The organism is Streptomyces sindenensis, from assembly GCF_014649035.1.
Taxonomy (GTDB): domain Bacteria; phylum Actinomycetota; class Actinomycetes; order Streptomycetales; family Streptomycetaceae; genus Streptomyces; species Streptomyces sindenensis.
The window spans coordinates 1-51627 of the sequence record NZ_BMSG01000044.1; the positions used below are offsets into that span (position 1 = coordinate 1).

35 protein-coding genes and 4 pseudogenes are annotated in these 51627 nt (G+C 70.0%); 17 read left to right on the forward strand and 22 right to left on the reverse strand.

The window, feature by feature from the left end; all coding sequences use genetic code 11:
• Positions 1-856, reverse strand: an 856-nt coding sequence (locus IE145_RS30600) for an APC family permease (protein ID WP_189528713.1), incomplete at its 3' end; no start/stop codon positions are given.
• A 192-nt stretch (positions 857-1048) separates the two neighbouring features.
• Positions 1049-2451: pseudogene (locus IE145_RS30605) on the reverse strand (NAD(P)-binding domain-containing protein).
• 506 nt (positions 2452-2957) lie between these two features.
• On the opposite strand from IE145_RS30605, the gene IE145_RS30610 reads away from it, so the two are divergent.
• Positions 2958-3332 carry an ArsR/SmtB family transcription factor gene (locus IE145_RS30610; RefSeq protein ID WP_029181934.1) on the forward strand — a complete coding sequence of 125 codons (375 nt, stop codon included), beginning with the start codon at positions 2958-2960 and terminating at the stop codon, positions 3330-3332.
• A gap of 27 nt (positions 3333-3359) precedes the next feature.
• The gene (locus IE145_RS30615) at positions 3360-3866 is read left to right on the forward strand and encodes a GNAT family N-acetyltransferase (RefSeq protein WP_189528683.1); all 507 of its coding nucleotides are present in this window, start codon (positions 3360-3362) and stop codon (positions 3864-3866) included.
• 94 nt (positions 3867-3960) lie between these two features.
• On the opposite strand, the pseudogene IE145_RS33600 reads toward IE145_RS30615, so the two are convergent.
• From IE145_RS33600 to IE145_RS30625, 4 genes and pseudogenes are all read right to left on the reverse strand, one after another.
• Positions 3961-4053: pseudogene (locus tag IE145_RS33600) on the reverse strand (MarR family transcriptional regulator); the annotation flags it as partial.
• 231 nt (positions 4054-4284) lie between these two features.
• A pseudogene (locus IE145_RS33605) lies at positions 4285-4532 on the reverse strand (FAD-binding protein); the annotation flags it as partial.
• Positions 4529-5644, reverse strand: a complete 1116-nt coding sequence (gene arsB, locus IE145_RS30620) for an ACR3 family arsenite efflux transporter (protein WP_189528684.1) — start codon at positions 5642-5644, stop codon at positions 4529-4531. The pseudogene IE145_RS33605 and the gene arsB, both read right to left, overlap by 4 nt.
• A complete protein-coding gene (locus IE145_RS30625; RefSeq protein WP_030329993.1) occupies positions 5641-5949 on the reverse strand; it encodes an ArsR/SmtB family transcription factor in 309 nt (102 codons plus the stop codon). Before IE145_RS30625 ends, arsB begins: the two co-directional genes overlap by 4 nt.
• A gap of 95 nt (positions 5950-6044) precedes the next feature.
• Between IE145_RS30625 and IE145_RS30630 the strand changes: the two genes are divergently transcribed.
• The 7 genes from IE145_RS30630 (at position 6045) to IE145_RS30660 (ending at position 16390) form a co-directional block, all read left to right on the forward strand.
• Positions 6045-6467 (forward strand): arsenate reductase ArsC, encoded by a 423-nt coding sequence (locus IE145_RS30630; protein WP_189528714.1) that lies wholly within the window; start codon positions 6045-6047, stop codon positions 6465-6467.
• Positions 6464-6568 (forward strand): FAD-dependent oxidoreductase, encoded by a 105-nt coding sequence (locus IE145_RS33610; RefSeq protein ID WP_225976754.1) that lies wholly within the window; start codon positions 6464-6466, stop codon positions 6566-6568. The genes IE145_RS30630 and IE145_RS33610 overlap by 4 nt, the downstream gene beginning before the upstream one ends.
• A 1803-nt stretch (positions 6569-8371) precedes the next feature.
• Positions 8372-9463 (forward strand): DUF1996 domain-containing protein, encoded by a 1092-nt coding sequence (locus tag IE145_RS30640; RefSeq protein ID WP_189528685.1) that lies wholly within the window; start codon positions 8372-8374, stop codon positions 9461-9463.
• 404 nt (positions 9464-9867) lie between these two features.
• The gene (locus tag IE145_RS30645; protein WP_189528686.1) at positions 9868-12087 is read left to right on the forward strand and encodes a pectate lyase-like domain-containing protein; all 2220 of its coding nucleotides are present in this window, start codon (positions 9868-9870) and stop codon (positions 12085-12087) included.
• Positions 12088-12274: 187 nt separating this feature from the next.
• Positions 12275-14458 (forward strand): discoidin domain-containing protein, encoded by a 2184-nt coding sequence (locus IE145_RS30650; protein WP_189528687.1) that lies wholly within the window; start codon positions 12275-12277, stop codon positions 14456-14458.
• Between the two features lie 96 nt (positions 14459-14554).
• Positions 14555-14740, forward strand: coding sequence for a hypothetical protein (locus tag IE145_RS30655; protein WP_189528688.1), 186 nt, complete (start codon positions 14555-14557; stop codon positions 14738-14740).
• A 642-nt stretch (positions 14741-15382) separates the two neighbouring features.
• Positions 15383-16390 (forward strand): LacI family DNA-binding transcriptional regulator, encoded by a 1008-nt coding sequence (locus tag IE145_RS30660; RefSeq protein WP_189528689.1) that lies wholly within the window; start codon positions 15383-15385, stop codon positions 16388-16390.
• Positions 16391-16490: 100 nt separating this feature from the next.
• Here IE145_RS30660 and IE145_RS34115 read toward each other — a convergent pair.
• The 7 genes and pseudogenes from IE145_RS34115 to IE145_RS30695 all read right to left on the reverse strand — a co-directional run.
• Positions 16491-16739, reverse strand: a pseudogene (locus IE145_RS34115) (hypothetical protein); the annotation flags it as partial.
• A 33-nt stretch (positions 16740-16772) separates the two neighbouring features.
• Complete coding sequence (locus IE145_RS30670) at positions 16773-18992, reverse strand: glycosyl hydrolase family 95 catalytic domain-containing protein (protein WP_189528690.1); 2220 nt, start codon at positions 18990-18992, stop codon at positions 16773-16775.
• Positions 18989-20965, reverse strand: a complete 1977-nt coding sequence (locus IE145_RS30675) for a beta-galactosidase (protein WP_189528691.1) — start codon at positions 20963-20965, stop codon at positions 18989-18991. Before IE145_RS30675 ends, IE145_RS30670 begins: the two co-directional genes overlap by 4 nt.
• Positions 20966-20993: 28 nt before the next feature.
• On the reverse strand, positions 20994-23231 hold the full coding sequence (locus IE145_RS30680) for a 1,4-beta-glucanase (protein WP_189528692.1): 2238 nt from the start codon (positions 23229-23231) through the stop codon (positions 20994-20996).
• A gap of 55 nt (positions 23232-23286) precedes the next feature.
• Positions 23287-24210, reverse strand: coding sequence for a carbohydrate ABC transporter permease (locus IE145_RS30685; RefSeq protein ID WP_229825971.1), 924 nt, complete (start codon positions 24208-24210; stop codon positions 23287-23289).
• Positions 24211-24227: 17 nt separating this feature from the next.
• Positions 24228-25253 (reverse strand): ABC transporter permease, encoded by a 1026-nt coding sequence (locus tag IE145_RS30690; RefSeq protein ID WP_189528694.1) that lies wholly within the window; start codon positions 25251-25253, stop codon positions 24228-24230.
• Position 25254: 1 nt separating this feature from the next.
• Entirely contained in the window at positions 25255-26928 is a 1674-nt protein-coding gene (locus tag IE145_RS30695; RefSeq protein WP_189528695.1) for an extracellular solute-binding protein, read from the reverse strand.
• 416 nt (positions 26929-27344) lie between these two features.
• Here IE145_RS30695 and IE145_RS30700 point away from each other — a divergent pair, with 416 nt between their 5' ends.
• A complete protein-coding gene (locus IE145_RS30700; RefSeq protein ID WP_189528696.1) occupies positions 27345-30287 on the forward strand; it encodes a glycoside hydrolase family 3 C-terminal domain-containing protein in 2943 nt (980 codons plus the stop codon).
• A complete protein-coding gene (gene yicI / locus IE145_RS30705; protein ID WP_189528697.1) occupies positions 30284-32551 on the forward strand; it encodes an alpha-xylosidase in 2268 nt (755 codons plus the stop codon). Before IE145_RS30700 ends, yicI begins: the two co-directional genes overlap by 4 nt.
• 199 nt (positions 32552-32750) lie before the next feature.
• Here yicI and IE145_RS30710 read toward each other — a convergent pair whose 3' ends face one another.
• From IE145_RS30710 to IE145_RS30745, 8 genes are all read right to left on the reverse strand, one after another.
• Positions 32751-33941: a GTP-binding protein gene (locus IE145_RS30710; RefSeq protein ID WP_189528698.1), complete on the reverse strand. Its 1191-nt coding sequence runs from the start codon at positions 33939-33941 to the stop codon at positions 32751-32753.
• Positions 33942-33948: 7 nt separating this feature from the next.
• The gene (gene rpmF / locus IE145_RS30715) at positions 33949-34119 is read right to left on the reverse strand and encodes a 50S ribosomal protein L32 (RefSeq protein WP_189528699.1); all 171 of its coding nucleotides are present in this window, start codon (positions 34117-34119) and stop codon (positions 33949-33951) included.
• Positions 34120-34676: 557 nt separating this feature from the next.
• Positions 34677-35204, reverse strand: a complete 528-nt coding sequence (locus IE145_RS30720) for an SMI1/KNR4 family protein (RefSeq protein ID WP_189528700.1) — start codon at positions 35202-35204, stop codon at positions 34677-34679.
• A 396-nt stretch (positions 35205-35600) separates the two neighbouring features.
• Positions 35601-36041 carry a hypothetical protein gene (locus tag IE145_RS30725; protein ID WP_189528701.1) on the reverse strand — a complete coding sequence of 147 codons (441 nt, stop codon included), beginning with the start codon at positions 36039-36041 and terminating at the stop codon, positions 35601-35603.
• A 389-nt stretch (positions 36042-36430) separates the two neighbouring features.
• Positions 36431-37408, reverse strand: coding sequence for a galactofuranose ABC transporter, permease protein YjfF (gene yjfF / locus IE145_RS30730; protein ID WP_189528702.1), 978 nt, complete (start codon positions 37406-37408; stop codon positions 36431-36433).
• Positions 37405-38412 (reverse strand): ABC transporter permease, encoded by a 1008-nt coding sequence (locus IE145_RS30735; RefSeq protein ID WP_189528703.1) that lies wholly within the window; start codon positions 38410-38412, stop codon positions 37405-37407. Before IE145_RS30735 ends, yjfF begins: the two co-directional genes overlap by 4 nt.
• Positions 38409-39959, reverse strand: a complete 1551-nt coding sequence (locus IE145_RS30740; RefSeq protein ID WP_189528704.1) for a sugar ABC transporter ATP-binding protein — start codon at positions 39957-39959, stop codon at positions 38409-38411. Before IE145_RS30740 ends, IE145_RS30735 begins: the two co-directional genes overlap by 4 nt.
• A 76-nt stretch (positions 39960-40035) precedes the next feature.
• Positions 40036-41001 (reverse strand): ABC transporter substrate-binding protein, encoded by a 966-nt coding sequence (locus tag IE145_RS30745; RefSeq protein ID WP_189528705.1) that lies wholly within the window; start codon positions 40999-41001, stop codon positions 40036-40038.
• A gap of 337 nt (positions 41002-41338) precedes the next feature.
• On the opposite strand from IE145_RS30745, the gene IE145_RS30750 reads away from it, so the two are divergent.
• The 4 genes from IE145_RS30750 to araA all read left to right on the forward strand — a co-directional run bounded on the left by IE145_RS30750 (position 41339) and on the right by araA (position 46360).
• The gene (locus tag IE145_RS30750) at positions 41339-42370 is read left to right on the forward strand and encodes a LacI family DNA-binding transcriptional regulator (protein ID WP_189528706.1); all 1032 of its coding nucleotides are present in this window, start codon (positions 41339-41341) and stop codon (positions 42368-42370) included.
• Positions 42371-42511: 141 nt separating this feature from the next.
• The gene (gene araB / locus IE145_RS30755; RefSeq protein ID WP_189528707.1) at positions 42512-44188 is read left to right on the forward strand and encodes a ribulokinase; all 1677 of its coding nucleotides are present in this window, start codon (positions 42512-42514) and stop codon (positions 44186-44188) included.
• Positions 44188-44850, forward strand: a complete 663-nt coding sequence (locus IE145_RS30760; protein ID WP_189528708.1) for an L-ribulose-5-phosphate 4-epimerase — start codon at positions 44188-44190, stop codon at positions 44848-44850. Before araB ends, IE145_RS30760 begins: the two co-directional genes overlap by 1 nt.
• A 19-nt stretch (positions 44851-44869) precedes the next feature.
• On the forward strand, positions 44870-46360 hold the full coding sequence (gene araA / locus IE145_RS30765) for an L-arabinose isomerase (protein WP_189528709.1): 1491 nt from the start codon (positions 44870-44872) through the stop codon (positions 46358-46360).
• A gap of 937 nt (positions 46361-47297) precedes the next feature.
• On the opposite strand, the gene IE145_RS30770 is transcribed toward araA, so the two are convergent.
• Complete coding sequence (locus tag IE145_RS30770) at positions 47298-48692, reverse strand: family 43 glycosylhydrolase (RefSeq protein WP_373296651.1); 1395 nt, start codon at positions 48690-48692, stop codon at positions 47298-47300.
• Between the two features lie 858 nt (positions 48693-49550).
• On the opposite strand from IE145_RS30770, the gene IE145_RS30775 reads away from it, so the two are divergent.
• Entirely contained in the window at positions 49551-49739 is a 189-nt protein-coding gene (locus IE145_RS30775; protein WP_229825969.1) for an AbfB domain-containing protein, read from the forward strand.
• Between the two features lie 221 nt (positions 49740-49960).
• Complete coding sequence (locus IE145_RS30780; protein ID WP_189528712.1) at positions 49961-51364, forward strand: family 43 glycosylhydrolase; 1404 nt, start codon at positions 49961-49963, stop codon at positions 51362-51364.
• Positions 51365-51627: the final 263 nt, after the last annotated feature.

Sequence of the window (51627 nt, forward strand, 5' to 3'; positions counted from 1 at the left end):
AGCCGAGGGCGGCGACGGCCGCGCCGACGCGTACGACGGGGACGAGCCAGCCGGCGTCGGCCGCCCGGGCGGCGTCCGTGAGTGGGGCGGTGGCGGAGGCGAGCCCGCCGGGCCCGAGGACGAGGAGGACGGAGACGGCGACGAGGGCGTAGACGACGAGGGTGATGCCGAGGGCGATCGGGATGGCGCGAGGAATGGTGCGGGCCGGGTCGCGGGCCTCCTCGCCGAGGGTCGCGATGCGGGCGTAACCGGCGAACGCGAAGAACAGCAGCCCGGCCGCCTGCAGCACACCGGTGGCCGTGGCGTCCGCACCGATCCCCAGGCGGGCCGCGTCCACCCCGTCGGACGTCAGGGAGGCGGTCGCGACGGCGGCGAGCACCGCCAGGACGACCGCCACGATGCCGCGCGTGAGCAGGACGGACTTCTGGATGCCCGCGTAGTTGACGGCGGTCAGGGCCACCACGGCGGCCACCGCGATCGCGTGCGCCTGGCCCGGCCAGACGTAGGAGCCGACGGTCAACGCCATCGCCGCGCAGGAGGCGGTCTTGCCCACGACGAACGCCCACCCGGCCAGGTAGCCCCAGAAGGGGCCGAGCCGTTCGCGCCCGTAGGCGTAGGTGCCGCCCGAGGCCGGGTAGAGGGCGGCGAGCCGGGCGGAGGAGGTGGCGTTGCAGTACGCCACGACGGCGGCCAGGGCGAGGCCGAGCAGCAGGCCGGAGCCGGCGGCACGGGCGGCCGGGGCCAGCGAGGCGAAGATGCCGGCGCCGATCATCGACCCCAGCCCGATCATCACCGCGTCCGGCACGCCAAGGCGCCGCCGGAGTTCGTCCGGGAGCCCGACTGCGGGCGGAGGCATGCTGCTCACGGCGTTCTCTCCTTGCCGAATGCGCACCGCGGGCAGTTCGGCGGTGCGCGGGCACGATAGGCGATCGACCTGAACAGCACGCGGCTTGCCCCGCCTGTGGGCCGGGGTGCTGGTGTCGAGCGGGTCGCGCCTGGGCCTTCTTCGGTCAGCAGTTGGACCAGCTCGTCGGAGCGCCCCGGTTGGTCACGAGCTGCAGCAGCCGCCTGCTGGAGCCTCTTCGGCAGTTGCGCCGACCGTGGCGGGGGTGCCGAGCTGGGCGAGAGGCGGGGTGGTCGCGCAGCAGCCTTCGCTGTCCGTTTCCCTGGTGTCGGAGGTGTCGAAAAGGCCGGCTCCGCCGCAGACTCCGGTCTCGGGGAGGGTGAGTTCGACGCGGTCGGCGGAGGCGAGGTCGCCGGCGATCGCGGCGGCTACCGAGCGGACCTGCTCGTAGCCGGTCATCGCGAGGAACGTCGGGGCGCGGCCGTAGGACTTCATACCGACCAGGTATACGCCGGGTTCGGGGTGGGAGAGCTCGCGGTGGCCGTGGGGGTAGACGGTGCCGCAGGAGTGCTGGTTGGGGTCGATCAGTGGCGCGAGCTCGGCCGGGGCCTGGAGGCGCTCGTCGAGGTCCAGGCGCAGTTCGTTAAGGAAGGACAGGTCGGGGCGGAAGCCGGTCAGCACGATCAGCTCGTCGACGGAGTCCAGGCGGCGGCCGTCCTCGCCGACGAGGGTCAGGCGGCCGTCGGTGTCGCGTTCGACCGTTCGGTGCGGAAGCCGGTCACGGCGTCGGCGTGGCCCTCGTCGACTGCGGCCTTCGCTGCGAGGCCCAGGGCGCCGCGGGCGGGGAGCTGGTCGGCTTCGCCGCCGCCGAAGGTGGAGCCGGAGATGCCCCGGCGCAGGATCCAGACGCCCTTGGTGCCTGTGCCGTCCTTGGACTTGGCGAGGTCGGCGAGGTAGGCGAGGGCGGTGAACGCGGAGGCGCCGGATCCGATCACGGCGGTGCGCCTGCCTGCGTAGCGGGCGCGGGTGGCGGGGTTCTTGAGGTTCGGGACGCGGTAGGTGATCCGGTCGCTGGCCGCGTGTTCCCCGAGGGCGGCCAGGCCGCTGCCGCCGGCCGGGCTGGGTGTGGCCCATGTGCCGGAGGCGTCGATGACCGAGTGGGCGAAGATGCGTTCCTCGCGGCCGTCGGCGTGGGTGAGGTGCACGACGAAGGGCTGCTGCTCGCGGTCGGCGTCGACGATGCGGTCGCGGCCGGTACGCGAGACGCCGGTGACCGTGGTGCCGAGGCGGACCCGGTGGCCGAGGGTGTCGGCGAGCGGCTGGAGGTACTGCTCGGCCCAGTCGCCGCCGGAGGGATAGGTGTCAGGGTCGGGGCGGGTCCAGCCGGTGGAAGCGAGGAGCTTCTCGGCAACCGGGTCGATGACCTCGCCCCAGGTGGAGAACAGTCGCACGTGAGCCCACTCGCGCACTGCGGCGCCGGCCTGCCGGCCGGCTTCCAGAACGAGGGGTTCGATGCCCTGGTCGAGCAGGTGGGCGGCGGCGGCCAGGCCGGAGGGGCCTGCTCCGATCACGGCGACGGGCAGCTCGGGGGTGGCGGGCACGTTCACGGTGGCTCCTTGCGTGGTTCGACATCTGTCGATGGCTTGCGCGGCCCAGCGTCGCACCTGTATTGATGGGTGTCAACATAGACATCTATCGAATTCGTCGGATGGTTCACGGAGCACATCAACGCGCCGTCATCGGTGGCGGCCAGTCCGGACTCGCCACCGCCCGCGCGCTGCTGGGTCGCGGGCTGCGGCCGATGGTGGTGGAGGCGTCCGACCGTGCGGCCGGATCGGGGCGGCGCTCCTACGACAGCCTCACGCTGTTCTCGCCGGCCCGGTGCAACTCCCTGCCCTCTATGCCGGTCCCGGCGCCGACCGGGACCGCTGCCCGCATCGCGACGAGGCCGTCGCCTACCTCACCGGCTGTGCCGACCGTCTGGACGCCGGCATCTGCGTCGCTGCACGGTGTCGGCCGGGAGGCGGAGCAGATCGCCCGGCGCGTGGCCGCCCGGCTCGTGTGCCGATGGCGACCCTCCCCAGGCTGGTTCGACGTGTGTCAACATAGGCTTATGTCGAATGTGCAGGAGCTGCCGCTCCTCGACCCCACGGGTGGCCAGGGTGTGGTGCCGTGCTGCCCGCCGCTGACCGAGCGCCCCATGAGTGCCACGGAGGCCGAAACCGCTGCGCGGATGTTCAAGGCGCTCGGTGACCCGGTGCGGCTGCGGCTCTTCTCCGCCGTCGCCTCGCACGAGGGCGGGGAGGCGTGCGTGTGCGACATCTCCGACGTCGGCGTCTCCCAGCCCACCGTCTCCCACCACCTGAAGAAGCTCAAGGAGGCCGGTCTGCTCACCTCCGAGCGGCGCGGCACCTGGGTGTACTACCGGGTCGAGCCATCGGTGCTCGCGGCGATGGGCCAGTTGCTGGCCATGCCGGCCGCGGCCTGACAGTCGTACGGAAAGGGGGCGGGCGCAATGAGCGGGGTACTGAGTGCCGTGGCCGTGCCACTGGCGGCGGAGCACGCCGAGCAGGTGCTGGCGATCTACCAGGCGGGTGTCGACGAAGGGAACGCCACCTTCGAGACCACCGCCCCGGCGTGGGAAGCGTTCGACGCGGCGAAGCTGCCCGAGCACCGCTTCGCCGCCGTCGAGGGGAACGGGAAGGTGCTGGGGTGGGTTGCGGCGAGCCGGGTTTCCGACCGCTGCTCGTACGCGGGGGTGGTCGAGCACTCCGTCTACGTCCATCCGGCGGCTCGCGGTCGCGGGATCGCTTCCACCCTGCTCAGGGCGCTGATCGAATCGACCGAGCGGGCCGGTATCTGGACCGTCCAGTCCGGGATCTTCCCCGAGAACGCCGCCAGCCTCGCCGTGCATGAGCGGGCCGGCTTCCGGGTCATCGGCACGCGGGAGCGGATCGGGCGCCATCACGGCGTCTGGCGCGATGTCGTCCTTGTCGAGCGCCGCAGCCCGGCCATCACTTGAGCGTCAGCTCGACTGTAAGGTCTTATGTGCGGCATCGCGGGCAGGGCGACCGACGCCGATGAGTGTGGCTGACGCCGGGCCGGTCCGGTCCCTGAGCCGAGCCGCTCCAGTATCCGATCGGCTGAGTGGCCAGCATGTCATCGGTGGCGGCAGGGTTCGCCGGTGCCTGGTCAGCGGTCGTAGCCATCAGCGATTCCGTGATCGCGACGCTACATTTTCCCCGGAGCGCTGAACCACCGGAATGGACTATTCACTGCAACTCGTCCTGGGTGTGAGCCGGAACGCCGACCACCGTCATCCTCAGGGCCGCCGCGGCCTCACGACATCCGACCCGGCCCGACGCGGCGACTGCTGACGACCGCTCGCCCCCCGCGGCCAGCTGGTCGATTCACGAAACCGCACTGGATTATTAGGACGTCGGGAAGGAAGGGCGCGTCCAGTTGCTCGTGGCGCTGATGACCGCACGGGCTCGCCAGGTGCCCGCGTCGGCCTTGACCCGGAGCGTCGCGGCGCACGGCGCCCGCGCGGGCGCCGTGCAGGATGGTCAGGTGCGTAGCGCTTCTCGTAGTCGGCGAGGTAGTCGAGGCCGCGTCAGCGCAGGTGGTAGCCGGCGGCAAGCCCTGCCTGGCCGCCGCCGACCACCACCACGTCCGTGTGCTGGGTCACGGGGCGGTCGTCACCGTGCCCGGGGAGAACTTCCGTCGCCAGGCGAGCGCGACGTAGACCAGGCCGATCAGGACCGGGACTTCGATGAGCGGTCCGACGACGCCGGACAGGGCCTGGCCGGAGGTGACGCCGAAGGTGGCGATGGCGACCGCGATGGCCAGCTCGAAGTTGTTGCCCGCCGCGGTGAACGCCAGGGTCGTGGTGCGGTCGTAGGCCAGGCCCAGGCCCTTGCCGAGGAGGAACGTGCCGAAGAACATGACCGCGAAGTACACCAGCAGCGGCAGCGCGATCCGGGCCACGTCCAGCGGCTGCGAGGTGATGGTCTTGCCCTGGAGGGCGAAGAGGATGACGATCGTGAACAGCAGCCCGTACAGGGCCCACGGGCCGATCATCGGCAGGAACTTCGCCTCGTAGTCCTCGCGGCCCATCTTCTGCTCGCCGATGCGGCGGGTCAGGAAGCCGGCCAGCAGCGGGATGCCGAGGAAGATGATCACGTTCAGTGCGATGTGCCAGACGGACACGTCCAGGCCCTGGCCGTCGCCGAGGTTCATCCACCGGGGCAGCAGGTCGAGGTAGAACCAGCCGAGCAGGCCGAACGCGATCACCTGGAAGACGGAGTTCAGGGCGACCAGGACGGCGGCGGCCTCACGGTCGCCGCAGGCGAGGTCGTTCCAGATGATGACCATGGCGATGCACCGGGCGAGACCGACGATGATCAGACCGGTGCGGTACTCGGGCAGATCCGGCAGGAAGATCCACGCCAGGGCGAACATCACCGCCGGGCCGACGATCCAGTTGATGACCAGCGAGGAGACCAGGAGCTTGCGGTCGCTGGTCACGCGGTCGAGCCGGTCGTAGCGGACCTTCGCCAGGACCGGGTACATCATCGCGAGCAGGCCGAGGGAGATCGGCAGGGAGATCCCGCCGATCTCGATCTTCGCGAGCGCGTCGTTCATCCCCGGGATCAGGCGGCCCAGGCCCAGACCGACGGCCATGGCGAGCAGAATCCACACCGCGAGGCAGCGGTCGAGGGTTGAAAGCTTCCTTACGATCGAGTCGCCGCCCCCACCGCCCTTCGGAGCGGAGGCGGTGGTGGGCTCGGTGGCGGTCACGGGCAGGCCCTCTTGTTCTCGGCGGCGGTGCGGGCCGAGGCAGCGAGCTCGGCGAACTGCTCGGACAGGCCGGCCAAGACCTCGGGCTTGAGCTTGTAGTAGGTGAAGCGGCCGCACGGCTCGGTCTCCACGATCCCGGCCTCGCGCAGCACCTTCATGTGGTTGGACAGATTGGTCTGCTTGGCTCCGGTCTCCTCGACCAGGTGCGTCGTGCAGAGCGTTTCGCGCGCGAGCAGGGTCACGATCTTCAGGCGGAGCGGATCGCCCAGCACCCGGATCACATCAGGATCGACTGAAGTCAGCATGCGCTGATACTCTCACATCACTATCTGCTGATACCAGCAGGGGCTGAAGTCATTGGCGGCTGGGTTCCGCCATGCGACGAGAGAGAGCGATCACCATGGCCGACAAGCCGTCCGTCCTGTTCGTCTGCGTCCACAACGCCGGCCGCTCCCAGATGGCCGCCGCGTGGCTGACCCACCTGGCCGGCGACCGCGTCGAGGTCCGCTCCGCAGGCTCCAACCCCGGCGACCGGGTCAACCCGGCCGCCGTCGAGGCCATGGCCGAGGTCGGCATCGACATCTCCGCCGAGACGCCGAAGATCCTCACCGTCGACGCGGTCCGCGAGTCGGACGTCTGCATCACCATGGGCTGCGGCGACACCTGCCCCGTCTTCCCCGGCAAGCGCTACCTCGACTGGAAGCTGGAGGACCCGGCCGGCCAAGGCGTCGAGGCCGTCCGCCCGATCCGCGACGAGATCAAGACCCTGGTCGAGGGCCTGATCGCCGAGATCGCCCCGGCGAAGCCGGAGGTGACGGCGTGAGTGGGATACGCGACGTCGTCATCATCGGCTCCGGCCCCGCCGGATACTCCGCCGCGCTCTACGCCGCCCGAGCCCAGCGGCGGGCCCCTGCTTTCGGTTAGCGGCATCGTCATCGGTGGCTCCCTCACGACCACCACCGAGGTCGAGAACTTCCCCGGTCTCCCCGACATGGTCTCCGCGACGGGTATGCCGAGCCGGGACGGGGGCTCGCCACTCTCGAGGCTGCGCCATGGCGGGCGACTGGCGAGACCGGTCACGGGCCGTTGGTTCCGTGCTGCGGATGGGCCGGCGCGAAAGGAGACCCTGATCGACCTCGGTGGACGGCTGACGCTCTTTCCGGCCCGCGCTTCCCTTCGCTCGGTGCCCGGTTTCCTTCACCGCCCCGAGCAGGACTGAGCTGGAGACGGCAACCGGCCGGCATCGACCGGTTGAGAGCGGCGACGCTGCGCCTGCTCGCCGGCGCCTCGCGGTTGGAGGAGGCCGCAACCCGGATGCGGGAGGCATGGCAGACCTCGCCGACGAGGTGTGGTTACCGGACAGAGCTGCCGTTGCCGAAGGCGCCCGAGCTCAACCCGGCAAAGTGTCTGTCCGGAACGGCGCGCAAGCTTTGCTCGGACCTGGCACCGGCGAGGTCACCCCAGAGCAAGATCACTTATGGGACAGCCCTCAGTGTCGGGCCATGTCCTCGATCAAGTGCCCGCGTTTACTGAAAACACGGTGCGTGCTGTGGCCGCCGTTCGTCGGCTTCGTGATGAGTGGCAGCCAGAGGCAGGGCGCGGTCGCGGCGCACGTTCCGGGTCTGTCCTCGCCCGGCGATGCGCTCCTCAGCGGAGGTGAGAGGGCTGGCGAGGGCAACGATCCCACCCGACCCCTGCGCGCGCCGCCAAGGGATTCCATCGCCGAAGTCGATAGGCGGGGCTATCCTCAGGGTTGCCTTAACGGAGTTTGGTGGACACCAACAAGGACAATGCCAACCGTCAGGTCCGGCTGTCGTTCCTCGGGTAACGCTGCCTCTGTCGCTGTCTCACTGTAGGAGTGATGTCCGGCCGCACCAAGGTGAGAGGCGCGGCTCCGGGCAGGGCCGGGGCGAGCGGCCGAGACGGCGACCGCGGCCTCCACGGCGGTGATGTGGTCCCGCAGCCCGGAGACGTCGGCCGGTGACGCGTGCCAGCGGGCTCGGAGAGCTGGGGTTTTCGCCGCACAGCGACGATGCATGGTTCGCGGGCGCGCCCTGGCGCGCTCCCGCTCTCAACGCGTCGCTACACGCTTGCGGGAGACCGACGGTGCCGATCACGCGGTGGTTCTGGCAGTGCACGAATTCCTCCCGCCCCGACCGTCGCGGCGTCGCACATACGTGAACGCGTGGCGCCAGGCGTCGCGAGGGCCTCCACGGTGCCGACGCCGCGCCCCTTCGTCGACGGGTGCCCAGGAAGGCATGGCCGCTTTGAGGTCTCGTCAGGTACGTGCTGAACACCACCCCGCCCAGCACGGACGGGCACGCCGCGCTGGGCGGGCGCTCCGGGTCGCGCGGGCTTGACCGACGGCTGGAGACGCGAGGCCCGGGTGCCTCCGGTGTGGATGATGCGGCGTCCGCCATGGGCGGTGTGCCCGAACCGCCGGTGAAAGCAAGGCAATTGGAGAGGGGCGCTCGACGTATTGACTACGACCAAGACGAACGCCATGGTACGGGAGAGCGCTCTCCCGAGTTCTCTCGCTCCAGCGGATGGTCGCTGTGCCCAACTTTGGCGTGCCTCTGACGGAGTCGACCACCCTCGAACCAGGCGGTGGGGCCCCAGTCGGCTCCGCCGCCCGCGCCACCACGCACCACGCAGAGATCTGTCCACCGAAGTCGCGTGCGTGTCCGCGTACACGCGCACGCCTCACCCCGCGTGCAGGAGATCCTCATGAGATCGAGTCCGAGAAGGCTTCCCGTACTTCTCGTCGGAACAGCACTCGTAGCCAGTGTCCTCGGTATCGGGACCATCGCCTCCGCTACGGACGCCGGCGCCCCTCCCGTCACCACCACTGCGGCCGCAGCGGACCACAGCGGTCACACCGCGGCGGTGTCCACCCGGGCATCAGGTGATGACGCCGACGGGGACGGCTACATCCCGGCCGTTCCCCAGGTCACCGGCGTCGTCCCGTCCACGGCCACCCCGCCCCCGGCCTACCATCACGAGTTCCAGGCCGGCTGCTCCGTCACCCACACCGCCCCGGACGACCCGATCGTCTACCCGGGTCAGTTCGGCAGGTCCCATGACCACACCTTCATGGGCAACACCACGACGGACGCGGCCAGTACCACTGGCTCGCTCTACGGAGGCGACACCTCCTGCAAGGTGCCCGTGGACGCCTCCGCGTACTGGATGCCCTCGCTCTACAAGGGCGATCAGAAGATTCTGCCCGTCGGCCCGCAGGTCATCTACTACAAAGCGGGCGTCACCGACTACCGGAGCGTGCGGCCCTTCCCCAAGGGGCTGCGGTTCGTCGTCGGCAATCCGATGCAGAGCGCCGAGGAGTTCCGCAGCCACAAGGGCTTCGTCGAGGGGTGGGAATGCGGTGAGAGCTTCTTCAACACCGACATCCCGGCGAACTGTCCCAGCAGGCCCGACGTGCAGCTGAACCTGCGCATGCAGGCACCCAGCTGCTGGGACGGAAAGTACCTGGACACCCCCGATCACCGGGCCCACATGGCCTACCCGGTCGTCAAGCCCGGAACCAACGACAACATGTGCCCGCCCTCCCACCCGGTCGCCCTGCCGATGATCGAGTTCAAGATGGCGTGGCCGGTCAACGGCGACATGAGCCAGGTACGTCTGGCGAGTGGCCGCGGCTACTCCTTCCACTACGACTTCTTCAACGCGTGGGAGGAGCGCACTCTCAAAGCCCTGGTCGACCATTGCATCGTCGGCGGCCTGCAGTGCGACACCCGCGGCTTCGACCTCTACCGCCCCGAACGCGGAGCCGCCCTGACCACCGACCACCGCCTGCCGTAGACCCGGCAGACCGCTCTGCCCCACAGCCCGGCCGCTTCCCGCCCTCTCCGGGACGCTGCCGGGCTGTTTCACGAGTCCGTCCCGCGGTACGACGGTCTGACCCCAACTCCCCGGTACCGGTGGGGAAGTGGGTGGCGAAGGCCGATGACAGCCCGGGGCGCCGGAGCCCCGGGCCGGACGCGCCGCGTTTCCGCAGGTGCGGACGAGGCCGTGCGGTCGGGCGACCGGGACGCCGTGCGTGCGTCGGCACCCGGCCGGGTGCCGACGCCACCCCCGTACAGAAGTAGCGGCTTAATAAAAGATGAAAGAAAAGGGCGGTCAGGGTCCTTGACCGTGACTGGCGTGACAGGCAAGGTTCCGGGAGAGCGCTCTCCCGTCGCAGATTGATTTCGAGGAGCACCCGCATGCCCGCAGTCGGCATATCCCCAACGGCCCCGGTGTCCCACGGCACCGGCCGCCGTACCCCCAGGCCGAGACCGGTGACCCGCGGCATCGTCGCCGCGATGGCCACCGCTCTGGCCGCTACCCTTCTCGCCTTCGTCCCCGCCACGCAGGCCGAGGCCGCACCCGTCCTGCTCTCGCAGGGCAAGCCGGTCACCGCGTCCAGCGAGGAGAACTACGGCACGCCGGCCACCGCGGCCGTCGACGGCAACGCCAACACCCGTTGGTCCAGCGCCGCTTCCGACCCGCAGTGGATCCGCGTCGACCTCGGCGCGACCACGCAGCTCAGCCAGGTCGTCCTGGACTGGGAGACGGCGTACGGCAAGGGCTACCGGGTCGAACTCTCGACCAACGGCTCCACCTGGTCGACCGCCTACCAGACCACCACCGGTGACGGCGGCAGGGACACCCTGAACATCAGCGGCGAGGCCCGCTACGTCCGGGTGTACGGCACCGCGCGCGGCACCGGATACGGCTTCTCCCTCTGGGAGTTCAAGGTGTACGGCGAGTCCGGCGGCACCGGCGGCCCGCAGCTGCCCGGCGGCGGCGACCTCGGCCCGAACGTGCACGTCTTCGACCCCTCGACGCCCAACATCCAGGCCAAGCTGGACGAGGTGTTCGACCAGCAGGAGGCCTCGCACTTCGGCAACGGGCGGCACCAGTTCCTCTTCAAGCCCGGCACCTACAACAACCTCAACGCCGAGATCGGCTTCTACACCTCGATCTCCGGCCTCGGCCTCAAGCCCGACGACACCACCATCAACGGTGACGTGACCGTCGACGCCGGCTGGTTCAACGGCAACGCGACGCAGAACTTCTGGCGGTCGGCCGAGAACCTGGCCGTCAACCCGGTCAGCGGCACCAACCGCTGGGCCGTCTCGCAGGCCGCGTCCTTCCGCCGCATGCACGTGAAGGGCGGCCTCAACCTGGCCCCGAACGGCTACGGTTGGGCCAGCGGCGGCTACATCGCCGACTCCAAGATCGACGGCCAGGTCGGCAACTACTCGCAGCAGCAGTGGTACACCCGCGAGAGCTCGATCGGCGGCTGGTCCAACTCCGTCTGGAACCAGACCTTCTCGGGCGTCGAGGGCGCACCCGCCACCTCGTTCCCGGAGCCCCGCTACACCACGCTCCCGACCACGCCGATCTCGCGCGAGAAGCCGTTCCTCTACCTCGACGGCGACACGTACAAGGTCTTCGTCCCGGCCAAGCGCACCAACGCGCGCGGCGTCTCCTGGAACGGCACCCCGCAGGGCACGTCGATCGGCCTGGACAAGTTCTACATCGTCAAGCCCGGCGCCACCGCCGCCACGATCAACCAGGCGCTGTCCCAGGGCCTCAACCTCCTCTTCACGCCCGGCATTTACCACGTCGACCAGACCATCGACGTGAACCGCGCGAACACGGTCGTCCTCGGCCTCGGCCTCGCGACGATCATCCCGGACAACGGTGTGACCGCGATGAAGGTCGCCGACGTCGACGGCGTCAAGCTGGCCGGCTTCCTGATCGACGCCGGTACGGTCAACTCCCCGACCCTGCTGGAGCTCGGCCCGCAGAACTCCTCCGCCGACCACTCCGCCAACCCCACCTCCATCCAGGACGTCTACGTCCGCATCGGCGGCGCGGGCGCGGGCAGGGCGACCACCTCCATCGCCGTCCACAGCGACGACGTGATCATCGACCACACCTGGGTGTGGCGCGCCGACCACGGTGAAGGCGTCGGCTGGGAGACCAACCGCGCCGACTACGGGGTCCGGGTCCACGGCGATGACGTGCTGGCCACCGGCCTCTTCGTGGAGCACTTCAACAAGTACGACGTCGAGTGGTACGGCGAGCGCGGCCGCACGATCTTCTACCAGAACGAGAAGGCGTACGACGCACCCGACCAGGCCGCCATCCAGAACGGTGACACGAAGGGCTATGCCGCCTACCGGGTCGACGACTCGGTCGACGTCCACGAGGGCTGGGGGATGGGCAGTTACTGCAACTACAACGTCGATCCGACCATCCGCCAGGACCACGGCTTCAAGGCCCCGGTGAAGCCGGGCGTGAAGTTCCACAGCCTGCTGGTGGTGTCGCTCGGCGGAATGGGCCATTACAACCACGTCATCAACAACACCGGAGCCTCCACGGTCCCGGCCGGCACCTCCACCGTGCCGTCCATGGTGGTCTCCTTTCCCTGATCCGTCCCACGCGGTGCACCACTGACCTGCGGAGGACGACTCCCGGGCCGGGCCTGACCCCGGCCCGGGACACCTCCCTGCTCCACCTGCCTGGCTCTCTCCCCACGGACGGCCGCCGTCCTCCCCGACGGCGGCCGTCCGCGTCCCCTGACCCTCTCCATCCCCCTCACCCTCTTCAGGAGCCGCAATGCCTGCCTTGCCCCACCACCGCACACCCGCCCCGCCCTCCCTCCGCGGACCCGCGCTCACCCTGACCCTCGCCGCCCTGCTCGCCTCCTCCCTCACCGTGATGGCCGCGCCCACCGAGGCGCACGCCGCCGACCCCCTGATCTCCCAGGGCAAGCCCGCCACCGCCTCCTCGCAGGAGGGTGACGGTCTCTCCGCCGCTCACGCCGTCGACGGGAACCTCACCGGTACCCGCTGGTCCAGCCAGTGGTCCGACCCGCAGTGGATCCGGATCGACCTGGGCAAGCGGTCCGACCTGAGCCGGGCCGTGCTGACCTGGGAGGGCGCCTACGGCAAGGCATACGAGATCCAGGCCAGCGACAACGGCACCGACTGGACCACTCTGAGGAAGGTCACCGACGGCGACGGGGGCACCGACGACCTCGCCCTCACCGGCTCCGGCCGCTATGTCCGGATGCTCGGCACCGCCCGCCCCGGCGGATACGGCTACTCCCTCTGGGAGTTCCAGGTCTACGGCACCCAGGGTGACACCCCGCCCCCGGCCGGCGGCGCCGTCAAGGTCACCGGGGGCCAGGGCGCGTGGCAGCTCACCGTCGGAGGACAGCCCTACACCGTCAAAGGCCTGACCTGGGGGCCGTCCATGGCGGACGCTCCGAGGTACATGCCCGACCTGAAGTCGATGGGCGTCAACACCGTCCGCACCTGGGGCACGGACGCGAGCACCAAGCCGCTCCTCGACGCGGCCGCCGCGAACGGTCTGCGCGTCATGAACGGTTTCTGGCTCCAGCCCGGCGGTGGCCCCGGCAGCGGCGGCTGCGTGAACTACGTCACCGACACCGCGTACAAGTCGACGATGCTCACCGAGATCGCCAAGTGGGTCGAGACCTACAAGGACCATCCCGCGACCCTCATGTGGAACGTCGGCAACGAGTCCGTCCTCGGCCTCCAGAATTGCTACAGCGGCACCGAACTGGAAGCCCAGCGCAACGCGTACACGACCTTCGTCAACGACGCCGCCAAGAGGATCCACTCCATCGACGCCGACCATCCGGTGACCTCCACCGACGCATGGACGGGCGCCTGGCCGTACTACAAGCGCAACGCCCCCGACCTCGATCTGTACTCGATGAACGCCTACGGGGACATCTGCGGCGTCCACCAGGACTGGGTGGAGGGCGGCTACACCAAGCCCTACATCATCACCGAGACCGGCCCCGAGGGTGAGTGGGAGGTGCCGGACGACGCCAACGGCGTACCCGACGAGCCCACCGACGTACAGAAGCGCGACGGCTACACCAAGGCCTGGGACTGCATCACGGGACATCAGGGCGTGGCCCTGGGCGCGACCCTCTTCCACTACGGCCTCGAACACGACTTCGGCGGCGTGTGGTTCAACCTGGTCCCCGACGGCCTGAAGCGGCTGTCGTACTACTCGGTGAAGAGGGCGTTCACGGGCTCCAACGCCGGCGACAACCTGCCGCCGGTCATCAGCGGCATGACGGTGACACCGGCCGGGTATGCGCCGGCGGGAGGGGAGTTCACCGTACGGGCGGACGTCCGCGACCCCGAGAACGACCCGGTGACGAACAAGATCTTCCTCAGCGGCAACTACGCCAACGGCGACAAGCGACTCGTTCCGGCGCAGTTCCGGTCCACGGGCAACGGCACGTTCGCGGTCACCGCACCCGAGAAGCTCGGCGTGTGGAAGGTCTACATCCAGTCGGAGGACGGGAAGGGCAACGCGGGCATCGAGACGAAGTCGGTCAAGGTCGTCGCGCCGCCGATGACCGGCACCAACGTGGCCCTCGGCAAGCCGACCACAGCTTCCAGCTCGCAGGCGTCGTACGGTGACTGCCCCTGCCCGCCGGAACGCGCCACGGACGGCCGGCTCGACACCCGCTGGGCCAGCGACTGGAGCGACCCGCAGTGGATAGCGGTCGACCTCGGCGCACGGACGCCCGTCCGCACGTTGCAGCTGGTGTGGGACCCGGCGTACGCCAAGTCGTACGAGGTCCAGGTCTCGGACGACGGCACGTCCTGGCGTACGGTCCACACCACGACGACCGGAAACGGTGACGTGGACACCATCGCGCTGGCCGAAACGGCCCGCCACGTACGGCTCCAGCTCACCGCACGCGGCACGGGCTGGGGCTACTCACTGCACGAGTTCGGCGTCTACAGCTGATCAGCTCGAAGCCTCGGAGCACATCACCCAGGAGGTTGAGGCGGCTGATCGACGTGATGCGGTGCCGGCTCGGGCGGAGGCAGGTGAAGGTCCGAGATGGCACCGCTGAGCGCAGACGCCCGGTCGGCACCGACCTCGCCGTCGCCGTCGCCGTCGATCAGCGCGTCGATCTCCCCGCACGCGGACCGGCTCCCCTCCGAGTCGGGCCGCCAGCCGTTGGCCCCGGTAGCGAAGGCCGAATCCGTCGTGCTGGTCTTCGGCACGGCCATGTCGTCGACGTAGACCTTGAGGGACGTCCCCGGCCTCGATCCTCACCCGGTGGGTCTGGCCGACCGCCCTCGTCAGCCGGGCCGTCGCCAGCGGTGTCCGTTCGTCGCCCGTCGCCTTGCCGAGGACCAGGCCCTTGACGGTCAGGTCGGCGTAGTAGCCGTGGAAGCCCTCGGTGCCGGTGCCGGTGCCCGGTCGCGAGACACGGAAGGCGAGGCCCGATGTGCTCCGGCTGTGCCGCAGGGTCACGTCGGCCTCGTAGACCAGGTCCGAGAAGTCGGTGTCCTGCAGCGAGAGACCACGGGAGGAGGACATGGCGGAGCACGCTCCGCGCTCGGGAGTCCAGTCGGCGCCACCGTACGTGCGCCAGCCGACCGCGTTGCCGTCGTCGAAGTTGTCCTTGACCCTCATGGTGACCGGACGGATCGTGCCGTCCTCGTTGAAGTGGATCCGGTCGTAGGCCAGGGTCCGGTGGTTGCCATCGGTCTCGCTCAGCAGAATCGAAGCGCTTCGACTCCTCTCTGGACAGTGATTGAGGGCGAGTCTAGGCTTCACGATGTCTGTGCATGTCAGGGTGCGAAGGGGAGCACCGTCAGGCGCTGTCGAAGCGCTTCGCCTGCCCTCCCTTGTGGTCGCCATCTGTAGGGGAGAAGCCGAATGGTCACGCTTGCCGAGGTCGCCCAGCACGCCGGAGTGTCCGCGAGCACGGTGAGCTACGTCCTCAGCGGCAAGCGGTCGATCTCCGCCTCCACCCGAAAACGGGTCGAGCACAGTATCCAGCAGCTGGGCTACCACCCCAACGCCGGCGCCCGTGCCCTCGCCAGCAGCAGGTCCAACATCATCGCGCTGATGGTGCCCCTGCGCACGGACATGTACGTGCCCGTGATGATGGAGATCGCCATGGCCGTCGCCACCAGTGCCCGTACGCACGGCTACGACGTCCTCCTGCTCACCGGCGAGGAGGGGCCGGCGGCCGTCCGGCGGATCGCGGGGAGTTCTCTGGCGGACGCGATGATCCTGATGGACGTCGAACTGCACGACGAGCGGCTGCCGCTGCTCCGTGAGTCGGGCCGGACCGCCGTCCTGATCGGCCTGCCGGCCGAGACCGGTGGGCTGACCTGTGTCGACCTCGACTTCGAGGCGACCGGTGCACTCTGCGTGGAGCATCTTGCCGCACTCGGACACCGCGAGGTGGCGGTGATCGGCGAGGCGGCCGCCGTCTACGAGCGGCACACCGGCTTCGCGGAACGGACCGTGGACGGCGTACGGGCGAAGGCGCGGGAGACCGGGATGAGGATCCTGCACCGTCCCTGCGAGGGCGGGTACGCGGCGACGGCCGGCACACTGGGCCGCGTCTTCGACGAACGGCCCGGAACGACCGGCTTCATCGTGCAGAACGAGGCCGCGGTCGAGCCTCTGCTCAACCTGCTCCAGCAGCAGGGACGAGCGGTGCCGGAGGACGTGTCCGTCGTGGCCGTCTGCCCCGAGCAGGTGGCCACGCAGGCCTCGGTGCGGCTCACCTCCGTGGCCATCCCGGCACAGGAGATGGGGCGCCGCGCAGTGGAACAGGTGGTCGCGAAGCTCGCCGGCCGGGGCACCGACGAGGTGGAACTGCTGGAGCCCGTCCTCACGGTGCGAGCGAGCACGGGACCGGCTCCGGCCTGAGTGACGACAGGGCCGGGCAGACCGCCGAAGCGGCCGGCGGGCGGCCCCACCAGCCCTTGGTGTCCTTGATCCACTTCAGGATCGGCAGGATGTCGACGGTGCCGCCGGTGTTCGGGTGGTTCGCCGTCACGCCCCAGTTGCTCGACGAGTCGGCCCAGATGGACTGGCTGCCCGCCCCGGAGCCCCAGATGTTGTTGTAGAGGATGTAGTCGTCGGACGTGGTGTAGTTGCCCCACCGCTCCGACGAGGTCCAGATCGCGGCGTGGGCCGGAGCCGCCGAGAAGCCGATCAGCGCGGCCACGGCTGCCGTCGAGGCCGGCAGGAGCCTGCTCAGGGTGGAATGTGCCACGGGGTGTTCCTTCCCTGCGGGGATGGAGGAGTGCTACCGCCGCCCCAGGGTGAGGACGCGGTCCACGCCGGCTGTCAGCTCCAGCGGAGCCGGGGGGTTTCCGGCGGAGGTCCCGATGAGTGCGTGCCTGTCACCCGTACGCAGATCGACCCGGGCGTCACGGGTGGGGCGCAGCACGGCGGTGGCACCGTCCTGCGACCACCGCAGGTCGAGGTGTGAGCCGAACCGCGTTCTTACGCCGAGGAGTTCGCCTGCCGCGTACGCCGCCGGGACTGCCGGCAGCAGCACCAGGCGGCCGGGCGCGGACTGGACGAGCGACTCGATCACGGCGGCGGGCAGGCTGTGGGCCGCGTCCGCGTTGTAGACGTTCCGGGACGGGTAGTGCGCGCTCATCAACGAGTCGTGGAAGAAGTCTCCGCCCAGTACCGCGTCCAGTGCCGCCGACACCCGGGAGGGGTCCCGCAGCCGGGCGGCGATCAGCGCGTGGTGCAGATGTCCGTGGGCGGAGTCGTTCTCCGAGCCGCGCAGTTCCAGGGCGCGGTGTGCGGCCGCGGCCAGCTCCGGGGTGTCGTACGGGTTGATCGCGTCCAGCGGCCACACCGGATAGAGGTGGCTCAGATGGCGGTGGTCGTACGTCTCCCGCAGGCCCGGCCACGCCCACTCGGCGAGCGCCCCGTCCTCGTTCACGCGGTACGCCGGGAGCCGGGCCGCGCGTGACCGCCACCGTCCGGCGGACGGGTGCCCGGGGGCGTGTCCGGCGGCCGTCGTCAGGGCGTGGCGGGCCGCGGCGATGTCCATCGTCGCGTTCACCGTCACCCAGCTCGCGTTGGCCGGCCGGTTCTCGGGGGAGTACGAGGGCACCACCGCGAGGTTCCCGTCCGGGTCCTCACGGCTGAGGAAGTCCTCGTAGAACAGCGCCGCTTCGACGAGCGCGCCGGTCAGAGCGGCGTCCGGGGTGCCCGTCGTGACCTCGGCGTGTTCCAGCAGCGGCTGCAGCAGCCAGTCGGCTCCCGCTGTCCACAGATGCAGCGGATAGGCGCGCTGGAAGTGTCGTGTGTGGCCCGACGCGCCGTCCGTGTGGGAGGGCGCGACGATGCCCCGCGCTCCGAAGAGCGCCCGGGCGTTGTCCTGCCAGTCGGACAACTGCCCGTGCACGAGGGACGCGTGGGCCTCGGTGACCTCCGGGAGCGCGGCTGCCGCGGCGGAGGCGACCTGGAGGTTGAGGTTGGCGTTCGTGGTGAAGGCCCCGGACCAGGCCGTGTCCCAGTCGCCGGTCCACAGACCGGTCAGCCGGGGCGGCAGCGCCCCCGAGGAGGACAGCAGGTGGTAGCGGCCCGCCGCGAAGAGCCGCTCCAGGAGCGCGGGGGACTTCGGTCTGCGCAGCAGCTCGCTGCCGGGCAGCTCCCGCTCCGGCGCCGCGTCCCGCAGCGTGAAGGAGGCACGCCCGTACGCGGTCCGGTGCGGCGGCCGGTGGCGCTCCAGAAGGGTGGCGTAGTCCTCGCGAGGCAGAGCCGCCCACAGCTTCCCGGGGTCGGGGTGGTCGGCCCCCCTGACGACCCGGGTCGTCAGGGTGAGGCTCCGTGCCCCCTCGATCCGGATGCCCTCGCCGGCCACGGAGACACGGCCGCCGTCCACCCGCGCCACGGTGACGCCCGTGTACCCCAGCCCGCTGTCCGGATAGCCCACCCGCAGAGCCAGGCGCGCACCGTCCGGGGTCAGGACCGCGCAGCGGCCGACCGCCAGCCGCGCGGGGGCGCCGGGCAGCGCGTGGTCCAGGACGATGTCCGCGGTCAGTCCGAGGTCCGTGATGTGCTGCACGATCACGTCGTCGGCCCGTGACACGAAGACGCTGCTCCTCCATGCCTCGTACGACGCGGTCACCTCGCCCGACGTGAAGTCGACCTCGCGCCGGTATCCGGCGCCCGCCTCGTGCGGCCCCCGTGCGCGGCGCACGCACGTCCGGAACGCCGGGTGGAAGGGCTGCACCCACACCAGCGGGCGGCCGGCGCCGAAGTCCTCCGCGGCCGTCGTGTCCCCGGACAGGAGCGCGTCCTGGAGGCGGTGGAGCCGGTCGGCGAGCTCCGGCGGACGCAGGTCCTCGCTGCCGTTGGGCCGCACCAGGAAGTGGTGGTTGACGATCACCCGGTCGTCGGCCGGGTCTCCGTAGACCATCGCCCCGTGACGGCCGTTCCCGCTGAGGAACGCGTCTTCCCAGCGGGCGGCCGGACGGGGTTCCCACGTGCCGTCGATCATGCCGGGACGTCTTTGAGCACGGCGACGCCGTAGCGGTCCAGCTCCACCCCGCCGTCGGCCTCGGCCCCCGTGAGCAGGTCGAGGTGGCGGCCCGGCAGCTCCACCACGGCCGGTGCCCGGCCGTGGTTCAGCAGGAAGAGCAGCTCGCCGCGCCGCACCGCCTCGACGCCGGAGGGCAGTCCTTCCAGCACGGGGCGTACGCCGGCCTCGGCAGCCGCCCGGGCGAGCAGGTCCCGCAGCGACCCGGGCTCGGGCAGCGTCGAGACGTACCACGCGCCGCCCTTGCGGAGCACCGCGGGAAGACCGTCCAGCTCGCCCTCCCGGTAGGCGGCCACCGTCTCCGCGCTGCCGTCGGGTTCCAGCTCCTCCGACCACAGCGTGCCCCGGAAACCGTCGCACGCGACCGTCGCTCCCGCGTCCAGCGGCCACCACTCGTGCACCGTACGGATACCGAACAGCTCACGCAGTCTGCCGTCCATGCCACCCGGCCTGATCCGGTCGTCGACGTCCGCGACTCCGGTGAAGAACCCGCACACGAGGGTGCCGCCCCCTCGCACATACGCGACGAGGTTGTCGATCGCCGCGTCACCGAGGAGGTGGAGCTGAGGCACGAGCACCAGCCGGTACGCGCTCAGATCCGCCTCGGGGCGGGCGAACTCCATGCCGACACCGCTGTCCCACAGCCCCCGGTGCCAGGCCCGCAACAGCTCCGGGTACGACACGAGGCGGGACGGCCGGCCCTCCTGGGTGCTCGACCACCACGCGTCCCAGTCGTGCAGCACGGCGACCTCGGCCGGTACCTCGGTGCCGGTCACCTCGGCGCCGATCAGCGCGAGTTCGGCGCCGATGCGCTTGACCTCCCCGAAGGTGCGGCCACTCTCACCGGCGTGGCTCAGCATCCCGGAGTGGAACTTCTCGGCCCCCTGCCGGGACTGCCGCCACTGGAAGTAGCAGAGCGCGTCCGCGCCTCTCGCCACCGACTGGAGCGACCAGAGCCGGTTGAGGCCGGCGGGTTTGGGACGGTTGACGCCACGCCAGTTCACCGACCCGGCCGCCTGTTCCATCACCATCCACGGCCCTCGGGCCTGCGAGCGGGTCATGTCGGCCAGCATCGCGTTGTACTGTCCGGCGCGCGGGTCCGTCGGGTCCGGGTAGATGTCGACGGAGACGATGTCCTCCTGCTCCGCCCAGGCCCAGGCGTCCTGGCCCGACCACAGCGGCATGAAGTTGGTCGTCACCGGGATGTGCGGGGTGTGCCGGGCGACGATGTCCCGTTCGGCGGTGTAGCACTCCATCAGGGCGTCGGAGGTGAAGCGTTTGAAGTCCAGTTCCTGGGCCGGATTCCGCGTGTACTGCGCCTTGCGCGGCGGCAGGATCTCCGCCCAGGTGTCGTAGCGCTGGCTCCAGAACGCCGTGCCCCAGGCCTCGTTCAGCGCCTCCAGGGTGGTGTACCGGGAGGCCAGCCAGCGTCGGAAGTGCGCGCCGGTCTCGTCGCACCAGCAGTGCGTGCAGTACTCGTTGTTGATGTGCCACATGGTCAGCGCGGGATGACCGGCGTACCGTGCCGCGAGGTCCTCCGTGAGGGCTGCCGCACAGCGCCGGTACACCGGTGAGCTGGGGCAGAAGTGCTGCCGGGAGCCGTAGTTGACGACCGAGCCGTCCTCGGTGCGGGGCAGTGTCTCCGGGTGCAGGGCCCCCATCCACGGCGGTGGCGAGGAGGTCGGGGTGGCGAGGACGACGCCGATGCCGCCTGCGTGCAGGAGGTCCAGCAGCCGGTCCAGCCAGTCGAACTCCCGGACGCCGGGGCGGGGTTCGATCTTCGCCCAGGAGAAGACACCGACGGTCGCGGAGTTGACCCCGGCCTCCTTCATCAGCCGGACGTCGTCGGCCCACACCTCTTCGGGCCACTGCTCGGGGTTGTAGTCGCCTCCGAAGAGGAGGCGGCCACGGGTGGCGTCGTGCAGGGACGGCATGGATGTCTCCTTCCTCCCGGGCAAGTCCTCACCGGGGGTCTGCGTACTGGATGCCGCGGCCGTTGGTGCCCAGATAGACACGGCCGTGGACGCGGGGGTCGCCGGTGACGACCTCGCCGGTCCACCCCCACTGGTGGGCGTCGTCGTTGATACGGACCCAGGTCGCGCCCGCGTCGTCCGAGCGGAGCACGGCCACGCCCTCGTACGTCGCCGTGACCCGCCCGGTCTGGAAGACCGCCGGGTAGCCCGCCCGCCCCCTCCCCGGGGCGGCCTTGCCGAAGCCGAGGGCGTACGAGGCCTGGCAGCCGGCCACCGGCCTGAACGTGTGGCCGCCGTCGTTCGAGCGCAGGAGGCCGTCGTCCTTGGCGGAGAGCCACAGATCGCCCGAGCGTCCGGGAGCCGCGGCGATACGGAACTGGACGTCCCCCGAAGGGAGCCCGGTCGCGCCCTCGGTGAAGGTCGCCCCCTTGTCCGTGGAGAGGAAGACCGCCCCCGTGTCCGTGTCGTACACGTAGAAGCGCCTCGGATCGAGCGGATCGGCGACCGGTGTGCCGCCCTTGGGGAACGTGGGCACCTCCGCCCACGTCGCCCCGCCGTCCGTGGAGCGGTGCGCGGCGTACTTGGTGCCGTCCCAGTGGATGAACGTCCACAACAGCGTCGCCCCGTCGGCGGAGACCGCCACCGGGCCGGGAGCCGAAGGTGCGATCGCCGGCTGGGACGCGAACGGCTGCCAGCTCGCCCCGCCGTCGCGGGAGTACGCACCGGCCGGTCCGGATCCCGAGGGCCAGCCCGTCCGCACGACGTACGACGGCTTCAGCGTGGCCAGGGCCAGGCCCGTCGCCGTGCCGAAGACCGGGTTCGACGCCATGCCGCGCGCAGGGGATGCGGTCAGTCGGTCATGACGCATGACCCCGATGTCGCCCAGGCCGCTGAGCAGCAGGGCTCCCGAGGGCGGTGCGATCAGCTGGCGTACCGAGGACTCCTCCAGTCCGCGGATCTCGGGGGCCCAGTGGACCAGGTCGCGGGTCCCGTAGATCGTGGCGCCGGTGCCGTGGACGATGTGCCGCGCGTCGTACGGGTCGACCGCCACGGCCTGGATCCACCAGCCGAACTTGGGCTCCCCGCCCCACTTCAGATACGGCGTCTCCGAGACGTCCAGCACCGCCGTGTCCTTGAGGGAGGTCCAGCTCGCCCCGCCGTCCGTGGAACGGAACAGGGTGTCCACCGGACCCCAGCGGTTGTTCGTGGAGACCACCACGGTGCCGGGGCGGGAGGCGGCCACGGCCACTCCGCCGTACCCGAACGCGTCGCCGTCGCCCGGGGCCACCGGAGTCACGTCTCTCCAGGCTCCGGTCACGGTGTCGAGGCGGTGCACCGAGCCGTCGGCCTGGTTGTTCGGGCCCGGCCCGTCCGCGTAACTCACGTACAGCGCACGGCTGCCCGCGTCGTACGCCGCGCGGACCGGCACCTTCGTCGCGGCTCCGGCGGACGGCTGCCCGGGTACGGCCTCCCAGCCGCCGGAGGTGTCCTTGCGGTAGAGCACCGTGCCGCCGTCCGCCCAGCCCGCGTACACCGTCCGGCCGGCCGCCACCAGCAGGGTGACGCCCTGGCCGCCCGCCGACGGCGTGGCCGGGAAGGAGGTGTCGGCGGCCCAGGTGGCACCCCGGTCCGTGGAGCGCAGCAGCCCGTCGTGGCGCGTTCCGAGCCAGAGCGTGTCACTGTCACGCGGATCGACGAGGAGCCGCTCGCCACAGCCCCGGCCGTCCTCGTTGGCCCCGAGGCGCACCGTGAGATCGGCGCGTGACCACGTCGCCCCGCGGTCCTCGGACCTGAGCACCGCACCAGGGGAGGCGAACGGCTGTGTGTAGGTCCCGAGGGCCAGGTACAGCCGGTCGGGGTGCGCCGGGTCGACGGCCATCGCCTCGACGCCCGTCAGGTTCCAGTCGTCCCAGCCGATGTGGTCGGTGAGCGCCGTCCACCGGGACCTGCGGTCGTCCCAGCGGTAGGCGCCGCCGATGTCCGTGCGGGCGTAGGCGAGACCTCGCACGGCCGGATGGAACAGGACGCCCGTCACGAAGCCCGTCCCGCCGATCGCCGCGGTGCGCCAGCGGTGCGGCTGGGTCTTCCCGGGGCGCCGGGCGGCCGAGGCCGTGCCCGAGGCCGGCAGCACGGAGGCGGAGGCCGCGACCACCGCCGCACCGGCCAGGACGGTGCGGCGCCGGGGACGCGGGGCGGGTTCTGGCTGCGGGACGGAAGAAACACGCATGGCGAAAGACCCTCCGGTGGGCAGTGACGGGTGAGTGCGGTGCGGGAGGCGTTGATCAGCCCTTGACGGCGCCGGTGAGCATGCCTTCCTTGAAGTGCTTCTGCACGAACGGTGAGAGGACCGCGACCGGGATCAGCGCCAGCACCATGACCGCCATCTGGACGGCGAGCAGTGACAGGTGGCCGGTGTTGATGACCTGCGTCAGACCGGTGGGCCGCTCCTGTTTCAGGACCAGTTGGTTCATCACGTTCTGGAGCGGCATCATCTCCGGGTCGCTGAGGTAGAGGGACGCGTTGAACCAGGCGCTCCAGTAGCCGACCGCGTAGAAGAGCGTGATCACCGCGATGACCGCGCGGGACAGGGGCATGATGATCTGCCACAGGATGCGGAAGTCACCCGCCCCGTCGATGCGGGCGCTCTCGACGAGCTCCTGGGCCGTACTCATGAAGAAGGCGCGCAGGACCAGGATGTTGAAGACGTTCAGCGCGCTCGGGAGGATCAGGGCCAGGTAGGAGTCGGTGAGGCCGAGCCCCTGGACCACCAGGTAGGTGGGGATAAGGCCCGCCCCGAAGAACATCGTGGCGAGCATGAACAGCAGCAGCGGACGGTGGAGCACCGATCCCGGCCGGGACAGGCCGTAGGCGCACATGACCGACACGGCCATGCTGAAGAGCGTCCCCACCACGGTCACGCAGATGCTGACCACCGCGGCTCGGGTGACCTGGCCGCCGCCCAGGAGCTCCTGGTAGGCGACGAACGTGATGCCGCGAGGGATCACCACCAGCCCGCCCGCGTCGGTGATGGTCCGCACCGAGGACAGACTGGTCACGACCACGACCCAGAGCGGGAAGAGCACGGCCAGACAGGCCAGGACGAGGACCACGCCCTTGGAAGCGAGCCCCGCCTTCGTCGGCTCCTCCTCCCACACCGGCCGCAGCCGGCCACGCGTACCGGGCTTGGTCCCGGCCACGCCGGTCATGCGGTAGAGCAGGCCGCTCATTTCTTGTACACCCCCTGCTCGCCCATGAGATGGGCGACCTTGTTGGCACCGAGGACCAGCAGCAGACCGAAGACTCCCTTGACGATCCCGACGGCCGCCGCATAGCTGAAGCCGCCGTACTGGATGCCCACGTTCCACACGTAGGTATCGAGGACCTCGGAGGCGCCCGGGCCGACGGCCGTGCGCTGGAGCAGGATCTGCTCGAAGCCCACGGTGAGCGCGTTGCCCACCTGGAGGACCAGCAGAAGGGCCACGACCGGGCGCAGGGCGGGCAGGGTGACGTGCCACATCCGGCGCCAGCGGTTCGCACCGTCCATCGCGCTCGCCTCGTAGAGTTCCGGGCTGACCGAGGCCAGCGCGGCGAGGAAGACGATGACGCCCCAGCCGGCGTCCTTCCAGATCATCTCGAAGGTGATCAGGAACTTGAACAGGCCGGGGTTCGTCATGAGGTCGAAGCCCTCATGACCCCTCTCCCGCAGCGTCTGCGCGATGAGTCCCGCGCCGCCGAACATCTGCTGGAAGACCGTGATGACCAGGACCCAGGAGAAGAAGTGCGGCAGGTAGAGGATCGCCTGCGCCACAGCCCGGACCCGGGGCCGCACAAAGCTGTTGATGAACAGGGCGAGCAGGACGGGCACCGGGAAGAACAGCGTCAGCTGCAACAGGAAGATCGTCAGGGTGTTGCCCAGCGCCGACCAGAACAGCCGGTCGTTCACCATCTGCTGGAACCACTCGAAGCCGACCCAGGGGCTCTGCAGGATCGCCTGGACGGCGTTGTCCGCGATGTACGGGTCGTAGTCCTGGAAGGCGACGACGTTGCCCGCCAGGGGGATGTAGGCGAAGACCAGCAGCAGCAGCATCGCCGGCAGGGTCATCAGCAGCAGCGTCCGGTCGCGCCGCAGCCGGTGCCGCAGGGGCACCTTCGCGGTCACCCGTACGTCTTCGGGGGGCGCCCCGTCCTTCTCGGCAGGCGTCGACGCGGGGAATTGCCGCGCGCGCCGGTCATCTGTGCTCAGTGACATGTCAGGAGGCCGACTCACCGGTCTCGTCGAGCAGCTTCTTGTACCAGTCGCGCAGCTTGTCGCCGCCCCTGGCCTTCCAGTCCGAGACCTGCTGCTGCATGTCGCCGACCTTCCTGCGGCCGCGCACGATGTCCTTCTCCATGGCCTCGAACTGCGCGTTGAGCTCGGTGTACCGGGCGGGCTCCTGGATCTGCATCCCGTGGAACAGCGGCTTCTTCAGGTGCGCTCCCTGGCGCTGCTGCCACTCGACGACGCCCTTGGCGACGTCCGGAAAGTCCGGGTAGGCGCGGTACGGCTTGGAGGTGGCGATGTACTCGTAGGTGGCGAAGACCTCGTTGTTGCCCTGCTCGTTCTTGACGAGGACGCCGTCCTCCAGGCTGTGGTGGGTGCCTTCCAGGCCGTACGCCCGCAGGCGCTGTTCCCTGCTCCCGTACGGCGCTGCGGTGAAGTTCGCCAGGGCGAGGAGGTCCTCGACGACCTTCTCGCCGGCTTTCTCGCTGACGAAGCACCAGAGGTTGGAGGGGGACGCCTCGTAGATGACGGGGTCACCGCCGTCGTGGGCGAAGAAGTCCATCGCCCCCATCCGGAAGTCCGGCCTGTCCAGCCGCTGCACGGCGGTCGCGGCGTACCAGTCGGAGATGTCCGCGTTGTACATCATGACGTTGCCCGAGGAGAAGGTGGTGCGCATGTCGCCCGTCTCCGCCTTGGCGTCCGGGTGCACGAAGCCGGCCGAGTACAGCGAGCGTGACCACTCCAGTGCCTCCAGGTACTCCTGGGTCTCGTAGCGGTTCACCAGCTTGCCGTCGACCAGTTGCCAGTAATAGGGCTTCTCCGGCAGCACCCCGAAGAAGACGAACGCCGACCACGTCATGTCGCTGCACGCCCATACCTTGCTCCTGGGCGCGTTGATCTCCTTGCAGAGGTCGTAGAACTCCTTCGTGGTGGCCGGGACCTCGTACCCCTTCTTCTCGAACAGGTCGGCGCGGTAGAAGGGGGTGATGTTGGGCGTGGCCTCGGCGGGCATGGGTATCCCGCGCAGCCGGCCGGCGAAGATGCCGCGCTGCCAGGCGCCGGTGGGAATGGCCGCCAGGTTGGGATACGCCTTGACCTTGTCGCCCGACAGGTAGGGGCCCAGGTCCGCGAACTTGTTGGCGATGGCGCTCGGGATCTTGCCTCCGAGCTCCCAGCCCGGGATGACGACGGCGTCCGGGATGGAGCTGGAGGCGAGCACCGCGCCGAGCTTCTGCCCGTAGACGTTGCCGTCCTGGTTCTGCCACTTGACCTTGACGCCGGCCGCCGTGTCCATGGCTGTCCAGTAGGCGTTGCCCTCGCCGGGCGAGGTGCCCCAGAGCGGCGCCATGATGCTGATCTCGCTGCCCTTGCCCAGCTTCTCGGGCACCGACACCGCCAGCTCGGCGGCGGGGAGCGCCGTCGTGAAACCGTCGGCCGAGCCGTTCTTGCTGGGGATGTCCGGGGTGACGGTCGTCGAGGGCACATACGCGGGAAGGATGTCCTTCAGCTTCTGACCGGTGGTGGTGCCCTCGTTCTTCGAGCCACCGGAACCGCCGCCGCAGGCGGCGAGAAACGGCATGCCGCCGCCCACGGCTGCCGCGACAACCACGGAGGAGGCGAGGAATCGTCTCCGGCTGGGAGCGGAGGGGGAGTTCGGCGTCATTGCGTCAACCCTTCGTGGTGCGACAGGGCGGCGCGCGGCGGCGACTGCCGCTGGGCTCTGTCGCTGAGGTAGGGGCGTTACCGGCCGAGCCGGCCGGAACGGAACCGGCTGAGCTGAAGCGGTCGACGGGCTGCTAGTCGAAGCGCTTCGATGTTGCAGCGAGGTTAAGTGAAGGGTGTCGGCCGCACAAGAGTTCGTTTCGATATTCGTCCGACCCGTATCCGAACCACTTCCCGGCTTGATGGCACGCCGATCTGCCCGGAAGAGGCTCCTGGGGGCGGCCGCGCCCTTGACACTCGCGGGGTCGTCCGATGAGCATCGAAGCGCTTCGAACGATCTTCTCCCCGCCCCGCGCTGGAAGATGACTTGGCGCCGGCAGACCGGAATACCTCCCACCTCTTCAAGGGGACCCGCACGTGACGGACCATCCACTTCCCTTCCGCGACCCGCGGCTGTCCTTCTCCCGGCGCGCCGACGATCTGCTCGGACGGCTCACGTCCGACGAGCGGATCGCGATGCTGCACCAGTTCGCCCCGGCGGTGGAGCGGCTGGGGCTCGGCCCGTTCCGTACCGGACAGGAGGCCCTCCACGGGGTCGCCTGGATGGGGCCCGCCACCGTCTTCCCGCAGGCCGTCGGCCTCGGCGCCACCTGGAACGACGACCTGGTCCGCCGGATCGGGGAGGCCGTCGGCAACGAGGTGCGGGCCAAGCGTGCCCAGGACGACCGCGTCGGGCTCAACGTCTGGGCGCCGACCGTGAATCTGCTCCGCCACCCGCTGTGGGGCCGCGGCGAGGAGGGGTACTCCGAGGACCCGGCTCTCACCTCCGCCATCGCCGTCGCCTACACCCGGGGACTGCGCGGGGACCACCCCCGCTACTGGCGCACCGCACCCGTGCTCAAGCACTGGCTCGCACACAACAACGAGACCGACCGCGACACCGCGTCCTCCTCGGTCCGCCCGCGCGTCCTGCACGAGTACGACCTGCGGGCCTTCCGCGACGCGGTGCGGGCGGGTGCGGTGGCCGGCGTCATGCCCGCCTACAACCTGGTCAACGGCCGCCCGAACCACGTCTCCCCGCTGCTGGGGCAGTACCTGCGCCGTTGGACCGACCAGCCGCTGGTGGTCTGCTCGGACGCGGGCGCCCCTTCCAACCTGGTCGACTCCGAGCACTACTTCGACACCCACGAGGAGGCCACCGCGGCCTCCCTGAAGGCGGGTGTCGACAGCTTCACCGACCACGGCACGGATTCCACCGTCATGACGGGACGCATCCGCGACGCGCTCGCGAAGGGGCTCATCGACGAGAGCTACATCGACACGGCGGTCCGCCGTCTGCTCGCCATGCGCTTCGCGCTCGGCGAGTTCGACCCGGAGCTCGACCCGTACGCGCAGGTCGACGACCTGGACACCGAGGAGCACCGGGCTCTGGCCCTGGAGGCCGCCGAGCAGGCGGTCGTCCTGCTCAAGAACGACGGCCTGCTGCCCCTGGAACCGAAGCAGGGCCGGACCGTCGCGGTCGTGGGACTGCTCGCGGACGCCTGCAAGCTCGACTGGTACAGCGGCACGCTCCTGCACCGCTCGACGCCGCTCGACGGAATCCGCGCACGGTACGGCGCAGAGAACGTCCTCTTCGCGGAGGGCGTGGACCGGGTCAGGCTGAAGAGCTCCGACGGCTGGGTCCACGTACCCGCCGCCGACGGGGCGGCGGAAGGCGGGGCGCGCGGCGCCGAAGGCGCCCTGGACCCGGCCCTCCTCGCGGGCCGCACCGACCTGCCTCCGCTGACCTGCGGCGACGAGCCAACCGAACTGGCCCTCGTCGACTGGGGCGACGGCGTCCTGACCCTGCGTACCGACGAGGGGCTCCATCTCTCCGTCGCCGACGACGGGTACGTCAGGGCGTCCGCGGACGAGCCGGGCGGCTGGGTCGTCCAGGAGACGTTCCGCCTGGAAGCGGTGGAGGGAACCGCCGACGGGTACCGCCTGCTGCACCTCGGGACCGGTGGGTACGTCTCGGTCGCCGCCGACGGCGCGAAGGTTGCCGACGCGGGCGGGAAGATCTCCCGGAACGACGCCACGGTCTTCGAACGGGAGACCGTCGAGCGCGGCGCCGACGCGGTGGCCCGCGTCGCCGCGGCCGCCGACACCGTGGTCGTCGTGGCGGGCAACGACCCCCATATCAACGGCCGCGAGACCGAGGACCGTACGACCCTCGCCCTCCCCGCCCAGCAGGACCGGCTGTGGCGCGCCGCGCACGCCGCCAACCCCCGTACGGTCCTCGTCCTGGCCTCCGCCTACCCCTACGCGGTCGGCGACGCGGCGGACGGACTGCCGGCCCTGCTCTGGACGGCCCACGGGGGGCAGGCGGCTGGTACCGCGCTCGCCCGCGTCCTCGCGGGCGACGTGTCCCCGGCGGGCCGGCTCCCGCAGACCTGGTACGCGAGCGACGACGATCTGCCCGGCCTGCTCGACTACGACATCATCGGCTCCCGGCAGACGTACCTCTACTTCGACGGCACGCCCCTCTTCCCGTTCGGCCACGGCCTCGGTTACGCCGACTTCACGTACTCGGCCCTGCGCACGGAGGTGGACGGCGAGCGGCTGCGCGTGGCACTGACCGTCACCAACGACGGCGGGCCCGCCGCCGACGAGGTGGTGCAGCTCTACGTACGGGCGGCCGGACCCGCCAAGACGGCCGAACCCGCCCGCGAGGGACCGGGGCGCCGGCTCCCCGGCCTCGGCGATCCCCGGGATCTGCCGCGGCGCAAGCTGGTCGCCCACCGTCGGGTGCACCTTGCGCCCGGCGCGGCGGAGCACATCGCATGCGAACTGCCCGTGGAGGAGTTGGGGCACTGGAGTGTGGCACACGGCCGGTGGACCGTGGAGCCGGGCACCTACGAGATCCTCGCGGGAGCGTCGAGCGCCGACATCCGGCTCATCGCGTCAGCGGTCGTCGACGGAGAGGCACAGGGCCCCCGGCCGGTGGCGACGCACGGTCTGGAGGCCGTCGACTACGACCGGCAGAAGGACACGGAGATCCTCGACCGCACGAAGACGGAGGGTGACGTCGTGGCGCCCGCGTCCGCCGACGAGGAGGGGAGCCTCGTCTACCGGGCGTGCGACTTCGGCGAGGGGGTGTCCGGACTGAGGTTCCTGGCCTCGGGCGAGGGGAGCATCACCGTGAGCGTGAGCGGCCACAGCCTGGCGCTCCAGCTCCCGGACACCGGCGGACCGTACGCGTACCGCACCTTCGAGGCCGCGCTGGACCTCCGGGGGGTGCACGAGATGGGCATCGGCCTCCGGGGCACCGTGCGCCTCGCCCGCGTGGACGTCGTTCCCGCCACGAAGGAGACCGCATGAAGTTCACCGACGGCTTCTGGCTCATGCGCGAGGGCGTCCGAGCCTCGTACGCGACCGAGATCCGTGATCTGCGCGTCGAGGCCGACCGGTTCACCGCGTACGCCGCGGTGAAGCGTGTCGCGGCGCGCGGCGACACGCTCAACACCCCGCTGATCACCGTCGAGTGCTTCTCCCCGGCCGAGGGCGTCATCGGCGTCCGTACCACCCATCACGCGGGCAAGGCCCGCCGGGGGCCGGACTTCACGATCCTGCCGGACGACACCACGGCGCCCGCGGCCCGCACCCGCCGGGACGGTGCGGCAACGGAACTCACCAGCGGGCCACTGACGTTGCGGATGGACGGTGAGGGCCCCTGGGGCATCTCCTTCCTCGATGCCGACGGCCGGCGCCTCACCGGGGTGGACCCGAAGGGCACGGCATTCGCGACCGCACCCGACGGCACACACCACATGATCGCCCAACTGGCCCTGGACGTAGGGGAGTACGTTTACGGACTCGGTGAGCGCTTCACCCCGTTCGTCAAGAACGGGCAGACCGTCGACATCTGGCAGGCCGACGGTGGCACCAGCAGCGAACTGGCCTACAAGAACATCCCGTTCTACCTGTCCTCACGCGGCTACGGCGTCTTCGTCAACCACCCCGGCAAGGTCTCCTTCGAGGTCGGCTCGGAGTCGGTCGGGCAGGTGCAGTTCAGCGTCGAGGACCAGTCGCTGGAGTACTACATCGTCGCCGGCCCGACGCCGAAGGACGTCCTGTCCCGCTACACGGCCCTGACCGGCAGACCCGCGCTGCCGCCGGCCTGGTCCTTCGGCCTGTGGCTGACCACGTCCTTCTGCACGTCCTACGACGAGCAGACCGTCACCTCCTTCGTCGACGGCATGGCGGAGCGCGGGATCCCGCTCAGCGTCTTCCACTTCGACTGTTTCTGGATGCGCGAGTACCAGTGGTCGGACTTCCTGTGGGACCCGGAGGTCTTCCCCGACCCCGAGGCGATGCTGGCCCGCCTCAAGGAGCGGGGCCTGCGCATCAGCATGTGGATCAACCCCTACATCGCCCAGAAGTCGGCCCTGTTCGCGGAGGGCGCCGAACGCGGCTACCTGGTGAGGCGCGCCAACGGTGACGTCTGGCAGTGGGATCTGTGGCAGCCGGGGATGGCGCTCGTCGACTTCACCAACCCGGCCGCCCGCGCCTGGTACAACGACAAGCTGCGTCTTCTGCTCGACCAGGGTGTCGACTGCTTCAAGACGGACTTCGGCGAGCGCATCCCCACGGACGTCGTCTGGCACGACGGCTCCGACCCGGAGCGGATGCACAACTACTACGCGCAGATCTACAACCGCACCGTCTTCGAACTTCTGGAGAAGGAGCGCGGAGCGGGGGAGGCGGTGCTCTTCGCCCGGTCGGCGACGGCGGGCGGACAGCAGTTCCCGGTGCACTGGGGCGGTGACTGCTTCGCCTCCTTCACCGCCATGGCCGAGTCCCTGCGCGGCGGGCTGTCGCTGAGCCTGTCCGGCTTCGGTTTCTGGAGCCACGACATCGGCGGCTTCGAGGGCACCCCCGACCCGGCGGTCTTCAAACGCTGGCTGGCCTTCGGCCTGCTGTCCTCGCACAGTCGGCTCCACGGCAACGTCTCCTACCGGGTGCCGTGGGAGTTCGGCGAGCAAGCCGTCGACGTGGCACGGAAGTTCACCCTGCTCAAGCACCGCCTCATGCCCTACCTCTACGGAGTTGCCGCCGAGGCGCACCGTACGGGCATCCCGATGATGCGGCCCATGCTGGTGGAGTTCCCCGGCGACCCCGCCTGCCGCACCCTGGACAGGCAGTACATGCTCGGCCCGGACCTGCTGGTCGCGCCGGTCTTCACCGAGGACGGCGAGGTCGAGTACTACGTCCCCGAGGGCACCTGGACCTCACTGCTGACCGGCGAACGCGTCACCGGCCCCGCCTGGCGGCACGAGACGCACGGCTTCGACAGTCTGCCGCTGCTGGTCAGGGACGGAGCCGTACTCCCGTGGGGCGCCGACGACCAGCGCCCGGACGGGGACTGGCTGGACGGCCTCACCCTGCGGATCTTCGGCACCGGTACGGACGCGCGCACGGTCACCGTGCCGGACCTGACCGGCGCCCCGGCGGTGGAGTTCCACGTCGTGCGGGACGGGGCCGGCGCCCGCGTCACGGCGGAGGGGGCCGACCGGGTCTTCCGGGTGACCGTCGATGGATCCGACGCGGCGGGGGAGGGGACCGGGACGGTTGTCGTCGCCTGAACTCCGCCCACCACCGCGCAGCCCGCTGGGCCCCGCCATGGGTGCCCGGCGGCGCTGCCGCTCCCTGGGGCAGCGCCTGGGGCCGAGGCCGCCGCCCCGGTCCTGGGAGAGGCCCCTCCCCGCCCTTGGGTTGCCTTCCTGCCCGGTGTGTACCGGACCGGACGGTGCCGTGGCTGCGACCACCGTCCGGCCCGGAGTCTCAGTGCCCCGTCGCGCTTGCGAGGGGGGCGTGCTCGTGAGCGCAGCTCTCGTCGAACCCGTAGGTGTCCCACGCGGGGGAGGGGTCCTCGGCGGGCGGCTCTTCGCCCTCCCGCATGAGACAGACGGTCAGAGCCGCCCGCAGCGAGTCCGTGTCCAGGTGCGTGCCGATGAACACGAGTTCCTGGGCGTAGCGGTTGTCGGCGGCCCGCGCGGCGGACGGCTCGAAGCGCGCCACCGAGCCGGCCTGTGACCACAGTCCCGTCACCCGGGGCCGGCTGGCGAGAGTGAAGAAGCCCTTGGAGCGCAGGACCTGTCCGTGGGTGCCGCTGTCGAGCGACTCGGTCAGGAAGGTCCACAGCCGCCCCGGGTGAAACAACTCCGCGGAGCGGAAGACGGTGGAGGAGATGCCGTACTCCTCCGTCTCGGGGACGTGGTCGCCGTTGAGCTCCATCACCCAGCCCGGAGCCTGTTGCGCCCGCTCCAGGTCGAACCGGGCCGTGCCCAGGACCTCGCCGACGGGTACGCGACCTCGCACCGCGGGCACGAGGTGAGCGGCTGGGTTCAGGCGGGCGAGAGCGGCCCGGAGCCGGTCGGCGGCCGCGTCATCGACGAGGTCGAGTTTGTTGATGACGATGACGTCGGCGAACTCGATCTGGTCCATCAGCAGGTCGCTGACCGTGCGTTCGTCGTCCTCGTACTGGTCCAGGCCCCGTTCGGCCAGTTCGTCACCGCCGGCCAGCTCGGGCAGGAAGTTGGCGGCGTCCACGACCGTGACCATCGTGTCGAGGCGGGCCAGGTCGCTGAGGGTGGCCCCGTCGTCGCGGGCGAAGGCGAAGGTGGCGGCCACCGGCATGGGCTCCGAGATCCCGGACGACTCGATCAGCAGGTAGTCGAAGCGCCCCTCGCGCGCCAGCCGGTCCACCTCCTCCAGCAGGTCGTCCCGCAGGGTGCAGCAGATGCACCCGTTGGTCATCTCAACCAGGCGTTCCTCGGTGCGCGACAAGGCCGCATCGCCGCCGCGTACCAGGGCGGCGTCGATGTTGATCTCGCTCATGTCGTTGACGATGACGGCGACGCGCAGGCCCTCCCGGTTGGTGAGGACGTGGTTGAGCAGGGTCGTCTTGCCGGCGCCGAGGAAGCCCGACAGGACGGTGACGGGAAGGAGCGGTGCGGGGGCGGCGGTGTGCATGCGGGTATCAGCCTTCGGGACGGAGCAGACCGCGCTCGTACGCCCGGGCCAGCTGCTGGGGGACGCGGTACGGCACGCCGTCCACGGTCACGGTCGTGAGCTGAGGCGTCACGGCCTTCCACTGTGCGCGGCGGTGCCGGGTGTTGCTGCGCGACATCTTGCGTTTGGGTACGGCCATGGTGACCTCCGTGGGCGGGTGGTGGACGGGAACGACCCTACATGAAAATGAATGTCGTTCCGAAGTGGCGCTGACGTGGGCGTCACCCCGTGGCTGCGCCGGCGACGGCCGTGAGGTGACGTGACGTGACGTGACGTGAAAGCGTCCGCGTCGGAGTGCACGGCGAGGCGATCGCCGGGGGGGTGAGGGGTGGAGTTGATGCCCAGGCCGACTGGGAGCGAGGGGGACCGTGTATCTGGTCAGCCACCTCATCGCCAGGGTTGACGCATGCCCGCGGCCTGGCAGGGGCGCGTCAGCGGTGCCGGCCAATGCCGGTCGCGGTGCAGTCCCTGGTCGCAGGCCCTGGAGACCCTGGGGGGCCCTGCGGATGGCCGTGCGCGGCTGTCGGAACAGCCTCATGGCCGCCACCGGGTGCTGGGGCGGCGCCCCGGACCGACCCGCGATGCCGCAGGTTGACGACGTGGTTGCCGGGATCTGGTCGCAATCCGTTGAGGATCGCTGAAGAGCCGAGCCTGGCGGTGCGCGTTCTGGGAGCCGAGCGGCAGTTCTGCTTGACGTTACTCGAAACCGATGTCCCCTATCTGCTCGAATGACGGCTCCCCTTGAATAACGGGAACGTCAAGTTCCTCGCGCAGCGCAGCCCGGAGGAAATTGGTAAAGGTCATCTCGAAAATGAACCACGCCCCCATTTCCACCGCGACCTGCCACTGCTTTCTGTGCTCGTCAGGGGGAACAAGAAAGATGTGGTTGCCTGAAATTGATCTAGCAACTGCAAAGTATCCGCCCTCTTCCGGGTGTATGGGGTGCCGGTGCGCATGGGGATCACTTTGAGCCGTCTCTCCGTACGAGAGGGATGCCTGATCCCATAGCGATTCGAGGCGCAGGCCGTGATCTCCTCTCGCGGCTCGTGGATGAAAGAGGTAAACCTGATCATTGATGCACCCCGGCCCGTAAGCGGAGACGAACTCCTTGTAGTCGGCGGGTAGAGTGATGTGGTTCCTTCTTTCAACGGCTTCCCAGTCTGTGTCCGTATCGCCGTTGGCCAGGGGTGCCCCTAGAAGTTCACGGAACTGAATGTTCTGCACCTGATGACCTTTGTGAGTAGGGGTATCCGCCAGTAGCGCGAAGGGTGTCAGTGTTGCGGGCCGCACACGTTTCGCGGCCGCCGGCCATGGCATCGGCAGGGGGTTTCGCTCGCATTGAGCTTCCTGGGCTGATAGCCCCCCGAACGCCGACGGGAGGATTTCCTGACCGCCGACAGTCGGCGGGTGCGGACGCCGCCTGCGCGGTGCGGGAGTCCGTTTGGGGGCAGCGCGGACGAGCACCAGGCCGAGGTCCCGGCGAGAGGAAGCCGACCCGCCCCACGGTCGATGCCGACGCCCTTGTCGTACAGGGCGTCGGCATCGGCGTGAAGAAGTGGCGACGGGGGCGGGATGTTCTCCCGGCCGTGTGGGCCTCGGAGGAGAACGGGTGATGCCTGGTCAGCGGCGGCCGGAGGCCAGGTAGGCGAGGAACTGGCCGCCGCCCGGCTCGATGTCGGCGGTCACCGGCAGCCCGGGCACCAGTCGGGAGAACCGGTCCACCAGCCAGTCCGCCGCTTCCTGCGCGTCCCGCCTGGTCGGACAACGGCCCACCATCTCGCGGCCCCCCTTGCGCTCCAGCCTCCCGGCAACGGTGATCAGCGGCGCGGGTTCGACCACGTACAGGTGGTCCGGCCAGGCGATGACCACTTTGACCGCACCCTTGCGGGTGTTGCATCCGCGGTGCGCGAGCCGCTCGGCGACCTTGGCCTTCCGGTCGGCGGTCCGGCTGTCGACGCTGGGCCCCCGCGGGTCGTTCACCGACGTGTCGAGGTCGACCGCCTCGTCGCACACCCAGCACCGTCGGCCGTCGCGCTCGGCCACGTCATCAAGGAGACTCATCCGGGCAGGTTAGCCCACCCGGCCGCGCAGCCCAGGCGTTCGGCGGGCCGGCGACGGGCTCGCAGCGGCAGTGGCGCACAACCGGGTGGGGTGCGCGGTCACCCCGCGGTGCGCAGGTCACCGAGCTTCGCTTCCCAGGAACTCCGTTCGATGTGGCGCACCTTCTGTCACCGACGCACCCCGTGCCCTGCGTGGCGCTCCTCGCTCCGGCCGAGGGAATCTCCCCGCTGGCCCATCTCGGTCCCGGGCCGGGAGGCCGGGGCTGCGGACCTCGGATGTGAGCCCGGTGAGCTGGCCCGCCCGGACCACCGGGCCGTGCCGAACTCCGCCGCTGATGGCGTTGTGCAGGGGTGCCCGACGGGCCGCAGCCGCGTCGGCCGGCCTCTGGCTCAGGCCTGCCGACGGACGATCAGACGCTGGAGCACGATGAAGGCCAGCAGGAGAGCGCCGATGACGATCTTCGTCCACCAGGAACTGAGCGTGCCCTCGAAGGAGATCAACGACTGTACGGTGCCGAGGACCAGCACCCCCACCACCGACCCCACCAGGTAGCCGGTCCCGCCCGCGAGGAGGGTCCCTCCGATGACGACGGCGGCGATGACGTCGAGTTCCATGCCGACGGCGTGCAGACCGTAGCCGGAGAGCATGTAGAGGCTGAAGATCAGGCCGCCCAGCGCGGAGCAGAAACCGCTCACCACATAGACGCCGACCTTGGCCCGGCTGGTGGCCAAGCCCATCAGGCGGGCCGAGGACTCACTGCCGCCCACCGCGTAGACGGTCCGGCCGAAGCGGGTCAGGTGCAGGACGTACAGGGCGGCCAGGACCACGGCCAGCGCGATCACGACGCTGTAGGTCAGGGTGATGTCGCCCGGCAGCGTGATGGCCCCGCTCGCGAACTCACGGAACGCGGGCTCGGTGATGGAGACCGACTCGACACTGATGAGGAAGCACAGCCCGCGGGCCAGGAACATGCCTGCCAGCGTGACGATGAAGGGCTGGACTTCGAAGTGGTGGATGACCAGACCCATGAGCAGACCCAGGGTGGCGCCGGAACCGAGGACCGTGATGATCGACAGCAGCGGAGGCCATCCCGCGTTGAGCGTGGCCGCGGCGATCATGGTCGAGAGGGCGGCGACCGCGCCGACCGAGAGGTCGATGCCGCCGGTCAGGATGACGAAGGTCATGCCCACCGCGAGGACGATGAGGAAGGCGTTGTCGACGAACAGGTTCGCGACCACCTGCCCCGACGCGAAGTTCTCGTACCGGACCGATCCGGCTCCGAAGGTGACCACGAACACCGCGAAGGTGGCGATCACGGGCAGGAAACGCTGGGGAAAGCGCGCGGAGGAAAGAGCCAAGGTGCTCATCCGGCGGCCACCTCCTGGGAGCGGGACGTAGGAACGGCGGTCTTACGGCGTGCGCGGAGCATCCTCGTCGTCCGGGGCGACTGGAGCAGGCAGACGGCGATCACCACGACGGCCTTGAAGATCAGCGTGACGTTGGTCGGGACACCGATGGTGTAGACGGTGGTGGTCAGCGTCTGGATCACGAGAGCGCCCAGCATCGTCCCGGCGAGGGAGTACCTTCCTCCGGCCAGCGAGGTGCCCCCGATGACGACCGCGAGGATGGCGTCCATCTCGATCCACAGACCGGCGTTGTTGGCGTCGGCGGCGTTCACGTTGGAGCTGATCATCAGGCCCGCGACCCCCGCGCACAGACCGGCGAAGACGTAGACCGTCCAGATGATCGTGCGGGAGCGTACACCCGCGAGCTCGCCCGCCTTGGGGTTGATCCCCACGGCTTCGATGAGCATGCCCAGCGCGGTTCGGCGGGTGATGAGGGCGACGGCCGTCAGGACGGCGAGGCTGATCAGGATCGCGATCGGCAGGACGAGGAAGCCCGAGCCGATCTGCCGGTAGAGCGGATCCTTGACGGTGACGATCTGGCCCTCGGTGAGCAGCATGGCGCCGCCGCGGCCCGCCGTCATCAGGACCAGGGTGGCGATGATCGGCTGGATCCCGAGGACGGAGACCAGGAAGCCGTTCCACAGCCCGAGCAGGACGCAGACGCTCAGAGCCAGCAGCACCGCGGTCGCCGCGTTCCCGCCGCCGGATATGTAGGTGCAGGCGATCGCGCCGGCGATGGCGGCGACGGCTCCCACGGACAGGTCGATGCCGCGGGTGGCGATGACCAGAGTCATGCCGACGGCGATCAGGAGCGTCGGCGCTCCGTTGCGCAGGATGTCGACCATGCTGCCGAAGAGGTGCCCGTCCTGGATCCGGAGTTCCACGAAGGACGGCTCGACGGCGATGTTGAGGACGATCAGCGCGCCCAGGGCGACGAGCGGCCACAGCAGCCGCCCGCGCGTCACGAAGCCACCGCCGCGGTGTGGTTGTCGCTCGGAGCGGCGATAACAGACATGATCTTGTCCACCGACACGTCCTGGCCGGTCAGTTCGGCCACCTTGTGCCGGTCGCGCAGGACGACGACCCGGTCGGACACGCGTACCACTTCTTCCAGTTCGGCGGAGATGAACAGCACCGCCATGCCCTCACCTGCGAGGTCGGCCACGACCTTCTGGATGTGCGCCTTGGCGCCGATGTCGATGCCCCGGGTGGGTTCGTCGAGGATGAGCAGCCGGGGCTTGGTGACCAGCCAGCGTGCGAGCAGCACCTTCTGCTGGTTTCCGCCGGAAAGGGTGCTCATGATGGCGTCGGGGTCGGCAGGACGGATGTCCAGCTTCTCTATGTACTCCCTCACCAGCGCGTCGGAGGTGCGCCGCGGGATGGGGCGTGCCCACCCCCGGGCGGCCTGCAGGGCGAGCACGAGGTTGTCGCGGATACTGAGGTCGGCGACGACCCCTTCGGCCTTGCGGTCCTCGGAGCAGAAGGCCACGCCCTGGGCGATCATCGCCCGGGGGCCGCGGGGGCGGTGCTCCCGGCCGTCGAACGTGAGAGTTCCGGTATGCGCGCGGTCCGCGCCGAAGAGCATGCGGGCCAGTTCGGTGCGGCCCGAGCCGAGCAGACCGGCCAGACCGACGACCTCCCCGGCGTGGATCTCCAGGTCGACGGGGGCGATCGCTCCCGTACGGCCCAGGGCGACGGCGGTGAGGAGCGGCGCGGTGCCGGGAGCCCGCGCCTCCGAGCGCCGCTGCACCTCCTCCAGCACTCCCAGTTCGCGGCCGAGCATCGCTGCGACGAGTTCGATGTGGTTCATCTCGGACGGCAGGTACTCGCCGACGAGTGAGCCGTTGCGCAGGACGGTCATGCGGTCCGCGATCTCGTAGACCTGGTCGAGGAAGTGGGAGACGAAAAGGATGGCCACTCCGTCGTCGCGCAGCACGCGCACGATGCGGAAGAGCTCGGCGACCTCGTCGGCGTCCAGGCTGGAGGTGGGCTCGTCCAGCACCAGGACGCGTGCGTCCACGACCAGCGCCCTCGCGATCGCCACGAGTTGCTGCACAGCGATCGGGTGGGAGCCCAGAAGAGAGCCGGGGTCGATGGACAGCCCGACGCGGGTGAGCAGTTCCTTCGCCCGCGCGCGCATGGCCCGTCCGTCGATGTGTCCCAGCCGGCGTGGCTCGCGGCCCAGCAGGATGTTCTCCGCCACCGAGAGGTTGGGCAGGAGGTTGACCTCCTGGTAGACGGTGCTGATCCCGGCATCCTGCGCTTGGCCGGGCGCGTCGAAAGCGATCGGTTCGCCATGCAGGTGGATGACGCCTGTCGTCGGAGGGTGCACGCCGGTGAGTGCCTTGATGAGGGTGGACTTGCCTGCCCCGTTCTCGCCCATCAGAGCGTGCACTTCACCGGGGAGCAGACGGAAGTCGACACCCGAGAGAGCTTTGACGCCGGGGAACTCGACGCTGATGTCGCGCATCTCGACCACCGGGGTGCCGGTAGGCGCGGAGGAATCGGTCATGACCAGTGCTTTCGTCGTGGGTGCAGCCCCTGCCACCGGCACGAGGGGCGCGGTGGCAGGGACTGGAGCTCTTGGATCAGTACTGCCGGTCGGGCAGCGCCTTCTTCGCCTGCTCGGGCGTGAAGGTGGTCTCCTCGGTGACTACCCGCTTGGGGACCTTCTCGCCGTCCACGACCTTCTTGGCGAGCTCCATGAGCTGGTCGCCGAGGAGCGGGTTGCATTCGACGATGTAGTTGATCTCCCCGTCGGCCAACGCCTGCATCCCGTCCTTGACGGCGTCAACAGTGATGATCTTGATGTCCTTGCCGGGCTTCTTGCCGGCCGCCTTGATGGCTTCGATGGCACCCAGGCCCATGTCGTCGTTGTGGGCGTAGACGACGTCGACGTCGGGGTGGGAGCGCAGGAGGGCCTCCATGACCTGCTTGCCGCCGGAGCGGGTGAAGTCGCCGCTCTGGGAGGCCTTGATCTTGATGTCGGGGCGCGCGGCGATCTTCTCCTCGAAGCCCTTCTTGCGGTCGATGGCCGGCGCGGCGCCGGTGGTGCCCTGCAGTTCCACCACGTTGACGGGGCCCTCGGTGTTCTGGACCAGCCACTCGCCGGCCTTCTCGCCCTCCTCGACGAAGTCGGAGCCGAGGAACGTCTCGTACAGGGTGTCGTCGTCGGAGTCGACCGCGCGGTCGGTCAGGATCACGGGGATGCGGGCCCGCTTGGCTTCCAGCAGCACCGCGTCCCAGCCGGTCTCCACCACCGGGCTGAAGGCGATGACATCGACCTTCTGCTGGATGTAGGAGCGGATGGCCTTGATCTGGTTTTCCTGCTTCTGCTGGGCATCGGAGAACTTCAGCTCGATGCCCGCTGTCTTCGCGGACTGCTGGATGGACTTGGTGTTGGCCGTACGCCAGCCGCTCTCGGCGCCGACCTGGGCGAAGCCCATGGTGAGCTCGCCGCTGTCGCCGTCCTTGGCCGAGGAGCCCCCCGAACCACACGCCGTCAGTGTGGCGAGCAGCAGAACGCTGACACCCGTGGCGATCTTCTTCAACACTGCTTCCTCCGTGCTCAACTGTGCCCACTCGGGTGGCGAGCTTCGCGTGACCGGAGTCACTGGTGCATCAGAGTGAACGCTCACATCTGCCCAGTCAACCCCTTCGTTACGGCGATTTTGCCCATCTGAAGGCGGGAGAGAGGATGAGATATGTTAGCGCTCATCATTGAGAAGCCCTTGATGCTCACGAGGCTCGGGGCGTTCCGCGCCCGGCTCACGGCGGACGCGGGGAGGGGTGCGCTGGCTGTCGGCCCCCTAGCCTGGTTAAGGTTCGGGTGCCGCGTCCCTGCGTGGTCCCTCACAGGTGTCGGGCAGGAAGAAACGGCGGAGTCAGGAGATGCAGGTGGAGGACACCGCGGCGGCTGCCCGGGTACGCGAGCCGGCGATGACGGATGTGGCGCGGCTTGCCGGCGTCTCCCACCAGACGGTCTCCCGCGTCCTCAACGGGCATCCCAATGTCCGGGAGCAGACGCGGCTGAGAGTGCGTGCCGCCATCGCCGAGCTGGGGTACCGCCCCAACCGCGCCGCGCGCACCCTGGTGACCGGCCGGTCCCAGCAGATCGGCGTGGTGGCGCAGAACTCGACCCTGTACGGGCCCACCTCCATGCTGGCCGCCTTCGAACTGGCCGCCGCGGCCCAGGGCTTCGCGGTGAGTGTGCGGCGGGTGCGCGTCCTCGACCGCTCCTCCATCGCCGCGGCGGTGGAGCACCACCGCGACCAGCGGGTCGCCGGCATCGTGGTCATCGCCCCCACCGCCTCCGCCGACGAGGCGCTGGCGGAGATCCCGGCCGATGTCCCCCTGGTCGCCGTCGACGGGGACCCCGGCCGGGGCGGAGCCCTGGTCACGGTCGACCAGGAGGAGGGCGCCTTCGCCGCCACCCGGCACCTGCTGGAGGCCGGGCACCAGACCGTGTGGCACATCTCGGGCCCGTCCGACTGGTTCGACGCCGCCGGCCGGGCGCGCGGGTGGCGGCGGGCTCTGCAAGAGGCCGGCGCGGAGATCCCGCCCGTCAGTTCCGCGGACTGGAGCGCGGCCTCCGGCTATCGCGCGGGCCAGATGCTGGCCCGTATGCCGGATGTGACCGCGGTGTTCGCGGCCAACGACCACCTTGCGCTCGGAGCCATCCGCGCCCTGGCCGAGCGGGGCCGTCGCGTCCCTCGCGACGTGAGCATCGTCGGATTCGACGACGTACCCGAGGCCGAGTTCTTCTCGCCCCCGCTGACCACGATGCGCCCCGACTTCGACGGGGTGGCCACCGAGACCCTCAGCCTTCTGCTGGCCCGGATCGAGGGCGAGTCGGGGCCCTCGCTGCGCACGCTCAACCCCACGCTCATCCCGCGGGAGAGCGTCGCGGCTCCGCGCGACTGAGCCAAGCCCTCGGTCGATCTTCTTGATTCCTGCCTGAGCACGCTCACATGCCCAGACATTCCTGTCGGTGGATGTCTTGACGCGCAGATTGTTAGCGATAACACTTCGGATGTCCTTCTACGAACGATCAAAGGTGGCTTCATGGCCGACGAACCTGACTCCCTCGTAGTCGGTGTCGACTACGGCACGCTGTCCGGGCGGGCCGTAGTGGTGCGGGTCCGCGACGGTGCCGAGCTGGGCACGGGCGTCCATGCCTACCGTCACGGCGTCATCGACCGGACCCTGCCCGCGACGGGCCGGGCTCTCCCGCCCGACTGGGCGCTGCAGGTTCCCGAGGACTATCTCGATGTCCTGCGGATTGCCGTGCCGGCCGCGATCGCGGACGCCGGGGTCGATCCGGCCCGAGTGATCGGAATCGGGACCGACTTCACCGCCTGCACGATGGTGCCGACCACCGGGGACGGAACCCCGCTGTGTGACCTGCCCGAGCTCGCCGGGAATCCGCACGCCTACGTCAAGCTCTGGCGCCACCACGCCGCCCAGCCGCAGGCCGACCGGATCAACGCCCTGGCGCGGGAACGCGGGGAGAAGTGGCTGCCGAGGTACGGAGGGCTGATCTCCTCGGAGTGGGAGTTCGCCAAGGCGCTGCAGTTGCTGGAGGAGGCGCCCGAGGTGTACTCGGCCATGGAGCGGTGGGTCGAGGCCGCCGACTGGATCGTCTGGCGACTCACCGGGGCGTACGTACGCAACGCCTGCAGCGCCGGTTACAAGGGGATCCACCAGGACGGCGAGTACCCCGCCGCGGGCTTCCTCGCCCAACTGAACCCGGCCTTCGCCGACTTCGTGACCGAGAAGCTGGACCAGCCCATCGGCCGGCTCGGCGACCGGGCCGGCGGTCTGAGCGCCGAGGCCGCGGCCTGGACCGGACTGCCGCAGGGCATCGCGGTCGCCGTCGGAAACGTCGACGCCCACGTCACCGCACCGGCGGCCGGCGCCGTGGAGCCCGGCCAACTGGTCGCGATCATGGGCACCTCCACCTGCCACGTCCTCAACGGCGACACCCTGCGCGAGGTCCCCGGCATGTGCGGCGTGGTCGACGGCGGCATCGTCGACGGGTTGTGGGGCTACGAGGCCGGGCAGAGCGGCGTGGGGGACATCTTCGCCTGGTACATCGAGCACCAGGTCCCCGAGAGCTGCCACGTGCAGGCCCGGGCACGCGGCCTCTCCGTCCATGAACTGCTCACCGAACTGGCGGCGAACCAGCGGGTCGGTGAGCATGGACTGATCGCCCTCGACTGGCACAGCGGCAACCGCTCGGTGCTCGTCGACCACGAACTGTCCGGGATGGTTCTGGGACAGACCCTCTCCACCCGGCCCGAGGACGTCTACCGCGCACTGCTCGAAGCCACCGCGTTCGGCACGCGCACGATCGTGGAGACCTTCACCGCCGCGGGCGTACCCGTCGATGAGGTCATCATCGCCGGCGGCCTGGTGCGCAACGCGTTCCTGATGCAGCTCTACTCCGACATCCTCGGCATGCCGCTGTCGATCATCCGCTCCACCCAGGGGCCGGCCCTCGGGTCGGCGCTCCACGCGGCCGTGGCCGCGGGCGCGCACCCCGACGTCCGGTCCGCAGCCACCGCCATGGGCTCGGTCGACCGGGCCGTCTACCGACCGCGCCCCGCGGAGGCCGCCGCCTACGACCGGCTCTTCGCCGAGTACACCGCCCTGCACGACCACTTCGGCCGGGGCGGCAACGACGTCATGCGCAGACTGCGCGCCATGCGCCGCTCTGCCATCGAATCGAAGGAGAAGTGATGGACGCCGCCGACAGCGTGAAGAATCTCCGCCAGACCGTCGCTGACCTGCACCGCGAACTGACGCGATACGGGCTGGTGATCTGGACCGCCGGAAACGTCTCGGCCCGCGTTCCGGGGGAGGACCTCATGGTCATCAAGCCCTCCGGCGTGTCCTACGACGACCTCAGCGCGGACACCATGGTCGTGACCGACCTGCACGGCAACCTGGTCGAGGGCGACCTGGCGCCGTCCTCGGACACCGCCGCCCACGCGTACGTCTACCGGCACATGCCCGAGGTCGGCGGCGTGGTTCACACCCACTCGCCGTACGCCACCGCCTGGGCCGCGCGCGGCGAACCCATCCCGTGCGTGCTGACCATGATCGCCGACGAGTTCGGCGGCGAGGTCCCGGTCGGCCCCTTCGCGCTGATCGGCGACGACTCCATCGGACGCGGCATCGTGGAAACCCTCCGCGACAGCCGCTCGCCCGCCGTCCTCATGCGCAGCCATGGCCCCTTCACCGTCGGCTGCGACGCGCGTGCGGCGGTGAAGGCGGCCGTCATGGTCGAGGACGTGGCCCGCACCGTCCATTACGCCCACCAGCTCGGTACCCCGGACGCCATCGACGCGGCCGCCGTGGACCGGCTCTACGAGCGCTACCAGAACGTCTACGGCCAGTGAGCCCACGAGGGGAAGACCGATGAACACCACAACCAAGCCGCAGATCTGGTTCCTGACGGGGAGCCAGCACCTCTACGGCGCCGAGACCCTGAACCAGGTCGCGGAGCAGTCGGCCAGGATCCAGGAGATGCTGGCCGCTTCCGGGCGGATCGGCGCCGACATCGTGGGCAAGCCGGTCCTGACCGAGGCCTCCGCCATCAGGCGGACACTGGAGGCGGCCAACACCGACCCGGACTGTGTCGGGGTGGTCGCGTGGATGCACACCTTCTCTCCCGCGAAGATGTGGATCTCCGGGCTCGACGCGCTGCGCAAGCCGCTGCTGCACCTGCACACCCAGCTCAACCGGGAACTGCCGTGGTCGTCCATCGACATGGACTTCATGAACCTCAACCAGGCCGCCCACGGCGACCGTGAGTTCGGCTACATACAGACCCGCATCGGGGTGGCCCGCAAGACCGTGGTGGGCCATGTGGCCGACCCGGAGGTCGTCAGGCGGGTGGACGACTGGGTCCGGGCGGCCACCGGCATCCACCGCATGCGCAACCTCCGTCTGGCGCGGTTCGGTGACAACATGCGCGACGTGGCCGTGACCGAGGGCGACAAGGTGGAGGCGGAACTCCGGTTCGGCGTCAGCGTCAACACCTACGGCGTCAACGACCTCGTCGAGCTCGTCGACGCCGTGACCGCGGCCGAGATCGACAAGCTCGTCGGCGAGTACTCGGAACTCTACCGACTGACACCGGAGTTGATGCGGGGCGGCGATCGCCACTCCTCGCTGCGCGATGCGGCCGCCATCGAGGCCGGTCTGCGCCGGTTCCTGGAACAGGGCGGCTTCGGCGCCTTCACCACCAACTTCGAGGACCTCGGCGGACTGCGTCAGCTCCCCGGCCTGGCCGTCCAGCGGCTCATGGCCGAGGGTTACGGCTTCGGAGGCGAGGGCGACTGGAAGACCTCCGCACTGCTCGCCGCCGCGAAGGCCATGGGACCGCGGGCCTCGTTCATGGAGGACTACACCTACCACTTCGGGCCCGGCACGCCCAAGACCCTTGGCGCCCACATGCTCGAAGTCTGCCCCTCGATCGCTGACGCCCGGCCGTCCTGCGAGATCCACCCCCTGTCGATCGGCGGGCGTGAGGACCCGGTGCGCCTGGTGTTCGACGCCGCGGCCGGCCCCGCCACGGTGATCGGTCTGGCCGACATGGGCGACCGTTTCCGGCTCGTCGCCAACGACATCGATGTCGTCCTGCCGGACGAGCCGCTGCCGTGCCTGCCGGTGGCGCGGGCCGTGTGGGAGCCGCGGCCCTCGCTGTCCACCTCCGCCGAGTGCTGGCTGATGGCCGGCGGCCCGCACCACACGGTTCTCACCACGGTGGGCTCGGATGTGCTGCGTGACTTCGCGCAGATGGCCGGCACCGAACTGGTGATGATCGACGACAGCACGACGGCCCACGACTTCGCGGACCGTCTCCGCTGGAACCAGGCGTACCACCGGCTCGCCCAGGGGATGTGACCCGGGCCGAGGCGTGACGCGGCCCTCCCGCAGGAGGGAAGCCCCGCCCGGCCGGTCAGCCCGAGGCGCTCGCCGGTGCTCGCCGACGAGAGCCGCAGCGTCCACACCGAAGGCTGTCCACCCGGCGGGCCTGCCCGCCCGCCCGGCGGATCGCTCGCCGCAGCACCGAGCGGGGGTGCCCGGCGGGGGGTGCGCTGTACCGAACGGCCCCCGCCGGTGCGGACGGTGCCCCGACCGCGGATGCGGCCGGGGCACCGTCCGGGCCCGACAGTCACGTGGGTGGGCCGCTGCTGTGGCGCGCCACGAGGCAGTCCTGCGAGGAACCGCACGGCCGCCGCGCGCCGCTGAGGATCAACGCCCCGGACGGCATCCGGCTCCTGCGCCGCGGCCGCCCGACGGCTGTGCCTCGACCCCCGATGCGCCCGAGCTGTCTCTCGAACACCTGGGGACCCGGGCGCGGATCGGAAGCGGGCCGTCCTTGGTTCGACGGCCCGTATTCCCTCCGGCCCGTATCCCTCCCCCCCCCGTGGCCCCGCTGTACGCCCGCGACAGCGCTTTTCCGCGCCCGTCCGGCGTGGGCCTCTTCGAGGTTCTGTGGTGTGCCATCGGCCACTCGACGGCACACCCCATGCGGCGCTCTGCCGGCGCTCGCCCGTCACTGTCACCGATGGCCTCGACGCACGGATCGAGCCGCCGGTCGTCCAGGACGGACACCGCCTCGCGGACGTTGTCTGTTCTCGTCGGGGCGGACCACCAGAGGGCCCACCCCTCCCGGAGCTCGACACGGTGCTTCGGGAGGGGCGGGCTGGACGACAGGAGTTACTGGGAGACGATCACTCCCGCGCACGGAAACGCGTACGCCCATGATCCGGGCATGCCCCACCCTGACGACCTACCACTGACGACAACAGCGATAGGCCGATCGAAGAGCCACTGCCTACGTGGTGGAGTAGGTGGCGTCGGCCCGGTCCAGCGCCGAGTTCACCGGCTGCAACTGCAGAAGGCTGTCGTAGTGCCGCAGGTAGCGGCCCGGGTAGTTGAACGACTCGAAGGAGAGACCGGCCGACGCGTCGGCCAGACCGGGCCTGCGGTGGTAGGAGGCGTCACCGGAGAACAGAGAGGATCCGTCGTTCCTCTCCAGCCAGACCTCGAACCCCTTGTGGCGCAGGTAGTGGCCGGGGAAGTTCGCCGACTCCAGGGAGACCGTGCCGTTGCCGGCCAGTCCGCTGACGATGCGGAACTGCGAGTCGGCGAGGTCGGTGACGTTCGCCTCCACCCGGGCGCGCAGACCTGAGTGGCGGATGTACCGGTCGGGGAAGTTGAACGAGGAGAAGCGGACGGGGGTGGGGCCTTCGGCGACGGGTATGCCGAAGTTGGGAGTGCCGTCGCTGTTCCAGTACAGCTTCTGCATCCGGGTCTGCCGGTTGGGGTCGTTCAGCGGGTCGCCGTTGATGTCCCGGTAGGTACGGGAGTGGTAGACCATGATGTCCGACGCGCCGTCCTCGGAGACGGTGAAGGAGTTGTGGCCCGGACCGTACTGGCTCGTGGCCGTGTTGCTGGTGAAGACGGGCGTGGGCTTCTTGGACCAGGAGGCGGGGTTCAGCAGATCGGCCGTCCGGTCGGCCGTCAGGAGCCCCAGGCAGTAGTTGCTGTCGGTGGCACTGGCGGAGAAGGTCATGAAGACCTTGTCGCCCTTGCTGATGAAGGCCGGCCCCTCATTGACCCGGTGGCCTCTGGTCTCCCACGCGTGGGTGGGGGAGGCGATGCGGGCCGGGCGACCGCTGATGGTCCAGGGGTTGGACATCCGGGCGATGTAGATGCCCGTGCCGTCGCCGACCGCGGGGTCGGTCTGTGCCCAGCTCAGGTAGCGGGTGCCGTTGTGCACGAAGGTGGTGGCGTCCAGGGAGAACGTGTTCAGCGGCAGACTGATCCTCCCCTTCTCGCTCCAGGCGCCGGTGAGCGGATTGGCGGCACTCGACTCCAGGACGTACGGACGGATCGCCCAGGGGTCGTCGGCGGGGGCAGCGGCGAAGTAGACGTACCACTTGCCGTCGATGAAGTGGATCTCCGGGGCCCAGATGTGTGCGCCCATGTCACCGGTGGCGTGCTTGGTCCAGATCGTTGTCTCGGGGGCGGTCGACAGCCCCTGAAGCGTGGTGGCCCGGCGGAGGATGATGCGGTCGTAGGCGGGAACGGTCGCGGTGTAGTAGTAGAAGCCGTCCGTGTGCTTGTGGATGTGCGGATCGGCGCGTTGCTGGGCGATCGGATTCACGAACGTCGCCGCCGGGGTGGGCGCAGCCGCCGAGGCGGGGGCGGGTATACCGATCGACAGCACGGCCAGGACGGCCGACGCGGTGAGCAGACCGCGACTTCTGAGCCTCACGGGAATCTCCTTCGTCGATGATGCGAGGGCGGCAGCGGGCCGGTGTCCTGCGTTCGCTCCGGGCGGGAGCAGCGCGGGCGGGGCGGCCGGGCCCGCGCGCGGGAAAGCGGAGGGCGCCGGGGAAGGCTGTGCCCACGAGCCGTGCGCCCACCCGCCCGCTCGGCGGTCGGCCCGGCAGCGGCCCTTCGAGGACGGCGCGGTCACGAAGGGTCTTTTCTGGACGACACGGCTCCTCCCGAGAACGAGTAGAGCGGGTACGCGGTGAATCGGCCCGGCCCTCACCGACGAGCGGTCGAAGGAGGCCTCAAGCGATGTGAACGTTAACAGTGCTTGTTCGTCGGCTCAATCCCTCGGAAACAACTCCTCGTGTCGGCCGAACTCTGCGGCGGGCGGCTCCTGTTCGCCGGACAAGCCCTGGCCAAACGTCGCGAAGCATTGACATCGGCCGCGCCGGCGAGGAGGCGGCGTGACGGAGGAGGGCGGTTCCGCGGTCCGCCTGTTCAGATGCCGACCGGCAGTGAACTGCCGGTCGGCACACGAGTGTTATCGATAACAGAAGGGGTTGTCGGTGGTGGATGCGTGAGCTACGTTACGTGCTGCTCACCGCCCTCGGTCCGGCGTTCGTGCCCACCGCGGGCAAGCCGCTGACGAGGGGAGTTCGCGGTTGACCGCGTCGGGCCGGTCAGGGAAACCGACGCTGCCGGGCGACGGACACCGGGCGCCTTCTCGGTGGCCGCGAGAACGAAGGGTCCGGGCCGGCGGAGGCCGAAAGCACCGCTGCTCCACTGCGTCATGCCCTGCACACGCATGACCTCTTCGCTCTGCCGGGCCGCCACGTTCCCTCGTGAGCCGGGTCCGGCGGACCCGGACTGGTCGTCCTTCCGCTCCCTCAACCACCCCGCACGCCATCTCCGGCACGCGGGCCTCGCTCTGCGCGTCGATGAGGCGGTGAACGCCGGCGACCGTGCCGACGCGACCTTCCGCGTCGGGTACTGACCTGTCACCGATCCGCGACGGGCCACCCGGGCCACCCACCCCGGGGCCGCTCCTCGCGTGTGGTGTGCGCGAGGAACGGCCCCGGTGCCCGACCCTGACCGCTCTCCAGCTTCTTTTGCCCCTCACCCAGCACGACCGACGCCCCAGGAGGCACGGTGTCATTCGCTCGACAACGAACATCGACAGGACGACTTCTCCTGTTCGCGGTAGCTCTCGTCACCATGATGAGCATCAACCTCATCGGATCCCCCCGGGCCGAGGCGGCGCCCGGCCCCTCCTTCACCAATCCGGCGGTCGGCGCACCGAACAGCGCCGACCCGACCTTGGTGTACCACGAGGGCTTCTACTACTACGTCGCCACCACGTGGTCGTCCGACATCGTCATGCGTCGGTCGCCGACGCTGGCCGGTCTGCGCGACGCCCCGGAGCGCCTGGTCTTCCGCACCGGCGGGAGCGCCATGTGGGCGCCGCACCTGGAGATGGTCGGTGGCCGCTGGTACCTGTACTACTCGATCGAGCAGAGCGGCGGGCCCCGCAGGACGCACGTCCTGGAAAGCGCCGGGCGTGACCCCCTGGGTCCGTACACCGACCGCGGCATCATCGACCTCATGCCCGACAACGGCTGGGCCATCGACGCGAGCCTGCTGAAGCTCAACGGCAGCCTCTACATGACGTTCTCCGCCTTCGCCCCGCAGGACAACCTGCAGTCGATCTACATCGCGCCGATGGTGAACCCCTGGACCGCCGGCGCGACCGGGACGCGGATCTCGGCCCCGACCCTGGCCTGGGAGCGGCAGGACGGAGCGGTCAACGAGGGGTCGTTCGCCCTGCAGCGTGACGGGCGTACCTTCCTCACGTACTCGGCCAGCCACTGCAACGGCCCCAACTACAAGCTGGGCATGCTGGAGTACCGGGGCGGCAGCCCTCTCGCCGCCGCGTCGTGGACCAAGCACGCCGAACCCGTATTCCAGCGCGACGACGCCGCAGGCGTCTTCGGGCCGGGGCACCACTCGTTCTTCTCCTCGCCCGACGGCAGCGAGACCTGGATCGCCTACCACGCGAACGCGTCGGCCGCGCAGGGCTGCGGGACGTCGCGCACCACCCGCGTGCAGAAGATCTCCTGGAAGGCGGACGGCACGCCCGATCTCGGCACCCCGGTGTCCACCTCGACCGTCGTCCAGGGACCGTCCGGCGAGGCGGGCGCCGCACCGACACCGGTCGCACTCCGCAACCGGCACAGCCGCCTGTGCCTGGACGACCGTGACTGGGCGACCGCACCCGGGTCGGCCGTACAGCAGTGGGCCTGCAACGGGGCCGCGGTACAGGACTGGGCCATGGTGCCGGTGAGCGGCGGCTACTACCAGATCCGCAACCGGCACAGTGGTCTGTGCCTGGACAACTACAACTGGGGGACAGAGCCGGGTGCCGAGGTCCGGCAGTGGACCTGCAACGGAAACAACGCTCAGCAGTGGCGCGTCAGTGCGGTGGGGGAGGGCTTCTCCACTTTCAGCAACCGGCACAGTGGTCTGTGCCTGGACAACTACAACTGGGCGACCGCGCCGGGTGCCGAGGTCCGGCAGTGGACCTGCAACGCAAACAACGCCCAGCAGTGGAGCATCGGCTGATCATCGGTCTCCGGGCGGGAGCGCCCACGCCCCTTCGGCTGCGCTCTACGCCTTATGCCGTGTGAGCCGCACCCGATGGCTGCCATCAGAGCCCGGCAGCCATCGGGTGCGGTCCTCGACGAGGGGCACCGCGGAGCGGGCCTGCTCCGCGTCCTACACCTGACGTGCCGGAGCTTCCGAGGGGGCGAGGCGCTTGAGCTCTGCCTCGGTCGACTTGAGCAGGTCGTTCCAGGACGCTTCGAACTTCTCGACGCCTTCGTCTT

Excerpts from the sequence above, each read along its gene's own strand:
- IE145_RS30610 (WP_029181934.1), top strand. The coding sequence starts at position 2,958 with ATGTCGAATGTGCAGGAGCTGCCGCTCCTCGACCCCACGGGTGGCCAG.
- IE145_RS30685 (WP_229825971.1), bottom strand. The coding sequence starts at position 24,210 with ATGACCGGCGTGGCCGGGACCAAGCCCGGTACGCGTGGCCGGCTGCGG.
- IE145_RS30650 (WP_189528687.1), top strand. The coding sequence starts at position 12,275 with ATGCCTGCCTTGCCCCACCACCGCACACCCGCCCCGCCCTCCCTCCGC.
- IE145_RS30670 (WP_189528690.1), bottom strand. The coding sequence starts at position 18,992 with ATGATCGACGGCACGTGGGAACCCCGTCCGGCCGCCCGCTGGGAAGAC.
- IE145_RS30780 (WP_189528712.1), top strand. The coding sequence starts at position 49,961 with ATGATGAGCATCAACCTCATCGGATCCCCCCGGGCCGAGGCGGCGCCC.
- yicI (WP_189528697.1), top strand. The coding sequence starts at position 30,284 with ATGAAGTTCACCGACGGCTTCTGGCTCATGCGCGAGGGCGTCCGAGCC.
- IE145_RS30630 (WP_189528714.1), top strand. The coding sequence starts at position 6,045 with ATGGCCGACAAGCCGTCCGTCCTGTTCGTCTGCGTCCACAACGCCGGC.
- IE145_RS30675 (WP_189528691.1), bottom strand. The coding sequence starts at position 20,965 with ATGCCGTCCCTGCACGACGCCACCCGTGGCCGCCTCCTCTTCGGAGGC.
- araA (WP_189528709.1), top strand. The coding sequence starts at position 44,870 with ATGAACACCACAACCAAGCCGCAGATCTGGTTCCTGACGGGGAGCCAG.
- yjfF (WP_189528702.1), bottom strand. The coding sequence starts at position 37,408 with ATGAGCACCTTGGCTCTTTCCTCCGCGCGCTTTCCCCAGCGTTTCCTG.
- IE145_RS30640 (WP_189528685.1), top strand. The coding sequence starts at position 8,372 with ATGAGATCGAGTCCGAGAAGGCTTCCCGTACTTCTCGTCGGAACAGCA.
- IE145_RS30655 (WP_189528688.1), top strand. The coding sequence starts at position 14,555 with ATGGCACCGCTGAGCGCAGACGCCCGGTCGGCACCGACCTCGCCGTCG.
- IE145_RS30645 (WP_189528686.1), top strand. The coding sequence starts at position 9,868 with ATGCCCGCAGTCGGCATATCCCCAACGGCCCCGGTGTCCCACGGCACC.
- IE145_RS30740 (WP_189528704.1), bottom strand. The coding sequence starts at position 39,959 with ATGACCGATTCCTCCGCGCCTACCGGCACCCCGGTGGTCGAGATGCGC.
- IE145_RS30775 (WP_229825969.1), top strand. The coding sequence starts at position 49,551 with ATGACCTCTTCGCTCTGCCGGGCCGCCACGTTCCCTCGTGAGCCGGGT.
- IE145_RS30725 (WP_189528701.1), bottom strand. The coding sequence starts at position 36,041 with ATGAGTCTCCTTGATGACGTGGCCGAGCGCGACGGCCGACGGTGCTGG.
- IE145_RS30660 (WP_189528689.1), top strand. The coding sequence starts at position 15,383 with ATGGTCACGCTTGCCGAGGTCGCCCAGCACGCCGGAGTGTCCGCGAGC.
- IE145_RS30695 (WP_189528695.1), bottom strand. The coding sequence starts at position 26,928 with ATGACGCCGAACTCCCCCTCCGCTCCCAGCCGGAGACGATTCCTCGCC.
- IE145_RS30690 (WP_189528694.1), bottom strand. The coding sequence starts at position 25,253 with ATGTCACTGAGCACAGATGACCGGCGCGCGCGGCAATTCCCCGCGTCG.
- rpmF (WP_189528699.1), bottom strand. The coding sequence starts at position 34,119 with ATGGCCGTACCCAAACGCAAGATGTCGCGCAGCAACACCCGGCACCGC.
- IE145_RS30710 (WP_189528698.1), bottom strand. The coding sequence starts at position 33,941 with ATGCACACCGCCGCCCCCGCACCGCTCCTTCCCGTCACCGTCCTGTCG.
- IE145_RS30750 (WP_189528706.1), top strand. The coding sequence starts at position 41,339 with ATGCAGGTGGAGGACACCGCGGCGGCTGCCCGGGTACGCGAGCCGGCG.
- IE145_RS30625 (WP_030329993.1), bottom strand. The coding sequence starts at position 5,949 with ATGCTGACTTCAGTCGATCCTGATGTGATCCGGGTGCTGGGCGATCCG.
- IE145_RS30680 (WP_189528692.1), bottom strand. The coding sequence starts at position 23,231 with ATGCGTGTTTCTTCCGTCCCGCAGCCAGAACCCGCCCCGCGTCCCCGG.
- araB (WP_189528707.1), top strand. The coding sequence starts at position 42,512 with ATGGCCGACGAACCTGACTCCCTCGTAGTCGGTGTCGACTACGGCACG.
- IE145_RS30615 (WP_189528683.1), top strand. The coding sequence starts at position 3,360 with ATGAGCGGGGTACTGAGTGCCGTGGCCGTGCCACTGGCGGCGGAGCAC.
- IE145_RS30760 (WP_189528708.1), top strand. The coding sequence starts at position 44,188 with ATGGACGCCGCCGACAGCGTGAAGAATCTCCGCCAGACCGTCGCTGAC.